Source organism: Streptomyces chryseus (assembly GCF_014650755.1).
GTDB classification, from domain to species: Bacteria; Actinomycetota; Actinomycetes; order Streptomycetales; family Streptomycetaceae; genus Streptomyces; species Streptomyces chryseus.
In genome coordinates this window covers 681,413-737,028 of record NZ_BMVO01000001.1, presented here as the reverse complement: position 1 = coordinate 737,028, position 55,616 = coordinate 681,413, and the positions used below count along the sequence as shown (strand labels likewise).

Annotated in this window: 56 protein-coding genes, 1 tRNA gene and 1 pseudogene (2 of these 58 running past the window's edge); 31 read left to right on the top strand and 27 right to left on the bottom strand. The window is 71.7% G+C overall.

What is annotated here, in order from left to right; all coding sequences use genetic code 11:
• On the top strand, positions 1–797 hold the final stretch of the coding sequence (locus tag IE185_RS03440; RefSeq protein WP_138898016.1) for a beta-glucosidase. It extends 1,672 nt beyond the left edge of the window; only the last 797 of its 2,469 coding nucleotides appear in the window; the start codon falls outside the window, past its left edge; its stop codon occupies positions 795–797.
• A 105-nt stretch (positions 798–902) separates the two neighbouring features.
• On the opposite strand, the gene IE185_RS03435 is transcribed toward IE185_RS03440, so the two are convergent.
• Both IE185_RS03435 and IE185_RS03430 read right to left on the bottom strand, forming a co-directional pair.
• On the bottom strand, positions 903–1,883 hold the full coding sequence (locus IE185_RS03435; protein ID WP_138894772.1) for an aldose epimerase family protein: 981 nt from the start codon (positions 1,881–1,883) through the stop codon (positions 903–905).
• 11 nt (positions 1,884–1,894) lie between these two features.
• A complete protein-coding gene (locus IE185_RS03430; RefSeq protein WP_138894773.1) occupies positions 1,895–2,821 on the bottom strand; it encodes an SGNH/GDSL hydrolase family protein in 927 nt (308 codons plus the stop codon).
• 306 nt (positions 2,822–3,127) lie between these two features.
• Here IE185_RS03430 and IE185_RS03425 point away from each other — a divergent pair, with 306 nt between their 5' ends.
• Both IE185_RS03425 and IE185_RS03420 read left to right on the top strand, forming a co-directional pair.
• Entirely contained in the window at positions 3,128–3,622 is a 495-nt protein-coding gene (locus IE185_RS03425) for a DUF3145 domain-containing protein (protein WP_138894774.1), read from the top strand.
• An 83-nt stretch (positions 3,623–3,705) separates the two neighbouring features.
• A complete protein-coding gene (locus tag IE185_RS03420; protein WP_170198276.1) occupies positions 3,706–5,190 on the top strand; it encodes an outer membrane protein assembly factor BamB family protein in 1,485 nt (494 codons plus the stop codon).
• Positions 5,191–5,275: 85 nt separating this feature from the next.
• Here IE185_RS03420 and fabF read toward each other — a convergent pair whose 3' ends face one another.
• The 5 genes from fabF to IE185_RS03395 all read right to left on the bottom strand — a co-directional run bounded on the left by fabF (position 5,276) and on the right by IE185_RS03395 (position 10,164).
• Positions 5,276–6,538 carry a beta-ketoacyl-ACP synthase II gene (gene fabF / locus IE185_RS03415; protein WP_138894776.1) on the bottom strand — a complete coding sequence of 421 codons (1,263 nt, stop codon included), beginning with the start codon at positions 6,536–6,538 and terminating at the stop codon, positions 5,276–5,278.
• 78 nt (positions 6,539–6,616) lie between these two features.
• Positions 6,617–6,865, bottom strand: coding sequence for an acyl carrier protein (locus IE185_RS03410; RefSeq protein WP_138894777.1), 249 nt, complete (start codon positions 6,863–6,865; stop codon positions 6,617–6,619).
• A 70-nt stretch (positions 6,866–6,935) separates the two neighbouring features.
• A complete protein-coding gene (locus IE185_RS03405; RefSeq protein ID WP_138894778.1) occupies positions 6,936–7,940 on the bottom strand; it encodes a ketoacyl-ACP synthase III in 1,005 nt (334 codons plus the stop codon).
• A gap of 14 nt (positions 7,941–7,954) precedes the next feature.
• Positions 7,955–8,875, bottom strand: a complete 921-nt coding sequence (locus tag IE185_RS03400) for an ACP S-malonyltransferase (RefSeq protein ID WP_138894779.1) — start codon at positions 8,873–8,875, stop codon at positions 7,955–7,957.
• Between the two features lie 89 nt (positions 8,876–8,964).
• Positions 8,965–10,164 (bottom strand): PucR family transcriptional regulator, encoded by a 1,200-nt coding sequence (locus IE185_RS03395; RefSeq protein ID WP_138894780.1) that lies wholly within the window; start codon positions 10,162–10,164, stop codon positions 8,965–8,967.
• Positions 10,165–10,222: 58 nt separating this feature from the next.
• Between IE185_RS03395 and IE185_RS03390 the strand changes: the two genes are divergently transcribed.
• Positions 10,223–10,882: a pirin family protein gene (locus IE185_RS03390; protein WP_167518969.1), complete on the top strand. Its 660-nt coding sequence runs from the start codon at positions 10,223–10,225 to the stop codon at positions 10,880–10,882.
• An 8-nt stretch (positions 10,883–10,890) separates the two neighbouring features.
• Here IE185_RS03390 and IE185_RS03385 read toward each other — a convergent pair whose 3' ends face one another.
• Complete coding sequence (locus tag IE185_RS03385) at positions 10,891–12,165, bottom strand: L,D-transpeptidase (RefSeq protein ID WP_138894781.1); 1,275 nt, start codon at positions 12,163–12,165, stop codon at positions 10,891–10,893.
• Positions 12,166–12,288: 123 nt separating this feature from the next.
• On the opposite strand from IE185_RS03385, the gene IE185_RS03380 reads away from it, so the two are divergent.
• The 5 genes from IE185_RS03380 to IE185_RS03360 all read left to right on the top strand — a co-directional run bounded on the left by IE185_RS03380 (position 12,289) and on the right by IE185_RS03360 (position 17,938).
• Positions 12,289–13,491, top strand: coding sequence for a lipid II:glycine glycyltransferase FemX (locus tag IE185_RS03380; RefSeq protein WP_138894782.1), 1,203 nt, complete (start codon positions 12,289–12,291; stop codon positions 13,489–13,491).
• Complete coding sequence (murJ, locus tag IE185_RS03375) at positions 13,488–15,119, top strand: murein biosynthesis integral membrane protein MurJ (protein WP_138894783.1); 1,632 nt, start codon at positions 13,488–13,490, stop codon at positions 15,117–15,119. The genes IE185_RS03380 and murJ overlap by 4 nt, the downstream gene beginning before the upstream one ends.
• A gap of 76 nt (positions 15,120–15,195) precedes the next feature.
• Positions 15,196–15,879 carry a response regulator gene (locus tag IE185_RS03370; protein ID WP_138894784.1) on the top strand — a complete coding sequence of 228 codons (684 nt, stop codon included), beginning with the start codon at positions 15,196–15,198 and terminating at the stop codon, positions 15,877–15,879.
• Entirely contained in the window at positions 15,879–17,396 is a 1,518-nt protein-coding gene (locus tag IE185_RS03365; protein WP_138894785.1) for a sensor histidine kinase, read from the top strand. The genes IE185_RS03370 and IE185_RS03365 overlap by 1 nt, the downstream gene beginning before the upstream one ends.
• Positions 17,393–17,938, top strand: coding sequence for a hypothetical protein (locus IE185_RS03360; protein WP_170198277.1), 546 nt, complete (start codon positions 17,393–17,395; stop codon positions 17,936–17,938). Before IE185_RS03365 ends, IE185_RS03360 begins: the two co-directional genes overlap by 4 nt.
• A gap of 12 nt (positions 17,939–17,950) precedes the next feature.
• On the opposite strand, the gene IE185_RS03355 is transcribed toward IE185_RS03360, so the two are convergent.
• From IE185_RS03355 to IE185_RS03345, 3 genes are all read right to left on the bottom strand, one after another.
• On the bottom strand, positions 17,951–19,153 hold the full coding sequence (locus IE185_RS03355) for a serine hydrolase domain-containing protein (RefSeq protein WP_138894786.1): 1,203 nt from the start codon (positions 19,151–19,153) through the stop codon (positions 17,951–17,953).
• A 173-nt stretch (positions 19,154–19,326) separates the two neighbouring features.
• Positions 19,327–20,148 carry a serine hydrolase domain-containing protein gene (locus IE185_RS03350; RefSeq protein WP_138894787.1) on the bottom strand — a complete coding sequence of 274 codons (822 nt, stop codon included), beginning with the start codon at positions 20,146–20,148 and terminating at the stop codon, positions 19,327–19,329.
• Positions 20,149–20,167: 19 nt separating this feature from the next.
• On the bottom strand, positions 20,168–20,638 hold the full coding sequence (locus IE185_RS03345) for a GNAT family N-acetyltransferase (protein ID WP_138894788.1): 471 nt from the start codon (positions 20,636–20,638) through the stop codon (positions 20,168–20,170).
• Between the two features lie 86 nt (positions 20,639–20,724).
• Between IE185_RS03345 and IE185_RS03340 the strand changes: the two genes are divergently transcribed.
• Entirely contained in the window at positions 20,725–21,180 is a 456-nt protein-coding gene (locus IE185_RS03340) for a MerR family transcriptional regulator (protein WP_138894789.1), read from the top strand.
• A 7-nt stretch (positions 21,181–21,187) separates the two neighbouring features.
• Positions 21,188–22,207: an aldo/keto reductase gene (locus IE185_RS03335; protein WP_138894790.1), complete on the top strand. Its 1,020-nt coding sequence runs from the start codon at positions 21,188–21,190 to the stop codon at positions 22,205–22,207.
• A gap of 166 nt (positions 22,208–22,373) precedes the next feature.
• Here IE185_RS03335 and IE185_RS03330 read toward each other — a convergent pair.
• Positions 22,374–23,403 (bottom strand): annotated as a pseudogene (locus IE185_RS03330) (acyltransferase family protein).
• Between IE185_RS03330 and IE185_RS32955 the strand changes: the two are divergent.
• On the top strand, positions 23,348–23,584 hold the full coding sequence (locus IE185_RS32955) for a hypothetical protein (RefSeq protein ID WP_229843354.1): 237 nt from the start codon (positions 23,348–23,350) through the stop codon (positions 23,582–23,584). The pseudogene IE185_RS03330 and the gene IE185_RS32955 overlap by 56 nt on opposite strands.
• Here IE185_RS32955 and IE185_RS03325 read toward each other — a convergent pair.
• From IE185_RS03325 to IE185_RS03300, 6 genes are all read right to left on the bottom strand, one after another.
• Positions 23,562–24,584: an alpha/beta hydrolase gene (locus IE185_RS03325; protein ID WP_189714560.1), complete on the bottom strand. Its 1,023-nt coding sequence runs from the start codon at positions 24,582–24,584 to the stop codon at positions 23,562–23,564. The two genes, IE185_RS32955 and IE185_RS03325, sit on opposite strands and share 23 nt — an antisense overlap.
• Positions 24,585–24,763: 179 nt before the next feature.
• On the bottom strand, positions 24,764–25,438 hold the full coding sequence (locus IE185_RS03320) for a response regulator (RefSeq protein WP_138899326.1): 675 nt from the start codon (positions 25,436–25,438) through the stop codon (positions 24,764–24,766).
• Entirely contained in the window at positions 25,435–26,754 is a 1,320-nt protein-coding gene (locus IE185_RS03315; RefSeq protein ID WP_189714558.1) for a sensor histidine kinase, read from the bottom strand. The genes IE185_RS03320 and IE185_RS03315 overlap by 4 nt, the downstream gene beginning before the upstream one ends.
• Before the next feature lie 138 nt (positions 26,755–26,892).
• Positions 26,893–27,783 carry a DUF4429 domain-containing protein gene (locus IE185_RS03310; RefSeq protein WP_189714556.1) on the bottom strand — a complete coding sequence of 297 codons (891 nt, stop codon included), beginning with the start codon at positions 27,781–27,783 and terminating at the stop codon, positions 26,893–26,895.
• A gap of 95 nt (positions 27,784–27,878) precedes the next feature.
• Positions 27,879–29,090 (bottom strand): alpha/beta hydrolase, encoded by a 1,212-nt coding sequence (locus IE185_RS03305; protein WP_138899175.1) that lies wholly within the window; start codon positions 29,088–29,090, stop codon positions 27,879–27,881.
• A gap of 86 nt (positions 29,091–29,176) precedes the next feature.
• Positions 29,177–29,869, bottom strand: coding sequence for a TetR/AcrR family transcriptional regulator (locus tag IE185_RS03300; RefSeq protein ID WP_189714554.1), 693 nt, complete (start codon positions 29,867–29,869; stop codon positions 29,177–29,179).
• Between the two features lie 116 nt (positions 29,870–29,985).
• Between IE185_RS03300 and IE185_RS03295 the strand changes: the two genes are divergently transcribed.
• The 3 genes from IE185_RS03295 (at position 29,986) to IE185_RS03285 (ending at position 32,473) form a co-directional block, all read left to right on the top strand.
• Complete coding sequence (locus tag IE185_RS03295) at positions 29,986–31,593, top strand: MFS transporter (protein ID WP_138894406.1); 1,608 nt, start codon at positions 29,986–29,988, stop codon at positions 31,591–31,593.
• Between the two features lie 150 nt (positions 31,594–31,743).
• On the top strand, positions 31,744–32,127 hold the full coding sequence (locus IE185_RS03290) for a peptidase inhibitor family I36 protein (protein ID WP_138894405.1): 384 nt from the start codon (positions 31,744–31,746) through the stop codon (positions 32,125–32,127).
• 82 nt (positions 32,128–32,209) lie between these two features.
• Positions 32,210–32,473 carry a small hydrophobic protein gene (locus tag IE185_RS03285; RefSeq protein ID WP_138894404.1) on the top strand — a complete coding sequence of 88 codons (264 nt, stop codon included), beginning with the start codon at positions 32,210–32,212 and terminating at the stop codon, positions 32,471–32,473.
• On the opposite strand, the gene IE185_RS03280 is transcribed toward IE185_RS03285, so the two are convergent.
• On the bottom strand, positions 32,455–33,282 hold the full coding sequence (locus tag IE185_RS03280; RefSeq protein WP_138894403.1) for a potassium channel family protein: 828 nt from the start codon (positions 33,280–33,282) through the stop codon (positions 32,455–32,457). The two genes, IE185_RS03285 and IE185_RS03280, sit on opposite strands and share 19 nt — an antisense overlap.
• Positions 33,283–33,353: 71 nt before the next feature.
• Complete coding sequence (gene aceE / locus IE185_RS03275) at positions 33,354–36,086, bottom strand: pyruvate dehydrogenase (acetyl-transferring), homodimeric type (protein ID WP_138894402.1); 2,733 nt, start codon at positions 36,084–36,086, stop codon at positions 33,354–33,356.
• A 432-nt stretch (positions 36,087–36,518) separates the two neighbouring features.
• On the opposite strand from aceE, the gene IE185_RS03270 reads away from it, so the two are divergent.
• The 6 genes from IE185_RS03270 to IE185_RS03245 all read left to right on the top strand — a co-directional run bounded on the left by IE185_RS03270 (position 36,519) and on the right by IE185_RS03245 (position 41,027).
• A complete protein-coding gene (locus tag IE185_RS03270) occupies positions 36,519–36,947 on the top strand; it encodes a DUF3052 domain-containing protein (protein WP_138894401.1) in 429 nt (142 codons plus the stop codon).
• Positions 36,948–37,087: 140 nt separating this feature from the next.
• On the top strand, positions 37,088–37,555 hold the full coding sequence (locus IE185_RS03265; RefSeq protein ID WP_138894400.1) for a peroxiredoxin: 468 nt from the start codon (positions 37,088–37,090) through the stop codon (positions 37,553–37,555).
• Between the two features lie 124 nt (positions 37,556–37,679).
• A complete protein-coding gene (locus IE185_RS03260) occupies positions 37,680–38,255 on the top strand; it encodes a TerD family protein (protein WP_138894399.1) in 576 nt (191 codons plus the stop codon).
• 121 nt (positions 38,256–38,376) lie between these two features.
• Positions 38,377–38,952, top strand: coding sequence for a TerD family protein (locus tag IE185_RS03255; RefSeq protein WP_069928914.1), 576 nt, complete (start codon positions 38,377–38,379; stop codon positions 38,950–38,952).
• A gap of 49 nt (positions 38,953–39,001) precedes the next feature.
• A complete protein-coding gene (locus IE185_RS03250; RefSeq protein WP_138894398.1) occupies positions 39,002–40,150 on the top strand; it encodes a DUF475 domain-containing protein in 1,149 nt (382 codons plus the stop codon).
• 136 nt (positions 40,151–40,286) lie between these two features.
• Positions 40,287–41,027, top strand: a complete 741-nt coding sequence (locus IE185_RS03245) for a TerD family protein (RefSeq protein ID WP_138894397.1) — start codon at positions 40,287–40,289, stop codon at positions 41,025–41,027.
• Positions 41,028–41,097: 70 nt separating this feature from the next.
• On the opposite strand, the gene IE185_RS03240 is transcribed toward IE185_RS03245, so the two are convergent.
• Positions 41,098–41,931 (bottom strand): TerD family protein, encoded by an 834-nt coding sequence (locus tag IE185_RS03240; RefSeq protein WP_138894396.1) that lies wholly within the window; start codon positions 41,929–41,931, stop codon positions 41,098–41,100.
• A gap of 176 nt (positions 41,932–42,107) precedes the next feature.
• On the opposite strand from IE185_RS03240, the gene IE185_RS03235 reads away from it, so the two are divergent.
• Genes IE185_RS03235 through IE185_RS03225 form a run of 3 tightly spaced genes read left to right on the top strand, consistent with a single transcriptional unit; the run spans position 42,108 to position 46,649 of the window.
• A complete protein-coding gene (locus IE185_RS03235; RefSeq protein ID WP_138894395.1) occupies positions 42,108–43,268 on the top strand; it encodes an HpcH/HpaI aldolase/citrate lyase family protein in 1,161 nt (386 codons plus the stop codon).
• Position 43,269: 1 nt separating this feature from the next.
• Positions 43,270–45,813, top strand: a complete 2,544-nt coding sequence (locus IE185_RS03230; RefSeq protein ID WP_189714552.1) for a phosphoribosyltransferase — start codon at positions 43,270–43,272, stop codon at positions 45,811–45,813.
• Positions 45,810–46,649, top strand: a complete 840-nt coding sequence (locus IE185_RS03225; RefSeq protein ID WP_229843328.1) for an HAD family hydrolase — start codon at positions 45,810–45,812, stop codon at positions 46,647–46,649. Before IE185_RS03230 ends, IE185_RS03225 begins: the two co-directional genes overlap by 4 nt.
• On the opposite strand, the gene IE185_RS03220 is transcribed toward IE185_RS03225, so the two are convergent.
• Positions 46,618–47,244 (bottom strand): DedA family protein, encoded by a 627-nt coding sequence (locus IE185_RS03220; RefSeq protein ID WP_138894394.1) that lies wholly within the window; start codon positions 47,242–47,244, stop codon positions 46,618–46,620. The two genes, IE185_RS03225 and IE185_RS03220, sit on opposite strands and share 32 nt — an antisense overlap.
• 74 nt (positions 47,245–47,318) lie before the next feature.
• Between IE185_RS03220 and IE185_RS03215 the strand changes: the two genes are divergently transcribed.
• Positions 47,319–47,978, top strand: a complete 660-nt coding sequence (locus IE185_RS03215; protein WP_138894393.1) for an O-methyltransferase — start codon at positions 47,319–47,321, stop codon at positions 47,976–47,978.
• A 3-nt stretch (positions 47,979–47,981) separates the two neighbouring features.
• Here the strand turns inward: IE185_RS03215 and IE185_RS03210 are convergent, their stop codons facing one another.
• From IE185_RS03210 to IE185_RS03200, 3 genes are all read right to left on the bottom strand, one after another.
• Entirely contained in the window at positions 47,982–48,200 is a 219-nt protein-coding gene (locus tag IE185_RS03210; RefSeq protein ID WP_138894392.1) for an FmdB family zinc ribbon protein, read from the bottom strand.
• A 128-nt stretch (positions 48,201–48,328) separates the two neighbouring features.
• Positions 48,329–49,705 carry a hypothetical protein gene (locus IE185_RS03205; RefSeq protein WP_138894391.1) on the bottom strand — a complete coding sequence of 459 codons (1,377 nt, stop codon included), beginning with the start codon at positions 49,703–49,705 and terminating at the stop codon, positions 48,329–48,331.
• 70 nt (positions 49,706–49,775) lie between these two features.
• The gene (locus tag IE185_RS03200) at positions 49,776–50,531 is read right to left on the bottom strand and encodes a DUF4097 family beta strand repeat-containing protein (RefSeq protein ID WP_229843327.1); all 756 of its coding nucleotides are present in this window, start codon (positions 50,529–50,531) and stop codon (positions 49,776–49,778) included.
• 174 nt (positions 50,532–50,705) lie between these two features.
• Here IE185_RS03200 and IE185_RS03195 point away from each other — a divergent pair.
• Both IE185_RS03195 and IE185_RS32950 read left to right on the top strand, forming a co-directional pair.
• Positions 50,706–50,780: transfer RNA gene (locus tag IE185_RS03195), tRNA-Val, on the top strand.
• 878 nt (positions 50,781–51,658) lie between these two features.
• On the top strand, positions 51,659–51,805 hold the full coding sequence (locus IE185_RS32950) for a hypothetical protein (RefSeq protein ID WP_229843326.1): 147 nt from the start codon (positions 51,659–51,661) through the stop codon (positions 51,803–51,805).
• Between the two features lie 230 nt (positions 51,806–52,035).
• Here IE185_RS32950 and IE185_RS03185 read toward each other — a convergent pair whose 3' ends face one another.
• Positions 52,036–52,635: a hypothetical protein gene (locus IE185_RS03185; protein ID WP_229843325.1), complete on the bottom strand. Its 600-nt coding sequence runs from the start codon at positions 52,633–52,635 to the stop codon at positions 52,036–52,038.
• Positions 52,636–53,073: 438 nt separating this feature from the next.
• Here IE185_RS03185 and IE185_RS03180 point away from each other — a divergent pair, with 438 nt between their 5' ends.
• Together IE185_RS03180 and IE185_RS03175 are read left to right on the top strand one after the other, a co-directional pair.
• Positions 53,074–53,475: a DUF4234 domain-containing protein gene (locus IE185_RS03180; RefSeq protein ID WP_229843324.1), complete on the top strand. Its 402-nt coding sequence runs from the start codon at positions 53,074–53,076 to the stop codon at positions 53,473–53,475.
• A gap of 145 nt (positions 53,476–53,620) precedes the next feature.
• A complete protein-coding gene (locus tag IE185_RS03175; protein WP_170198264.1) occupies positions 53,621–53,797 on the top strand; it encodes a hypothetical protein in 177 nt (58 codons plus the stop codon).
• A 37-nt stretch (positions 53,798–53,834) separates the two neighbouring features.
• On the opposite strand, the gene IE185_RS03170 is transcribed toward IE185_RS03175, so the two are convergent.
• A complete protein-coding gene (locus IE185_RS03170) occupies positions 53,835–54,011 on the bottom strand; it encodes a hypothetical protein (protein WP_170198263.1) in 177 nt (58 codons plus the stop codon).
• 122 nt (positions 54,012–54,133) lie between these two features.
• Here IE185_RS03170 and IE185_RS03165 point away from each other — a divergent pair, with 122 nt between their 5' ends.
• Entirely contained in the window at positions 54,134–55,057 is a 924-nt protein-coding gene (locus tag IE185_RS03165; RefSeq protein ID WP_167519016.1) for a MurR/RpiR family transcriptional regulator, read from the top strand.
• A gap of 330 nt (positions 55,058–55,387) precedes the next feature.
• A protein-coding gene (locus tag IE185_RS03160) for a hypothetical protein (RefSeq protein WP_189714551.1) crosses the window boundary here: on the top strand, positions 55,388–55,616 show its 5' portion. Its footprint extends 176 nt past the window's final position; 229 of the gene's 405 nt are visible here — the first part of the coding sequence; it begins with the start codon at positions 55,388–55,390; its stop codon lies off the right edge, out of view.

Sequence of the window (55,616 nt, the reverse complement as noted above, 5' to 3'; positions counted from 1 at the left end):
CGGTCGTCGTGGTCGCCACGACCGAGCGGGTCGAGTCGGAGGGCTTCGACCGCGAGGACCTGCGCCTGCCGGGCCGCCAGGACGACCTGGTCCGCGCGGTGGCCGCCGTCAACCCGAACACCGTCGTGGTCGTCAACGCCGGGTCGCCGGTGGAGCTGCCGTGGCGCGAGGACGTCGCCGCCGTGCTGCTCGGCTGGTTCCCGGGCCAGGAGGGCGGCGCGGCGCTCGCCGACGTGCTCCTCGGCGCCGAGGAGCCGGGCGGGCGGCTGCCGACCACCTGGCCGGCGGCCTTCGCCGACGCGCCGGTCACGGAGGTCGTGCCCACGGGCGGCGAACTCCACTACCGCGAGGGACTGTTCATCGGCTACCGCGCGTGGGACAGGGCCGGTACCGCGCCCGCGTACGCGTTCGGTCACGGACTGGGCTACACCACCTGGGAGTACGAGTCCCTGGAGGTGACCCCGGCGAAGGCCAAGGTCCGCGTACGCAACACCGGCTCACGCACCGGCCGCGAGGTCGTCCAGATCTACCTGGCCCCGCAGGCGGACACGGTGGAACGGCCGGCGCGGTGGCTCGCGGGGTTCGCGAGCGTCGAGGCGGGGCCGGGGGAGTGGGCGGAGACCGAGATCGCGCTGCCGGCCCGCGCGTTCGAGATCTGGGACGAGGAGGCCGGGGCCTGGTCCTTCGTGCCGGGCGTGTACGAGGTGCGCGCGTCCCGCTCCCTCGCCGACCCCCGCCTGACGGCCACGCTGGAGCTCCATCCCGCCCCGGACGCTCCACGGGCGGCCCGCGCCTAGTCCTGCTCCACCGGCCGGGACGCGCGGGAGCAGCGCGGCCGGGGGGGCCGGCCCCCCGCACGCGGGTGCGGGGGTCCCGGCCGTGCGGCCCGCCGCCCCCGCCGCTCAGGCCCTCCGCACCCCGAACCCGTACACGGTCGCCGACTCGAAGACCTCGCCCGGTCGCAGCACCACCGGCGGAAACTCCGGCCGGTTCGGCGAATCGGGGAAGTGCTGGGTCTCCAGCGCGACCCCGTCGAACCCGTCCGGCGTGTACAGCTGCACCCCCGGCTCGGTCGTGGCGACCGTCACCAGCCGCCCCGACCCCGGGTCGTACAGTTCGCCCACCACCTCGGGCTCGTCCGTCACACCCTTGTCCAGCACGAAGTTGTGGTCGTACCCGCCACCGAGCACCCGCGCCGCGCGGAAGTCGAACCGCGACCCCGCCACCGCGCACTGTTCGCCGGTGGGTATCCCGTCGCCGCTCACCGCCGTCACCGCCCCGGCCGCGAGGCGCAGCTCGTACGGGCCGCCGCTCCCGAGGCTCCAGTACGTGTGGTTCGTCAGGTTCACCACGGTCGGCGCGTCCGTCACCGCCCGGTAGGCGATCCGCAGCGCCCCGCCCTCCTGAAGCGTGTACGCCGCCGAGACCTCGACGCGCCCGGGAAACCCCTCCTCGCCGTCGGGACTGACCCGCGAGAGCCGCACCCCGTACGCCACAGGCCGCGCGTCCCACACCCGCTTGTCGAAGCCGCGCTCGCCGCCGTGCAGGCTGTGCGGCCCCGCGTTGCGTACGGGAGCGTACGTCCGGCCGTCCAGGGTGAAGCTCCCGCCCGCGATCCGGTTCGCGAACCGCCCGACGAGCGCCCCCAGGTACGGCCCCGGGCACTCCAGGTACTCCGCGAGACAGCCGAACCCGACCGCCACGCCGCCGGTACGCCCGTCCCGGTCCGGCGTCTCCACCGACTGGACGATCCCGCCGTACGTCAGCACGCGCACCACCACGCCGTCCCGCTCCAGGACCCAGCGGTGGACGGGCGTGCCGTCGGGGAGCGTCCCGAAGGGCTCCGGGCGCGCCGGGGAGGAAGGGGAGGGTTCCGCGTTCATGATCGGGAAGCCTACGCGGGAGGCTCCGCCGCCGTGATGGTGCGGTACGCGATCTCCGCCAGCCGCTGCTGCCCGTTCCTGCTCGGGTGGAACCAGTCCCACTCGCTCAACTGGTCCCCGGTGAACCGGAAGTCGAAGACCGCCCCGCCGTCGTACCGGCAGCGCGCGTCCTTCGCGCACACGTCCCTCAGCACCTCGTTGTACGCGACGACCCGCTCCCGCACCGACTCCCGCCGCGCCACCGCCGCCGCGTCCATCGCGTCCGGGAAACCCAGCATGGACGGGCAGATCCCCAGCTTCCAGATCTGCTTGCCCAGCGGGTTGCCGCGTCCCTCGGACCACAGCCGCTTCAGGTCCGGCACACTGGACACGTACAGCTGCGACGTGGGCAGTTCGGTGCGCAGCTTCTTCACCGACGTCTCGAAGTACGTCCGGAAGTCAGCCACCGATGTCATGTGCGACACCTCGTCACGGCAGGCGTCGTTCGCCCCCACCATGACTGTCACCAGCTCCGGCTTGTCCGCGACCGCCCGCGTCATCTGCTCCGGCAGCTCCGCCATCCGCGCCCCCGACCTGGCGTGGTTCCAGGCGCGTCCGGTCGCCCCCGCCCCGCCGAGCAGGCGCCACGCCACGCTGCGCACCGTGGCGTCCGTGCCCGTCGCCCAGGACACCTCGGGGCAGTCCGCGAGGACGGTGCACGCGTCGAAACCGCGCGTGATGGAGTCCCCCACCGCCGCGACGGACTGAGGGCTGCGGTCCCAGACCGGCGTCGGCTTCGGGGCCGGCGTCCGCGCCGACGGCGAACCGCCCGGGGCCGCGTCGTTCTCCGCGTCGCACCCCGCGAGCGCGCCCAGCAGCACGAGCAGGGACGCCGTCGCGGTGGCGACGGCGGCGCGCGGCCGGCGCTCCCGGCCGCGTCCCCGGCGGCGTACCCGCATGCCCTGATCCCCTCCGTGGCGTCGTACCGGCGTCCTGGCGAGTGAAAGCTTCGTGTCCTCGTCCCCCCGGACCGACAGTACGTCACCCGCCGGAGGCCGCCGCACGGTAGTTTTTCCCCGTCGAACCAGCAGCCCTTCGCCCATCCGGGGCTCCGGTAAATTACATCACGTCACATACTGTCCCTTTTCAGGAGATTAACTCCCGATGCTGTTTACTGTTGACAACCTCGGGAGCCGACCGGGAAGAGGCGGTACGGGCGCGAGGCCGCTGGGGAAGGCGAACCTCGTCCCACACTGGAGGTCCCGGTGACGACACGTGGAGTTCTGTACGTTCACTCCGCACCGCGCGCGCTGTGCCCGCACGTCGAATGGGCAGTAGCGGGCGTACTCGGTGTGCGGGTCAATCTCGACTGGATCAGACAGCCGGCCTCGCCCGGCACCTGGAGAGCCGAGTTCTCCTGGCAGGCCCAGCCGGGCACCGCCTCCAAGCTGGCCTCCGCCCTGCGCGGCTGGCACCTGCTGCGCTTCGAAGTGACCGCCGAACCGTGCCCCACGGCCGAGGGCGAGCGCTACAGCTCCACCCCCGGCCTCGGCATCTTCCACGCCGTCACCGGAATGCACGGCGACATCCTCATCCCCGAGGACCGGCTGCGCGCCGCTCTCGCCCGCTCGGTGGGCGGCGAGACCGACCTGGAGACCGAGGTCGCCAAGCTCCTCGGCAAGCCCTGGGACGACGAACTCGAACCCTTCAGGTACGCCGGCGAGGGCGCCCCCGTGCGCTGGCTGCACCAGGTGGTCTGACCCCCTCCACGGCCCGCGCCGGCCGCCCGATACATTCCGCCCCACAGTGCACACGCAGTGCACCGCCTGTGTGGGGGTTGGTTGTGCGTATACGACCGGCGGTCGAAGTGACCGCCGTCCTGTTGTCGTCGCTCGTGGTCTGCTGGGCCGTTGTCTTCCACGTGCTGGGCTGGACCGCCCTGTACCGGGAGAGCGGCGGAGCGTGCGGCGGCTCCGACTGCCCGCGGGGCCTGCCCACCGTGCTGCTCCTGGCCTTCGCGTTCTCGTTCGCCGGCACGCTCGCCCTGAGCAAGGCGCTGGCCGTCGCGGGCCTGCGCCGGGGGATCGCCGTCGCCGTCGTCGTCGGCGGGGTGCTGGCCGGCCTGCTGCCCGGCCTGTACGGCTACCAGTGGATCCGCGGCGAGCAGGTGCGGATCGCCTCGCCGCTGAAGGGCCCGAAGCGGCTGGGGATCGCCTGGCGGGCACCGCAGGACCGCCCGGCCACCGTCAAGGGACTGCGCGGCTGGTCCACCGGCGACACCGTCGTCCGGGTCCGCACCGACGGCCTGTCCGCCTACGCCGTGAAGGACGGTGCCGAGCGGTGGACCGTCACCGCGCCGGTCCGCGCGTCCGTGTGCGCCCAGAGCGCCCACCCCGCCAAGGGCGTGGGACTGGTCGCCTACGGGCGCCACAACAAGCCCTGCACCACCCTCGCCGCCGTCCGGCTCGCCGACGGCGCCACGCTGTGGAAGCGGACGCTCAAGGGCGAAGGCATCGGCAAGGGCATCGCGCTGGGCGGCGGCACCGCCGTGTCCGTCGAGGACGGTGCGGTACGCGGGCGCTCGGCCGGCACCGGCGCCGAACAGTGGAAGCGGCCGGTGGCGGAGCGCTGCCGCGTCCTGTCGGTCGGCGCGAGCCCCGCCCGTACCCTGGCCGTCGAGGAGTGCGCAGCGGCGAAGACCGACGGCCTCGTCACCGCCCGGCTCCTGGCCCTCGACACCCGCACCGGCGAGGAGCAGTGGGTGACGAAGCTGCCGGTGGAGAGCGCCGGCACCGCCCATGTCTACTCCGTCGCACCGGCCGTGATCGGCTACCAGGAGACCGACGAACGGGGCGTGCGGGCGGTGCTCGCCTTCGACGAGCGGGGCCAGTCGCGCGCCGCCGTGCCGCTGTCGGGCCGCTCGGGCGACCTCGACATCCGGCTGTCCCCGGAGGACCTGAAGGCCGAGGGCCCCTTCGTGTCGGGCGACACGCTGGTCGCCGCCGTGCAGAAACCGGGCGACATCGTGCCGCAGTACGTCGCCGGGTTCTCGGTCCGGGACGGCCGGGAGCTGTGGCGTACCAAGAAGCTCGGACACATCGGCGCGCTAGCCCTGCGGGGCGACGGCCGGGTGGCCGCGGTGACCGTCGGATGGCCCCGCTCGGACGTCCACGTGGTCGACCCCGGGGCCAAGGGCGCCGTGAGCAAGGCGACGCTGGGGAAGGAGGCGCCGGTGTCGATCGACGCCGAGATGCTGGCGGTGCGCGACGGGTACGTCGTCGTCAACCGCTACACCGACGGCGAACCCCCGGCGTTCTCCCTGCGCTGACCTCACGTCAGGGACCGGACGGCGAAGGCCCTGCCGGGAGCGCGGAGCTCCCGGCAGGGCCTTCTCGTCGTGCTGCGGTCGCGGATCAGACCGTGCGGAACGCCAGGACCACGTTGTGGCCGCCGAAGCCGAACGAGTTGTTGATCGCGGCGATCGTGCCCTCGGGCAGCGCCCGCGGCGTGTCGCGCACGATGTCCGCGTCGACGTCCGCGTCGAGGTCGTCGACGTTGATGGTCGGCGGGGCCGTCCGGTGGTGCAGCGCCAGCACCGTCGCGACGGTCTCGATGCCGCCCGCGCCGCCGAGCAGGTGACCGGTCATCGACTTCGTCGCGGAGACCGCCACGTGGTCGAGGTCGTCACCGAGGACCTTGCGCAGCGCCTTGATCTCGGCGATGTCGCCCTGCGGGGTCGAGGTGGCGTGCGCGTTGAGGTGCACCACTTCGGCCGGCTTGAGGCCGGTGTCGTCGAGCAGGTTCTGCATGGCGACGGCGATGCCCCGGCCGGACGGCTCGGGCTGCGCGATGTGGTGCGCGTCGGCGGACAGGCCCTGGCCGACGACCTCGCAGTACACCCGGGCGCCGCGCGCCGCGGCGTGCTCGGCCGACTCCAGGACCACGACGCCCGCGCCCTCACCGAGGACGAAGCCGTCCCGGCCCGTGTCGTACGGGCGCGACGCCTTCTCGGGCTCTTCGTTGCTCTTGGACATCGCCATCATGTTGGCGAAGGCCGCGATCGGCAGCGGGTGGATCGCCGCCTCGGTGCCGCCCGCGACGACCACGTCGGCGCGGCCGGTGCGGATCATCTCGACGGCGTAACCGATGGCTTCGGCGCCCGACGCGCACGCGGAGACCGGAGTGTGCACGCCCGCCTGGGCGTTGACCTCCAGGCCGACGTTGGCGGAGGGGCCGTTCGGCATGAGCATGGGGACGGTGTGCGGGGAGACGCGGCGTACGCCCTTCTCCTTCAGCACGTCGTACTGGTCGAGCAGTGTCGTGACGCCGCCGATGCCGGAGGCGATGACCGCGCCGAGACGGTTCGGCTGGATCTTCTCGTCCTCGCCGGCCTTCGCGGTGTAACCCGCGTCGGCCCACGCCTCACGGGCCGCGATCAGCGCGAACTGCGCCGAGCGGTCCAGCTTGCGGGCCAGCGGGCGGGGCAGTACGTCGCCCGGGTCGACGGCCGCGAGGGCCGCGATACGGACGGGAAGTTCGGCGAAGCGCTCGCCCTCCAGGGGCTTGACGCCCGAACGTCCGGCCAGCAGACCTTCCCAGGTCGATGCGGCGTCGCCACCCAGCGGTGTTGTTGCGCCGATACCGGTGACGACCACGGTGCGATTGGTCGGGCTCACAGGAATTCTTTCTCCACGTGTAGAGGGTGCTGAATTTTCACGGCGCCACCGCCGGGCGGCGACACAGGACCGGCCGGATCAGGCCTGGTGCTTGAGGATGTAGTCCGCGGCGTCGCCGACCGTCTTGAGGTTCTTGACGTCCTCGTCGGGGATCTTGACGTCGAAGCGCTCTTCGGCGGCGACGACGACCTCGACCATGGACAGCGAGTCGACGTCCAGGTCGTCGGTGAAGGACTTGTCCAGCTGGACGTCCTCGGTGGGGATGCCGGCGATCTCGTTGACGATGTCGGCGAGACCGGTGACGATCTCTTCCTGAGTGGCGGCCATTGTGGCGCTCCTTCGGTGTTGAGCAGAGGGAATTGGGTAATGCGGCAGGCCCGGAACGATCCGGACGTGCCTAGGGGAGGGTAACGACCGTCGCGGCGTAGACGAGACCCGCCCCGAAGCCGATGACCAGCGCGGTGTCGCCGCTCTTCGCCTGCCCGGTCGCCAGGAGCCGCTCCATCGCGAGCGGAATCGAGGCGGCCGAGGTGTTACCGGTGGTTTCGACGTCACGGGCCACCGTGACATGCTCCGGCAGCTTGAGAGTCTTCACCATCGAGTCGATGATCCGCATGTTCGCCTGGTGCGGAATGAAGACGTCCAGGTCGTCCACGGCGATCCCGGCCGCGTCGAGCGCCTGCTGGGCGACCTTCGCCATCTCGAAGACGGCCCAGCGGAACACCGCCTGGCCCTCCTGCGTGATGGCGGGGAACTTGGCGACCTCACCGGCGTTGCGGTAGTCGGACCACGGAACGGTCTGCTTGATGGTCTCCGACTTGTCGCCCTCGGAACCCCACACGGTCGGGCCGATGGCCGGTTCCCGCGCGGGTCCGACGACGACCGCGCCCGCACCGTCGCCGAACAGGAAGGCCGTCGCGCGGTCCTCCAGGTCGGTCAGGTCCGAGAGCCGCTCCACGCCGATGACCAGGACGTAGTTCGCGCTGCCTTCGACGACCATGCCCTTGGCGAGGGTCAGGCCGTAGCCGAACCCGGCGCAGCCGGCCGAGATGTCGAAGGCGGCGGGCCTGCCGGCGCCGATCTTGTCCGCGATCTCGGTCGCGACGGCCGGGGTCTGCTTGAAGTGCGAGACGGTGGAGACGATGACGCCGTCCACCTGCTCGGCGGTGATCCCGGCGTCGGCCAGCGCCTTGCCCGCGGCCTCGACCGACATGGCGGCGACGGTCTCCTCCTCGGAGGCCCAGTGCCGGGTCACGATGCCGGAGCGGGAGCGGATCCACTCGTCGGACGAGTCGATCGTCTCGAGGATCACCTCGTTCGGCACGACACGGGTCGGACGGTAACCGCCGACACCCATGATGCGCGCGTACGGGGCGCCCTGGCTGGGCTTGATCTTCGACATGCTCTCTCGGGCTCCTATCGCGCCGCGTGCTCAGCGATGAGCGCGCGGGCCGCGTCGAGGTCGTCGGGGGTCTTGAGCGCGAGGGTCTGCACACCGGGCATGGCGCGCTTGGCGAGGCCGGTCAGCGTGCCGCCGGGGCAGACCTCGATGAGCGCGGTGGTGCCCAGCTCCTTGAGGGTCTCCATGCACAGGTCCCAGCGGACCGGACTGGAGACCTGGCTGACCAGGCGGGCGACGACGTCGGGGCCGGTGGAGACGGTGCGTCCGTCGGCGTTCGACACGTACGTGACGGCCGGGTCGGAGACGGCCAGGTCCTGCGCCGCCTTGCCGAGCTCGGTGACCGCCGGGGCCATGTGGTGGGTGTGGAACGCGCCGGCGACCTTGAGTTCCACGACCCGGCGGACGCCCTCGGGCTTGTCCTGCGCGAGCGCGGCGAGCTGCTCCATGGTGCCCGCGGCCACGATCTGGCCCGCGCCGTTCACGTTCGCCGGGGTCAGGCCCAGCTTCTCCAGGTGCGGTACGACGACTTCGGCGTCGCCGCCGAGCAGCGCGGCCATGCCGGTCTCGGTGACGGCGGCGGCCTCGGCCATGCCCAGGCCGCGGGTCCGTACGAAACCGAGCGCGGCCTCTTCGGTGAGGACACCGGCGTACGCGGCGGCGGTGATCTCACCGACGCTGTGACCGGCGACCGCGGAGACCTCCGCGCGGGCGTCCAGCGCGGCGGCGGACAGCAGACCGGCCGCCACCAGCAGCGGCTGGGCCACGGCCGTGTCGCGGATCGCGTCGGCGTCGGCCTGCGTGCCGTAGTGGACGAGGTCGAGCCCGATGGCGTCGGACCAGGCGGCGAGCCGGTCGGCGGCGCCGGGGAGGTCGAGCCAGGGAGTCAGGAAGCCGGGCGTCTGGGCGCCTTGGCCGGGAGCGACGAGTACGAGCACCCTCACACTCTCTCTTGCGGACGGACCTGCGGGCCCGTGGGGACAGGGACCAAGAACCGTCGGGGGATTTGTTGGTGTTCGACAAAAGTCTAGGGCTGGGGGTCTCCGTCGGCCAGACGCCCCAGGATGAGCGCGATCCGCAGAGTGAAGGCGGATCGAACATCGGAGGGTGACCATCCGGTGACGTCCGTCACACGTCGGAGGCGGTATCGCACGGTGTTCGGGTGCACGAAGAGCATCCGCGCCGCGCCTTCCAGACTGCTCGCCTGCTCCAGATACACACTCAGTGTCTCCAGCAGAGCCGAGCCCGCCTCCTCCAGCGGTCTGTAGATCTCCTCCACCAACTGCTCCCGCGCGGCGGGATCCGACGCGATCGCCCGCTCCGGCAGCAGATCGTCCGCCAGAACCGGGCGCGGGGCGTCCTGCCAGGCCTGGCACGCCTTGAGACCGGCGGCGGCGGCCTGCGCGGACCGCGTGGCGGCGAGCAGGTCCGGGACGATGGGCCCGGCGACCACGGGCCCGGCGGCGTACGGGCCGATCAGCGCCTTCGCGACCTGGAGCGGATTGTCGCTGCCGCCCGCGATGACGACCAGGCGGCTGCCGAGCACGCCGGTCAGCACCTGGAGCTTGGCGTGCCGTGCGGCGCGGCGGATCGCCTCGACCGTCAGCTCGGAGTCGCCGTCGGGCGCCGTGCCGAGGACGACACACACGTGTTCGGGGGAGTTCCAGCCGAGCGCGGCGGCGCGCGACACGGCTCCCTCGTCCGCCTCGCCCGAGAGCACCGCGTTCACGACGAGCGATTCGAGACGGGCGTCCCAGGCGCCGCGGGCCTCGGCGGCCTGCGCGTACACCTGGGCGGTCGCGAAGGCGATCTCCCGGGCGTACACGAGCAGGGCCTCGCGCAGGATCGACTCGTCGCCGGGCGCCGCGACCTCCTCGATCGCGGTCTCCATGACCTCGATCGTCGTACGCACCATCTCGACGGTCTGGCGCAGCGTGATCGCCCGGGTCAGCTCGCGGGGCGCGGTGCCGAAGACGTCGGTGGAGATGGCCTGCGGGGTCTCCGGATGCCGGAACCACTCGGTGAAGGCGGCGATACCGGCCTGGGCGACCAGGCCGATCCACGACCGGTTCTCCGGTGGCATGGCCCGGTACCACGGCAGCGTCTCGTCCATGCGGGCGATCGCGTTCGCGGCGAGACGGCCGGAGGACTTCTCCAGCCGGCGCAGGGTCGCGGAGTGCGGGTGGGCGGCTTGCGCGGCGGGCTGCTCAGGATCGGGTTGGGGCACGGGACAAGACTGCCTTATCGGAACCCCGGGCCGTCGGGCCGGGGCTACGGTGGGCTGCGTGATTTCTGTACGGCGTTCCGCGGACCGCTTCCGCGGCGGTGACGCCTCCGCCGGTGTCGAGTCCCTGCACGCCTTCTCCTTCGGGCACTTCTACGACCCGGACCTCCTGCGCTTCGGCGCGGTGCTGGCCTGCAACGAGGAGCGCCTGGCCCCCGGCGCCGGGTTCGACGAGCACCCGCACAGCCACACCGAGATCGTCACCTGGGTCGTCGAGGGCGAACTGACCCACCGCGACTCGGCCGGGCACGCCACCGTCGTGCGCCCCGGGGACGTGCAGCGGCTCAGCGCGGGCGCCGGGGTGCGGCACGTGGAGCGCAACGACGGCGAAGGACCGCTGGTCTTCGTGCAGATGTGGCTGGCGCCGCGCGATCCCGGCGGCGAGCCGTCGTACGAGGTGGTGCGCGGCATCGCGGACGCCACGCCGTACGCCCTGCCGGCGGCCGGCGCGCTGCTGCACGTGCGGCGGCCCGGCGCCGGGGAGCGCACGGCGGTCCCGGACGCGCCGCGGGTGTACGCCCACGTCGTGCGCGGCCGCTTCGGTCTCGGGGAGTACGGGCTGGGCCCCGGCGACGCCGCACTGATCACCGGGGCGGACGGCCTGGAACTGGTGGCGGCCGCCGCCCCCGCCGAGGTGCTGCTGTGGGAGATGGGCGACTGACCGTCGCGTCAGCCCTTCAGCGCGCTCTTGGCCTGCCACTGCTCCCAGGACACGTTCCACGCGCCGTAGCCGTTGCCCTCCGCGACCGTGCCCTTGGTGTCCTCGCCCTTGATCTCGAACGGGTCGCCCACCCGGACCTGGCCGTAGAAGTACGCCGCGTCCGCGTCGCTCATGCCGATGCAGCCCGAGCTCATGTTGGCCCGGCCGAAGTAGCGGGCGTTCCAGGGGGCGGCGTGCGCGTACATCCCCGACCAGGTGAGCCGCATCGAGTAGTCGACCATCTTGTCGTACGCGTCCGCCAGGCCCACGGTCTCCGAGTTCATGTTGATGGTGCCCTCCTTCGACATGAGTACGGCCGTGCCCCGCCAGGACCGCTTGACACCGCCGGGGGTGCCGCCGGAGACCGGGATCTCCCGCACCTTCTTCCCGTCCCGCTCCAGGGTGAGGCGCTTGCGGTCGAGGTCGACGCGTACGACCTGGCGGGAGCCGACGGTGAAGCCGGTCCGGTAGTCGCGGACGAACCAGCCGCCGGCCGGTCCCGAGTCGGTGCCGTTCAGCTCGGCGTCGAGCGTGACCTTCGTACCGGCCTTCCAGTACTCCTTCGGGCGCCAGTCGGCGCGGTCCCTGCCGGAGTAGTCCCGGACCCAGCCCCAGGAGCCCTCGGTGCCGTTCGACGTGGTGACCTTGAGCTGCTTCTCCACGTCGGCCTTGTGCGCGACCGGGCCGTCGAAGACGACCGACAGCGGCTGGCCGACGCCGACGGTGGTGTTCTTGCCGGGCGCCAGCGACAGCTTGTTGACCTTGCTCGCGGCCGCCGTCGTGAACGAGGTCCGGCTGGTGGCCTCACGGCCGCCCCGCGTACGGGTCTTCGCCCGCACCTCGTACGTCGTGCCGGGCACCGCCTTGCGGTCCGACGTCCAGGACGCCTTGTTGCCGGGCGCCGGGCGGCCCGCGAGCCGGTTGCCGTCGGCGTCGAACACGGTGACCGAGGACAGTGTGCCGCCCTTCGCCGTGACCACGACCGGCTTCCCGGCGGCCGCGCCCTGGCCGTCCGGGGTCACGGTGACGGTGACCGGACGGTCGGGCCCGCCGGCCCGCTTGCCGTCGGCGGGCGGCGCGACGCTCGCGCCGCCCGCCGAACAGGCACAGAGCACGGCGCTCAGTACGCCGGCCACGGCAGCGGAACGCGACGCACGTATCTGACTCACGGAAGCCTCCAGAAAGGGGTGGGATGACCGGACTGTAGGCCGCGCGAAGCACCGGGAAGCCGGCTCGGCGGCCATGTGACAGCGGCTGCAGAGAAACCGTCGCCGTCCGGTCACATTCGTCGCGCGACGCGGTCATGGACGGCTGTGAATCTCCTTTCCGCCCCCACCGACGAGGGGCGGAGAACGGAGGCTCACGCTGTGTCAGCTCTGCTCGTTACGGCGGCCACCCGCAGCCGGGAGACGTGGCTCGGGCCCGTCACCGCCGAGACGTACCGCGCGTTCCTGGCGTCCCGGGCGGCCGGGCCGTCGGGTCCCAGCTTTCTCCAGTGCCCCTCCTGGGCCGCTGTGAAGGAGGGGTGGCAGGCCCGGCTGATCGGCTGGGGACCCGCGCCGGAGGGCTCCGGCCCTCCCGGCGCCGAGGGGCTGACCGGGGCGGCCCTGGTGCTGCTGCGCCAGTTCCCCGGCACCCGGAAGTACTTCGCGTACCTGCCCGAGGGACCGTACGCCGACTGGGCCGATCCCGACATCGACGGCTGGCTGACTCCGCTGCTGAGGCATCTGCGGGAGGCGGGTGTCTTCGCCGTACGCATCGGTCCCGCGCCCGCCTACCGGCGCTGGAACGCACCCCGGCTCAAGCAGCTCACCGGCCGTGGCCGGCGGGTCGACGACGTCCTCGCCTGCGAGGTCGACCCGTTGGGCACCGCCGTGTCCGAGCGGCTGCGCTCACGCGGCTGGCGGCGCTGCGGGGGCGACGGCCCGGCCGGCGACGGCGACGCGCAGCCGCGCCTCGTCTTCCAGGTCCCGCTCGCCGGGCGCACCACCGACGACCTGTGGAACGGGCTCAACCAGGAGTGGCGCCGCAACGTGCGCCGGGCCGAGAAGTCCGGCGTCGAGGTGTCGGTCGGCGGAGCGGCCGACCTCCCCGAGTTCTACCGGCTGCTGCGGATCACCGAGCGGCGCGACGGATTCCGGCTCGGCCGCTCCCTGGCGTACTACGAGCGCCAGTACGAGGTCCTCAACGCCGAGGAGCCGGGCCGGATGAAGCTCTACCTCGCACGCCACGACGGCGAGACGCTCGCCGCCCACACCATGCTCACGGTGGGCCGCCGGGTCTGGTACCAGACGGGCGCCTCCGCCGACCACCGGCGTGAGGTCCGCCCCTCCAACGCCCTGCAGTGGCGCATGCTGCGCGACGCCCACGCAGGCGGCGCCGACGTCTACGACATGCGCGGGGTACCCTCCACCCTCGATCCCGACGACCGCGGACACGGTCTGCTGCGCTGGAAACTCGGCACGGGCGGACAGGTCGTCGAAACGCTGGGGGAGTGGGAAACGCCGATGGCAGGCACGACCAATCACACGCTGTACCGCGCGTTCCAGGCATATCTGGCCCGCCGATGAGCACCACGTCGCTCGCCGCGCCGAAACCGCCGTCCGTACTGCGCAGCGGCGCGCTCATGGCGGCCGGGTCCGTCGTCTCGCGCGCCACCGGGTTCGTACGGTCCGCCGTCGTCGCGGCGGCGCTCGGCGTCGGCGTGACCGCCGACGGATACGCGGTCGGCAACACCGTGCCGACCATCGTCTACATGCTGCTGCTCGGCGGCGCCCTCAACGCCGTCTTCGTGCCCGAGCTGGTCAAGGCCGCCAAGGAGCACGAGGACGGCGGAGCCGCGTACACCGACCGGCTGCTCACCGCCTGCGTCGTGGCGCTGCTGGCGATCACCGCGGGCGCGGTCCTCGCGGCGCCCGCCATCGTCGGCGCGTACACCGACTACTCCGGCGCGCAGGAAGGCATGACGGTCGCCTTCGCCCGCTACTGCCTGCCGCAGATCTTCTTCCTCGGCCTGTTCACCCTGCTCGGCCAGGTCCTCAACGCACGCGGCCGGTTCGGCGCGATGATGTGGACGCCGGTCCTCAACAACGTCGTGGTCATAACGGTGTTCGGGCTCTACCTCGGGCTCGCCGGCACGTCCGACGGCCCCCTGTCGCCGGCCCGCACGGCCTGGCTCGGCTGGGGCACCACCGCCGGCATCGCCGTCCAGGCGCTGGCCCTCCTGCCCGTGCTGCGCGCGGCCCGGTTCCGCTGGCGGCCCCGGTTCGACTGGCGGGGCAGCGGACTGACCAGGCCGATGCGCGCGGCCGGCTGGCTGGTGATGCTGGTCCTCACCAACCAGGCCGCGTACTGGGTGGTGACCCGGCTGGCCACGTCGGCCGGAGAGCGGGCGCTGGCCCAGGGCATCGGCGGCGGCGTCGGCTTCAGCGCTTACAACAACGCCTACCTCCTGTGGGCCGTGCCGCACGGCATCGTGACCGTCTCGCTCGTCACCGCCCTGATGCCCCGGATGAGCGGGGCGGCGGCCGACGGCGACGGGACGGCCGTACGCCGCGACGTCTCGTACGCGCTGCGCAGCAGCGCCGCCGCCGTCGTCCCGGCGGCCTGCGCGCTGCTCGCGCTGGCCCAGCCGCTGATGGCGCTCGTCTTCCAGTACGGCAGGACCGGCGCCGACGACATCGCGGCGATGTCCGGCATCCTCATGGCGTTCGCGCCGGGCCTGGTCGCCTTCTCGGGCCAGTACGTCCTCTCCCGCGCCTTCTACGCCCTGCGCGACACCCGCACCCCCTTCCTCCTCAACCTGGCGATCGCCGGACTCAACGCGGGCCTGTCCACAGCCGCGTACCTCCTGCTGCCGGCGCGCTGGGCGGTCACGGGCATGGCCGGGGCGTACTCGCTCGCCCTGTGCGCGGGCTGGGCCCTCACGGCGTACACCCTGCACCGGCGCCTGCCCCCGGACCGGACGGCGGGACGCTCCCCCTCCCTGGCCGCACACGCCCGGCTGCTGGCCGCCGCCGTGCCCGCCGCGGCCCTCGGCCACCTCGCCGCCGGCTGGGCGGCCGGAGCCGGTGCCCCGGCGGCGACGGCGGCGGGAGCGGCCGCGATCCTCGCGGTGTTCGCCGTCCTCGCCAAGCCGCTGCGCCTGACCGAGGTCGACGCCCTGCTGACGGGAGCGGTACGGCGGCTGCGGCGATGAGGACGGCGACCGCGAGGCCATCGCCCGCGAGGAAAGCGACGTACACCCGGCCCACACCCCTTGGGATACTCCACAGATGCCACGCGTGCTCCTGATCGAAGACGACCCCTCCGTGCGCGAAGGGGTCGAGCTGGGTCTGCGCCGCCGCGGCCACGACGTGCGGACCGCCGCCACCGGGGAGGCCGGGCTCGCCGCCCTCGCCGAGTTCCGCCCCGACCTGCTGCTCCTGGACCTGATGCTGCCGGGCATGAACGGCGTCCAGGTCTGCCGACGGGTGCGCGAGAGCAGCCAGTTGCCGATCATCATGCTCACCGCCCGCGGCGACGACTTCGACGTCGTCATCGGCCTGGAGGCGGGCGCCGACGACTACATCGTCAAGCCGGCCCGTACGGAGGTCATCGAGGCCCGCATCCGGGCCGTGCTGCGCCGCATCGAGGAGCCCGGCGGCGGGCGGCCCGCCGTCGAGTTCCACGGCGAGCTCGCCGTCGACCGGGCCGGGCTCACCGTCGCCAAGTCCGGCGAGCGCGTCTCCCTCGCCCCCTCGGAACTGAAGCTCCTGCTGCACCTGTGCGCCGCCCCGGAACAGGTCTTCAGCCGGCAGCAGTTGCTGGAACACGTCTGGGAGCACAGCTACCACGGCGACGCGAGGCTCGTCGACGCGTGCGTCCGGCGGCTGCGCAACAAGATCGAGGACGTTCCGGGCAGCCCCCGCTACATCCAGACCCTGCGCGGCTTCGGCTACCGCTTCGGGCCCCTGTGATGGTCTCCGGGCTGCGCACGCGGCTCGTCCTCGCCTTCCTGCTCGTCGCCGCCGTGGGCTGCGGCACCACCGCCGCCCTCACCTACCGCGAGGCGCGCAACGCCATCCTGGAACAGGCGCAGGACACGGCCGTCTCGTCCTTCCGCGACCAGATCCAGGAACTCCACGTCAACCTGCCGCCCAACAACGAGCAGATGCAGGGAATGGTCCGCGGGCTCGCCCGGCAGGGCAAGCCCCGCAACTGGTGGGTGTACGTCGAGTACGGGTCGGTCCGGCTCTCCTCCGGCACCAACCCCACCTCCACCGTCATCACGCCCGCGCTGCGCCGCCAGGCCCGGGCCACCCCGCACGGCAGCTTCCAGCGGGTCGTCAAGAACGGCGAGCCCTACCTGACCATGGTCATGCCGGTCGTCTTCAAGACCGCCCAGACGGGCACCGGAGGACAGACGGAACGGCCCACCGGTCTCACCTTCTACGCCGTCATGCGGCTGACCGACGAACAGGCCAACGTCGACGCCATGGTCGTCGCCGCCCGGGACGGCGCGCTGCCGGCGCTCGCGATCGCCCTGGTGCCCGCCCTCCTCGCCGCCCGCAGTGTGCTGCGCCCGGTCCGCGACCTGCGGCAGGCGGCCCGCAGCCTCGGGCGGGGCAGGCTGGACACCCGTATCCCCGTCAAGGGCGGTGGGGAACTCTCCGAACTCGCCCGCACGTTCAACGAGTCCACCGCGGCGCTCGAACGCTCCGTGGACGAACTGCAGCGCGCCGAGGCCCGCGCCCGCCGCTTCGCCTCCGACGTCTCGCACGAACTGCGCACCCCGCTCGCCGGGATGCTCGCCGTCACCGAACTGCTCGACGAGGACGCGGCCGGCCTGGACCCGGACACGGCCGCGGCCGTCCGGCTGATCAGCAGCGAGACGGACAAACTCGCCGTACTGGTCGAGGACCTGATGGAGATCTCCCGCTTCGACGCCCGCGCGGCCGAGCTGAACACCGACGAGGTCGACGCGGCCGAGACCATCCGCAGGACCCTCCAGAGCCGGCACTGGACCGACCCCGCGCGGATCGTCCTCGACCTGCCCGACGGCATCCGCGCCCGGCTCGACCCTCGGCGCTTCGACGTCGTGATCGCCAACCTCGTCGGCAACGCCCTGCGGCACGGCCGGCCGCCCGTCACGGTCGCGCTGCGCACCGAGACCCGCCCGCCGGCCCCGCGGGCAGCCGAGGGGGCGGCGGACGGCACGCCGGACACACCGGGCGACGGGAGCACGCACTGGCTGGTCACCGAGGTGGCCGACCGGGGCCCCGGCATCCCGGCGGACGTGCTGCCGCACGTCTTCGACCGCTTCTACAAGGCGGACCAGGCTCGTACCCGCTCGGAGGGCAGCGGCCTGGGACTCGCCATCACCCTGGAGAACGTACGGCTGCACGGGGGTACGGTCCGGGCCGCGAACGGCCCCGACGGCGGCGCCGTGTTCGTCGTCGAGATACCCCTCACCACGAGCGAGGTGACCGCGTGAGGCGGATACGCGCCGCCGCGGCAGGGGCCTCGGCGTCGCTGCTGCTGCTCGCCGGGTGCGGGGTCCAGGCCAGCGAAGTGGTCGAGGCGGGCGGCCCGGCCGTCGTTCCCGTCGCCCCCGACCATGACGAGCGCGTGCTGCTCTTCTTCACCGGACCGGACGGCTCGTCGATCCCGGTGGCCAGGTACGCCGACCCGGCGATGGGCCCGGTGTCGACCGCCAGGACGCTCGACGCGCTGCTGAACGGTCCCACCGAAGAGGAGCGGGCGGCCGGGATCAGGACCCGGCTGCCCGACGGGAACAAGACGGTCGAGGTGAGACCTGCGGCGCGGGAGGACAGCCGGCCGGGGGAGAAGGCGGGCCGCCCGGCGGGTGCGCGGGAGGCGGTCCGCGTCACGACCGGGTTCGCCGTGCGTTCCCTCGACGCGGCCGCCGTCCGGCAGCTGGTCTGCACCGCGGCGCACGCCGAGGACCCCGAGGGCCTGGTGAAGGTGGTCCTCACGGGAAGCGCCGGCTCGCTGCCGGCCACCGCGTGCGCCTAGGCCCCCTCGCGTCTACGACCGCCCGGGGACCGGGCGGTCGTAGACGTTGTCCGGGGTGACGATCTCGGTGATCGCCCGGGCGAGCAGCGTGGACGGCTCCTGGCCCTCGTGCAGGGCGTCGGTGTTCAGCATCAGCACCAAGGTGGCCTTCTGCGACGGGAGATAGACGGTCACGCTCTCGTAGCCCGGCAGGGAGCCGTTGTGCCCGATCCATCCGCCGGTCTTCAGGATGCCGAGGCCGTACGTCGTACCGGGGAAGCCGGTCGGCAGCGTCTTGAGCCGCTCCCGCTGGGTCTGGGGGCTGAGCAGCGTCCCAGTGGCGACGATCCTGGCCCAGCGGCGCAGGTCGTGCAGGTTTGAGATCATCGCCCCGGCGGACCAGCCCCAGCTGGGGTTCCAGTGCGTGGCGTCCGCCAACTCGCCGCTCAGCGTCTGGTCGGTGTAGCCGCGCGCGTGCGGCTCGGGGAACTCGGCGCCCTTCGGGAGCAGCGTGTGGTGCAGGCGGGCCGGGTCGAGCACCCGCTGCTGCAGGAAGTCGCCGAACCGCCGGCCGCTGACCTTCTCGATCACCAGCCCGAGCAGGATGAGGTTGCTGTTGGAGTACTGGAACTTCGTGCCCGGCGCGAAGGTGTTCCGGTGCTTGTAGCCGTACGCGAGCAGCTCCCTCGGCTCCCACGAGCGGCTCGGGTCGCCCTCCAGTTCGCGCGCGAACTCCGGGTCCGCGGTGTACGGGAACAGGCCGCTGCGCATCTCGGCGAGGTGGCGCAGGGTGATCCGGCGGCCGTTGGGCACGCCGTCGATGTAACGGGAGATCGGGTCGTCCAGCCGGATCCGGCCGTCGTCGACGAGCTTGAGCAGCGCGGTGACGGTGAACGTCTTCGTCTCGCTGCCGATCCGCGAGTAGAGGTCGGTGGTCATCGGCCGGCCGGTGGCGGTGTCGGCGACCCCCGTCGCGCGGACGTAGCTCCCCTTGCCCGGCATCCACACTCCGACGACGACGCCGGGGATGCGGGCCTGCCGGCGGACGTGCTCGATGGTCTGGTCCAGCCGGGCGTTCAGCTCGGGACCGAGACCGCCCGGCGGGTACGTGTCCTGTTCGTGCCGGTCGATGCCCGGCGCGTGGACGGCCGTGGCGGGAGTCGCCGCCAGGGGGGCCAGCACGCACGCCACGAGGAGCCCTGCGGCGAACAGACGGCGGTGGGGGGTACGTCGCATGGAGGGCGCCTCTTCCAGGTCAGGGGCTCGGACGGCAAACATCACCACCCGGTCCCCCGGTGGAAGTCCTCGTCCGGTACGCGGTCCGGCGAGTCCACTCGTTCGGAGCCACCCCCGACCCCCGCCCACGAGCGCGCGGCCCGTGGCAACGTGTCCGCGCGGGGCGGCGGAACCTAGCGGGCGGCGAATCCGGCCAGTACCGCGTCCGTGAACGGCGGCCACACCTCGACGGCCCACGGGCCGAACGCGCGGTCCGTCAGCGCGACGCAGGCGAGGCCCGCGTCCGGGTCGACCCACAGGAACGTACCGGACTGGCCGAAGTGCCCGAACGTGCGCGGCGAGGACGAACCGCCCGTCCAGTGCGGGGACTTGGAGTCGCGGATCTCGAAGCCCAGGCCCCAGTCGTTGGGGTTCTGGTGGCCGTAGCCCGGCAGGACGCCCTTCAGCCCGGGGTGGACCACGGCCGTCGCCTCGGCGACCGTGCGGGCGTCCAGCAGGCGCGGGGCCTGGAGCTCGGCGGCGAAACGCACCAGGTCGTCGACGGTCGAGACGCCGTCCTTGGCGGGCGAGCCGTCCAGCGAGGTGGCCGCCATGCCCAGCGGTTCGAGCACCGCCTGGCGCAGGTAGTCGGCGAAGGGGATGTCCGTCGCCTTCGCGATGTGGTCGCCGAGCACCTCGAAGCCCGCGTTCGAGTAGAGCCTGCGCTCACCGGGCGGGGCCATCACACGGTGCTCGTCGAAGGCCAGACCGCTGGTGTGGGCGAGGAGGTGGCGGACCGTGGACCCCTCGGGGCCGGCCGGCTCGTCGAGCTCGACGGCCCCCTCCTCGTACGCGACGAGCGCGGCGTACGCGGCGAGCGGCTTGGTGACCGACGCCAGCGGGAAGCGGTGGCCGGTCGGGCCGTACGACCCGAGGACGGCGCCGTCCGCGCGCACGACGGCGGCCGCCGCGGTGGGTACCGGCCAGTTCTCGATCAGCGACGCCAGGCTCTGCATGCGTACGAGCGTAAGGGCTTCACAGGGTGAGCCGCATGGAGGGGTCGGGCTTGCGCACGAAGCCCAGCGAGGCGTAGAGCGGCTCCGCCTCGGCCGACGCGTTGAGGTCGACGCTGCCCGCGCCGCGCTCGCGGAACCAGTCGAGCAGTGCCTGGACGCACGCGCGGGCGTGGCCCCGGCGGCGGTGGCCGGGGTCGGTGGCGACGCTGAAGACATATCCATGCGCGCCGTGGGGATTGCCGGAGCGCCCGATGCGGTACTCGACCGTTCCGGCCGCGAGCGCGGCCAGCGCACCGGGCCGGCCGGGGTGGTCGACGACGAAGGCGGCGAAGTTCCCGTCCGGCTCGGCGAGTTTCTTCCGTACGGTCGGAAGGGACTGGGCGTGCCAGTCGGTGGACGGCTCACCGGCGTGGACGGAGTCGATCATGACTTGGCGCAGACGGAGCACTTCGGCGGCGTCCGCGGCGGTGGCGCGGCGTGCGGGATTCATGATCCCGGAGGCTAGTCAGGACGTCCGCGGATTTCTTCCGGTTTACGGTTGCTTGGAGCGCACTCCAAGGTCCTAGCGTGGAGGTCATGACCGTGACGGAAACCGTCCCCGCGCGCACCGATTCCTGCGCCACCGCGCCCCGGGCGCACCCCCGTCCCGCGGGCCGGGACCACTACACGATCAGCGAGGTCGCCACGCACACCGGCCTCACCGCGTACACCCTGCGCTGGTACGAGCGGATCGGGCTGATGCCGCACGTCGACCGCTCGCACACCGGCCAGCGGCGCTTCAGCAACCGGGATCTGGACTGGCTGGCCTTCGTCGGCAAGCTGCGGCTGACCGGCATGCCGGTGGCGGACATGGTCAGGTACGCCGAACTGCTGCGGGAGGGCGAGCACACCTTCGAGGAGCGGCAGGAGCTGCTGGAGTCCACACGCCGGGACGTACGGGCGCGCATCGACGAACTGCGGGACACGCTCGCCGTACTGGACTACAAGATCGACTTTTACGCGGACGCCCGGAGGGCGTCGGAGAGGGCCTGAAACCCACATGAGCGACGAGAACAAGATCGACAAGGCCCGACTGGGAACCGGTGGGCCGGAAGTCGGCGTACAGGGCCTCGGCTGCATGGGCATGAGCTTCGCCTACGGGCCCACGGACGCCGACGAGGCCCGGGCCACGCTGGAGCGGGCGCTCGAACTGGGCATCACCCTCTACGACACGGCGGACGCGTACGCGGCCGGTGAGAACGAGAAGTTCCTCGCGCCGTTCTTCCGGGCGCACCGGGACGAGGTCGTCATCGCGACGAAGTTCGCGCTGGCCGTCGACCCCCGCGACCCGTCGAAGCGGACCATCAGCAACGACCCCGCCTACATCCGCCAGTGCGTCGAGGGCAGCCTCCAGCGCCTCGGCGTCGACGAGATCGACCTCTACTACATGCACCGGCGTGACGTGAACGTCCCCATCGAGGAGTCGGTCGGCGCGATGGCCGAGCTGGTGCGCGAGGGCAAGGTCAAGCACCTCGGGCTGAGCGAGGTGACCGGCGGCGAGCTGCGGGCCGCGCAGGCCGTGCACCCGATCGCGGCCGTGCAGTCCGAGTGGTCGCTGTTCAGCCGCGACATCGAGGAGGGCGTCGTACCGGCGGCCCGGGAACTCGGCGTCGCCCTGGTCCCGTACTCACCGCTCGGCCGCGGCTTCCTCACCGGTTCCTTCACCAGCGCCGAGAAGGACCTGACCGAGGACGACTTCCGCCGGAGCCAGCCCCGCTACAACGGCGACAACGCGGCGGCGAACGCCGCGCTGCTCGAACCGGTGCGCAAGCTCGCCGAGGGCCGCACCGCCACGCTCGGCCAGGTCGCCCTCGCCTGGGTGCACCAGCAGGCCCGGGTGCACGGCCTCGCCGTCGTGCCGATCCCGGGAACCCGCAAGCGCACCCGCGTCGAGGAGAACGCGGCGGCGACGCGGCTCCTGCTCACCGAGAGCGAGATGGAACTGCTGGAACCGATCGCGAGCCGGGTCGCGGGCGGCCGCTACGCGGACATGACGTTCACGTCGGCGGGCCGGGAGTAGGACCGCCGGGGGTCCGGGGCGCCGCCCCGGACCCCTGACCCCCGGGCGCCGCCCCTGGCCCCGCTCCACGAACCGGCCCGTCCGCCGTCGCCCCCTGGCCCGTCCGCCTCCGCCGTCCGCCGTCCGCCGTCCGAGACCGTGCCCGGACGGCGCCCGGCCCCCCGGCTCACGCCAGCCCCAGCGCGAACACCGCGAAGCCCGCCGCCAGTACCCCCGCCGCCGCGCGCCGGGCCGCCGGCGCGTTCTCCCACGGCGCCTCGAACGCCCGCGCGTACCGCCCGATCAGGATCAGAAGCCCCGCGAACACCGGCAGCCACGCGACCCTCGCAAGAATCCAGCCGAGCGAGTCCGGCGCCCCGGTCAGGCCCGGAACCGTACCGAGGAACGAGGCGGGGACGGCCGCGGCGAGCATCGCCGTCTGGTGCCAGCACAGGATCGTCATCGCCGACAGGTTGATCACGACGACCGGCGCCCACAGCGCCGGCCTGCGCAGCAGCCGCCCGATCCGGTCGCGCAGCAGGATCGCCGCACCGCTCTGCGCCGCCGCGAGGGCCGGTACCAGCAGGGACGGCGGGTGCGAGTTGGTGCGGACCTCTCCCGGTACGCCGACCATCGACGCCGGGTAGTGGAACACCACCAGCAGCGCGGCGAACAGCACCGTCCCACCGGCGAGCAGCACCGCCCCGCCGCGCCCGCCGATGCGCTTCTCGCCCCAGCAGACGCCGAGTTGGTACGCGAAGAGCCAGCCCGGCAGCAGGTTCAGCAGGCTCAGCCACGACGGCACGGCCTCGGCGTACGGCCCGTACCGCAGGAAGTCGACGACCGCGACGGAGGCGACGAGCGGTGCGGCGGCCCAGGCGCCCATCCTCCGCGAGGCCCGGACGCAGTACGGCGTCAGGGCGGTCACCCCGACGTACACCCCGACGAACCACAGGGGCTGGATCACCAGCGTCGACCCGGTCCGCAGCGTCGTGCCCGGCACCCCCGCCGCGTACAGCACCGGCAGCAGCAGCGCCCACACGGCGGTCACGCCGAGCACCGGCCGGCCGAGCCGTGCGATCCGGCCGCGCAGCCACGTACCGGTCGGGCCGGTGGCGGCGGTACGACAGGACGGACGCGTATCCGCCGACCAGGAAGAAGATGCCCAGCGTCTGCAGCACCCAGCTCACGGGCGCGAAGAAGCCGAAGGAGGCCAGCGGGCTGGCGTTGTGCAGCGCGCCGCCGTCGTCCGGCGTGAAGCCGCCGAGCATCCAGTGGCCGGCGGGCACCGCGAGCAGGGCCAGGGCGCGCAGACCGTCGACGGCCCGGTCGCGGTGGGCGGGGGTCCGCGCCTCGATCCTCGCCGCCAGAGCCCTCATCGGGACGCTCCCACGGTGATCGACGCGAAGGTACGCAGGGACTGCGTGCCGGGGGCGAAGTAGCCGGTGTGCCCGTCGGCGTCACCGGCCGGTACGCGGCGGGCGCCGAAGGCCGGGTCGGTGGGGTCGGCGCCGTGGCCGAGCCCCGCGAACTCGACGTTCGGGACCCTGCCGATCCAGTCGGAGGGGTCCTTGGCGGCCCACACGCGGGCCCGCGTGCCCAGGCCGCCGACGTTGTCCGCGCGCATCCCGGGCGAGCCGAGCGCCACGATGTCGGCGGCGTCGAGGCGGGAGGCGGCCAGTCCGCAGACCACCGAGCCGTAGCTGTGGCAGAAGAGGGCCGGGTCCGGGGCGCCGGTGGCGTCGAGCCCGTCCGTCAGCCGGGCGAGGCGGTCGGCCCCGGCCTCGGCGAGGTCACCCGTGGCGGCGTCCACGCCCACACCGACGGGGGTGGTGTAACCGGCCCAGGCGATCACGGCGGTGCGGTGGCCCTTCGTCGCGTCGCGCAGCGACTTCGCCATGCCGGCGGGGGTGCCGTAGGGGTCGTTCGTACGGTCGAAGGTGGCGGCGTCGATGTCCGAACCGGGGACCACGACGGCGACGTGCCGGGCCGTCGCCAGGTCCCCGTACACCTCGGCCACCTGGCCCCGGCCGCGCGGGTCGAGGGCGAGGATCCGGCGGCCGGGGCCGGCCAGGCGGCCCAGGCCGACGGCCTTCGCGGTACGGGCGTTGGCGGCGTAACGGAGCTCGACGGGGACGCCGTCCAGGTTGCCCACGACGGTGGGGTGCCGGCGGACCAGGTCCTGCCGCCTGCCGGGGCCGAGCGCCGCGAAGAACCGGGCGACTTCGGCCGGGGTGGTCGTGGCGGGGTCGGGCAGGCCCTCGCTCCGCCAGGCGGCGGTGCCGGGGGGCGGGCCGGTGACCGGCTCCTGCGCGGTGCCGGAGGCCCAGCCCGCGGTGCCCGCTACGACGGTTGCCGCGAGCGCTAGTGCGACCAGGGTCCTCTTGAGACGGCGCATGGTTCCCTCTTCCTCTTCCGGTTGCCGGTGGCCGGCGGAGAGGAAGGTAGGAGGACGACGCCGAGCCGGGCGTCACACCAGGGGGCCAAGTCGTGGGTGCTACTGGGGTATTGGGGGTGCCGGGCTTCTCGTACCCGGTCCCGGCGTGTGCCGCGTTGCGGCGCCACAGCCGCCCGGCGTCAGGCGCCCGGCGAGACCAGGCCCGACTCGTACGCGAAGATCACCGCCTGCGCGCGGTCGCGCAGGTCCAGTTTGGCCAGGACGCGGCCGATGTGCGTCTTCACGGTCTGCTCCGCCAGCACCAGTCGCGCGGCGATCTCCTGGTTCGACAGGCCCCGGGCGATCAGTTCGAGGACTTCCGTCTCGCGGGGTGTGAGCCCGTTGAGGCGCAGGGACGGGTCCTTGCGGGGCGCGGGCCGCTGCCGTGCGAAGTCCGCGATCAGACGCCGTGTCACCGACGGTGCCAGCAGCGCCTCTCCGGCCGCCACCACTCGCACCGCCGAGATCAGGTCGGCCGGCGGCGCGTCCTTGAGGAGGAACCCGGACGCCCCGGCGCGCAGCGCCTCGTACACATAGTCGTCCACGTCGAACGTGGTGAGCATGAGGACCTTCGGCCGGTGGACGACGCCCGGCGGCGGGTCCAGCAGCTCGCGCGCCGCCGCGAGCCCGTCCATCTCCGGCATGCGTACGTCCATGAGGACCACGTCGGGGTGGGTGGTCCGGCTGACCTCGATGCCCTGCCGCCCGTCCGGCGCCTCGCCGACCACGTCGATGTCGCTCTGCGCCGACAGCAGCGCGGCGAACCCCGCCCGCACCATGGCCTGGTCGTCGACGATGATCACGCGGATGGTCATGGGGAGGCGGGTTCCTTCGTGCCGAGGGGAAGCCGGGCGGCGACCCGGAAGCCGCCGTCGGGCAGCGGGCCGGTGTCGAGCGTGCCGCCCGTCAACCGTACGCGCTCCCGCATTCCGACGAGGCCGTGACCGCCCGCCCCGCTCGCCTCGACGGGCGAAGTGGGTCCGCAGGGAGGGCCGTTGACGACGAGGACGGTCAGGTCCGCGCCGTCGCAGGAGACGGAGACCCGGGTCGTGGCGCCGGGCGCGTGCCGCACCACGTTCGCCAGCGCCTCCTGGACGATGCGGTACGCGGAGAGGTCGACGGTCTGCGGCAGCCGGCCGGGCTCCGCGAGGCCCGAGGTCAGGGACAGCTCGGCCGGCACCCCCGCCCGTACCGTCGCCTCCACGAGCTGCTGGAGCCGGTCGAGGCCGGGCTGCGGGGCGCGCTCGCCCGTCGCGTCCTCGCTGCGCAGGACCGAGAGCAGCCGCCGCATCTCGGTCAGCGACTCCCGCGCGCTCGCGGCGATCGAGGCGAACTCCTCCCGCGCCTGCGGCGGGAGGCCCTCGACGCGGTACGGCGCGGAGTCGGCCTGCACGGTGATCACCGACATGTGGTGGGCGACGACGTCGTGCAGTTCGCGGGCGATACGGGTGCGTTCCTCCAGCAGTGTGCGCCGGGACCGCTCCTCCTCGCTGATGGTCTCCTGCTCGACGAGCCGCCGCTGTGCCTCGCCGCGTTCGCGCAGCGCGCCGCCTATGACGAGGACGACGGCGCTGAGCACGACGAGAAGGGCGTGCGTACCGCCGCTCTCCTCGGAGAAGAACCGGCCGAGGACGAGACCGGCGGCGCCGGTGACGAGCCAGACGCCGACGAGGGTCCGGCGCGTCTCGCGCAGCGCCAGCGCGAACAGCAGGAACAGGTACGCGACCATGACGGGCGGGGTCCACGGCCAGGGGGCCTGCGTGCCGGGCCCGTTGACGGCGAACAGCCCGCCGGCGACATCGGCGGGCAGGATGATCCACCACGCCTGGAGCGGCCGGTGGGCGATCATCAGCAGCGGCACGGTCTGCGCGACGGCGATCGCCCCGGCGAGCCCGCCGGACACGCCGTAGTCGTTGGTGAGGACGGCGTGCGTGACGGGCAGGAAGACCGCGACGAGACCCACCACGACGGCGTACGGCAGCAGCCGCTGCCAGCGCTTCGGGGCGTCTGCGAACAGCGGCGTCGGCGCGTGCGAGGGGTGGCTGACGGCGTGCGCGAGGACCCGCGCGTTGCGGCGTCCGGCGGCGAGGAGACCGTCGACGGGGGGCGGGGGAGCGGGGGGTTCGGTCATGGCCCGGCCAGCGTAGGCGCGAGGCCGCCGGGCGGGCGTCGTACCGCGGTGCCAACCCGGGCCTCATACCCAGGTACGACACTCCGCGCGGCCGGGGCCGGACCGTGCGCCGCCGAACCCCGCCCGCACCTCTCGTCCCTACAGCTCCGCGAGCAACTCCGCCTTCTTCGCGGTGAACTCCTCGTCCGTCACGAGGCCCGCCTCGCGCAGGTCGCCGAGGTGGCGGATCCGCTCGGCGATGTCGGCGGGGTCGCGCCGCGCGGCATCCGGCGCCGGTTCGGCCGGAGCCGCGTCCAGCGGCGGCGGCGCGCTTCCCGTGCGGACCGCCCCGAGCACCGCCGCGGCGAACGGCAGCGACTCGTGCACCGGGCCGTACCCGAGGCCGAAGACGACCGCGGCGGGGTCCTGGTCCGCCTGGGCCGGCTGCGGGGGGAGCGTCGTCAGGCCGCTGTCGCGCCGCAGCAGCCGCAGGTACCCGTCGAACACGTCGGGGGAGCGCCACTCCACGCCGTTCAGCTCCTGGACGTGGAAGCTCTGGTCGCCCGCCTTCCACTTCGCCGAGGACGCACCCGTCCAGAACCAGCGGAAGGACACCCGCGTCCCGTCGAAGGAGGCCTTGCCGTCGTACGCCTTGAAGTGCACCGGCGCCTGCGGGGCGGCCACCAGGAACTTCTCGGCGGGCAGCTTCGCCTCGGGGGCCAGCACGGCGCGCAGTTCGTCGCCGTAGTACTCCGCGAGGGTCTCGCGCTCGGCGGGCAGCACCAGCCGGTACGGATCGGAGCCGTCCCGCAACTGCCCGGCCGCGGCCTCCATCAGCGGGTCGGCGCCCGGTCTCGGGGTCGCGTGCAGAACGACTGTGCCGCGCTTCCCCGGCGTCAGGGTCACCGACGCCAGCGCCTCGTGGGGGATGCGCCGTTCGCCGAGCGCCTGGAACAGCTTCGGCGTGCGGATCCCCCGTTCGAAGCGGATGACCACGGAGTCGCTCTCGAACTCCCAGGTGGCATGAATTCCGGCCAGCACATCACCCATGCGGCTCATCGTATGCGGCGTGCGCCCGCGCGTCGCCCCTCGGTGCCGGCCACAATGTTCCGGCTCCCTCGGGTCGCCACGAGGTTCTACGCGCGTCAGTTCGCTTCCGCACCGGAAATTCCGCTCCGGCATGCCCCGTCGTCGCCGGCGCAGCGCACTGTGGAGTACGAGCCGACGCCTATCCCGGCGAAGTTGCTGAGACTTGTCGTCCCCGGCTCGAAGTAACCGGTGTGCCCGACCGCACCGGACGCCGACAACACCCGCGCCCCGAACTCCGGTGTCATCGGGTCCGCGCCGTGGCCCAGCCCGCCGACCGCCAGGTACGGCACGTCCTGGATCCAGTCGTCGTGGTCCCGGGTCGCCCACACCCGCGCTCCGGTGCGCAGTTCCCTCGCGCTCTCGACCCGCATGCCGGGGCTGCCGGCGACCGCGATGTCGGCGACCCGCGGCGGCAGCGAGGGCGCCGCGACGCCGCACACCACCGAGCCGTAGCTGTGGCAGAAGAGCGAGACCTTCGAGTCGCCGGGCAGGGCCCGCACGAGGGAGTCGAGCCGCTTGGAACCCTCCCTGGCGAGCCGGCCGATGGCCGCGTCCATGCCGACGCCGACGGGCGAGGTGTAGTCGGCCCAGGCGATGACGGCGGTACGGGTCCCCGGCGACGCGGCGCGCTCGGCGGCGTACAGCGACTTCGCCATGCCCACCGGCGCGGTGTACCTGCGGCGCGTCCGCTCGAAGTTCACCACGTTGGTGTCGACGCCGGGGACGACGACCGACACCCGCTCGGCGCGGCCGAGGTCGCCGAAGACCTCGGAGACCCGCCCGGAGCCGACGGGGTCGAACGCGAGGATCTGCCGCCCCTCACCCATGAGCGACGCGAAGCGCTGCTCCCTGCGCTGCGCCGTCAGGCGGCCGGCGGAAGTGAGCCGCTCGTCGTGCATCCGCTGCCGCTCGACCTTCCGCGCCTGGGTCAGGGCCAGGCGGTTGGCCCGGTAGCGCAGGGTGAGCGGGACGCCGTTCAGGTTGCCGACGACCAGCGGGTAGCGGTCGACGAGCCGGGCGCGCTGGGCGGCGGTGAGACCGGCGAAGAAACGGGCGAGCCGGTCGGGCGGCGACCCGGCCTCCGGCAGCGCGCGGCCGTCGATGCCGCCGACGGCCCACGCGGCCAACGACGCCGTACGGAGGTCGGAGTCGCCCTTGTGGCGGCGTATCGCGGTCCAGCCCGTGGTGGCCAGCAGGATGAACACCACGGCGAGAGCGAGCAGCGCGCGCCATGCGTTGAGGGTGGGGGAGGAGTCGAAGGAAGTCACTGCTGGCCACCCTAGGAGAAGGCGGGGGCTCGTCGCGAAATCCGTGACGCACATCACGTTTCAGCGGTACGGAGGCTGAGGCTCCGTCACACTCCGTGTGTGCCGGGCACGCCCGGCGTGCGCTCGGGGGCGCGCCAGTCCGCCGCGAGCGCCGGTTCGAGGTGGTCCAGGTACAGCTCGGTCAGCGTCCTGATCGACTCCATGCTGGTGTCCCCGCCCTGCCCCCACAGCCGCCCCGTGACCCGCATGACGCCGGTGAACGCGGCCACGGCGATGCGCGGGCGCGGGTCGGCGTCGAGGTCGAGCCCCTCGCGGTCGGCGATGATCCGGGCGGTGCGCTCCTCCAGCTCGGTGGAGCGGCGCAGATGGGCGGCGAGCAGCGCGGGCGTCGACTCGATCATCAGGTAGGTGCGCATGTGCAGTTCGACCGGTACGACGGCCTCGATCGCCTCGCCGATGGTGTTCCACGAGTACAGGACCGCGTTGCGCATGGCGGTGAACGGGCGCTCCCGCGCGGGGCGCACCAGCAGCTCCGCCACGAAGCGCGACTCCACCATCTCCTGGACGGCGAAGGCGGCTTCCTCCTTGCTGGCGAAGTAGCGGAAGAAGGTGCGCTGGGAGACCTCGACGGCCTCGGCGATCTCGTCGACGGTCGTGTGCTCGTACCCGCGGGTGGTGAAGAGCTCCAGCGCGACCCGCAGCAGGGCGTCGCGGGTGCGCTGTTTCTTGCGCTCGCGCAGCCCTGTCGTCGGCTCGTCGGCCGCCTGCCGCTCGGTCATCCCTGGGTACGCCTCTTCCGCCTTTGTCCAGCTCAGGATACCTGTGAGCTACGTGACAGTTACCGTCTTGTGAGTTCGTTTGTCAACTGTCAGTGGCTGACATTAGCGTGGTCGGTATGACTAGTCAGACCACCATCGACAAGGCGCCGCCGCCGCAGGATCCCGCGCCCGCGCCGGCCAAGGGGCTCCGTGGCCACCCCTGGCTGACGCTCTTCTCCGTGGCGATCGGCGTGATGATGGTCGCGCTCGACGGCACGATCGTCGCGATCGCCAACCCCGCCATCCAGAAGGACCTCGGCGCCTCGCTCGCGGACGTCCAGTGGATCACCAACGGTTACCTGCTCGCCCTCGCCGTCGCGCTGATCACCGCCGGCAAGCTCGGCGACCGCTTCGGCCACCGCCAGACCTTCCTGATCGGCATAGCCGGCTTCGCCGTCGCCTCCGGGGCCATCGGCCTCTCCAGCGAGATCTCCCTGGTCATCGCCTTCCGCGTACTCCAGGGTCTGTTCGGCGCGCTCCTCATGCCGGCCGCGCTCGGCCTGCTCCGCGCCACCTTCCCGGCCGAGAAGCTGAACATGGCCATCGGCATCTGGGGCATGGTCATCGGCGCGTCCACCGCGGGCGGCCCGATCGTCGGCGGCCTGCTCGTCGAGCACGTCAGCTGGCAGTCCGTCTTCTTCATCAACGTGCCCGTCGGCATCGTCGCGCTGGCCTTCGGCCTGGTGATCCTCAAGGACCACCGCGCGGAGAACGCCCCGCGCTCCTTCGACGTCCCCGGCATCGTGCTGCTCTCCGGCGCGATGTTCGCCATGGTCTGGGGCATCATCAAGGCCGGCGAGTGGGGCTGGGACAGCCCCAGTACCTGGGTCTGGCTGGGCGCTTCCGTCGTCCTCTTCGCGGTCTTCGCCGTCTGGGAGACGAAGGTGAAGGAACCGCTCATCCCGCTCGCGATGTTCCGGTCCGTCCCGCTCTCCGCGGGCGTCGTCCTCATGGTCCTCATGGCCATCGCCTTCATGGGCGGCCTGTTCTTCGTGACGTTCTTCCTCCAGGGCGTGCACGGCATGAGCCCGGTCGACAGCGGGCTGCACCTGCTGCCGCTGACCGGCATGATGATCGTCTCCTCGCCGCTGGCGGGCGTGCTCATCACCAAGTTCGGCCCCCGGGTCCCGCTGGTCGGCGGCATGGTCGCCACGGCCGCCGCCATGTTCGGCATGACCACGCTCACGGCCGACACCAGCACCCTGATGATGTCGCTGTGGTTCGGCCTCCTCGGACTCGGCCTCGCACCGGTCATGGTCGGCGCCACCGAGGTCATCGTGGGCAACGCCCCGATGGAGCTCTCCGGCGTCGCGGGCGGACTTCAGCAGGCCGCCATGCAGGTCGGCGGTGCGCTCGGCACCGCGGTCCTCGGCGCGATCATGTCCGCGAAGGTCAGCTCCGACTTCGCGGGCAACTGGAAGGAAGCGGGCATCCCGATCCCGGCCGACCCCAAGCTGGAAGAGGCGGCCGAGTTCGCCTCCGTACCGGCGAAGGAACTCGCCAAGGCGGGCCTGGAACCGCCGGTGATCGAGAAGATCGGCGCCGTCATCCATGACACGTTCGTGTCGGGCATGCACCTCGCCTTCACCGTCGCCGGAGTCGTCGCGGTCGTCGCGGCGCTCGTCGCCACCCTGACGAAGCGCGGTGAGAACGCGGACGCGGCCGCGGGCGGCGCGCACATCTGACGTCAACCCCGTGCGTACGACAGCCCCGCCGGACGGTTCCGGCGGGGCTGTCGCCTATCCGGGTGGATCGGCGCCAGGCGTCTTCCGCCACGGTGTCGGCGCAGCTCAGGGTGGGTCCGACTGATCCGCACGACACGGGGGTTGATTCCGATGCGCACGACCGTTCCGATGCTGCGTACGACCGTCCTCGCGGCCGGGGCCCTGGCCGTCACCGCACTGCTGCCGCAGCCCGCCGAGGCGGGGCCGCCGCGCCTCGGCACCTGCTCGGCCGGCGAGCTCTGCCTGTGGGCGAAACCGGACTTCAAGGGAGCGCGACAGACCCACGAACTGTCCGGCACGGACATCGAGAGCTGCGTCCCGCTCCCGCCCGGCACCGACGCCCAGGCCGTCGCCAACCGCACGGGCCGGCCGGTCACGACGTACCAGTCGCCGGAGTGCGCGGAGACCGGCGAGTTCGAGACCTACCCGGGCGGCGGGACCTGGGTGCCGCAGTCGCCGTACCGTGTACGGGCGTTCAAAGTATGGGAGAACTGAGGGGGATGCGCGCCGGAAAGCGGGGCAACCGGTGGTCAAGCCCGGATCACACGAATTCCAGGGCACGACCTAGGGAGTGACCATGGCGAGCAACAGCCGCGCACACAGCCCGTCCAACACCAGCGCCCTCAGCTGGATCTCGCTCATCTGCGGCATCATCGGCTTCTTCACCTTCGGCATCGTCCTCGGTCCGGTGGCGCTGATCACCGGCTGGATCGCGATGGGCAAGCGCTTCAACAGCGGCAACGTGCCCGCCATGATCGGCTTCATCCTCGGCCTGATCATCACCGTCCTCGCGATCATCGCGCTGATAGGCGGCGCCGCCGTCTACGGCATGTCGATCTGACGCACCTGCTCCGCACGCGGTGACGGGGCCGCCCCGACGGGCGGCCCCTCACCCGTGCCGGGCGCCGGGACCGGCACCCCGGACGCCCCCGACGCCAGCTCCGAGACCTGTGCCCGCAGGGCCCGCACCTCCGCCGTGAGCAGTTCGATCGCCGCCGTCTGACGGCGCTCCTCCACGTCGTCCCGCTCGAAGCGGGAGATGAACCAGGCCGCGATGTTCGCCGTCACCACACCGAGCAGCGCGATCCCCGAGAGCATCAGGCCCACCGCCAGCACCCGGCCGAGGCCGGTCGTGGGGGAGTGGTCGCCGTACCCGACGGTCGTCATCGTCGTGAACGACCACCACACGGCGTCACCCAGCGTCTTGATGTTCCCGTCGGGCGAGTCCCGCTCGACCTCCAGCACGGCCAGCGAGCCGAACATCAGCAGACCCACCACCGCGCCGCCGACGTAGGTCGTGAGCTGTATCTGCGGCGCCATCCTGGCCCGCCGGCCGACCAGCAGCAGCGTGGAGACGAGCCGCAGCAACTGCAGGGGCCGCAGCAGCGGCAGCAGCACGGCGAGCAGGTCCAGCGGGTGACTGCGGACGAACAGCCACTTGCCCGGGGACAGGGCCAGCCGTACGACGTAGTCCAGGGCGAAGGCCCCCCACACCACCCACTCGGTCACCAGGCACACCTGGCGCACCAGAGAGTTGGCGTCGGGCGCCACTATCGGCACCGCGTACGCGAGGGCGAAGGCCCCGGCCAGCCCCAGCAGGAGCCCATGTGTGCGCTGTTCCCACTGGGTCTGCGCCGTCTGCACCTTCATGCCCGCATCGTAAGGAACGCCGAAGGGCGGCGGGACCAGAGGGTCCCGCCGCCCTTCGCGCTCGTACAGTGCTACGCGTCGCCGCCGGCCGCGCCGGGGTCCGCCGCCGTCACGTCCAGCAGCTGGTAGTGGTCGACCGCCTGCTTCAGCGCCGAGCGGTCGATCCGGCCGTCCCTGGCGAGCTCGGTGAGCACCGCCAGGACGATCGACTGCGCGTCGATGTGGAAGTACCGACGGGCCGCCCCACGCGTGTCGGCGAAGCCGAAGCCGTCAGCGCCGAGCGAGGTGTACGTACCCGGCACCCAGCGGGAGATCTGGTCCGGAACCGAACGCATCCAGTCCGAGACCGCCACGAACGGGCCCTGCGCCCCGGAGAGCTTCCGCGTCACGTACGGGACGCGCATCTCCTCCTCCGGGTGCAGCAGGTTGTACTCGTCCACCGCGACCGCGTCGCGGCGCAGCTCGTTCCAGGAGGTGGCGGACCAGACGTCGGCCTTGACGTTCCACTCGTCCGCGAGGATCCGCTGCGCCTCGACCGCCCACGGGACCGCCACACCGGAGGCCATGATCTGGGCCGCGATCTCGCCCTTCTCGCCCTCCTTGAAGCGGTAGATGCCCTTGAGGATGCCCTCGGCGTCCACGTTCTCGGGCTCCGCCGGGTGCTGGATCGGCTCGTTGTAGACGGTCAGGTAGTAGAAGACGTCCTCGGCGTTGTCGCCGTACATCCGCTTGAGACCGTCCTGCACGATGTGCGCGATCTCGTACCCGAACGCCGGGTCGTACGACACACAGCCCGGGTTCGTCGACGCGAGCAGCTGCGAGTGGCCGTCCGCGTGCTGGAGGCCCTCACCGGTCAGTGTCGTACGGCCGGCGGTCGCGCCGAGCACGAAGCCGCGCGACAGCTGGTCGGCCATCTGCCAGAACTGGTCGCCGGTCCGCTGGAAGCCGAACATCGAGTAGAAGACGTAGACCGGGATCAGCGGCTCGCCGTGCGTCGCGTACGCCGAACCGGCGGCGATCAGCGAGGCCGTGCAGCCCGCCTCCGAGATGCCGTCGTGCAGCATCTGACCGGTCGGCGACTCCTTGTACGCGAGCAGCAGGTCGCGGTCGACCGCCTCGTACTGCTGGCCCAGCGGGTTGTAGATCTTCGCACTCGGGAAGAAGGCGTCCATGCCGAAGGTGCGGTACTCGTCGGGCGCGATCAGCACGAACCGCTTGCCGATCTCCTTGTCCCGCATGAGGTCCTTGAGCACGCGCACGAACGCCATGGTCGTGGCGATCGACTGCTGGCCGGAGCCCTTCTTCGCGGCCGCGTACGTCTTCTCGGCCGGCAGCGGCAGCGGCTTCGCCCGGACGACACGGGTCGGCACGTACCCGCCCAGCGCGTTGCGCCGGTCGTGCATGTACTGGATCTCCTCGGACTCGCGGCCCGGGTGGTAGTACGGCGGGTAGCCCTCGTCCAGCTGCTTGTCCGTGATCGGGATGTGCAGCCGGTCGCGGAAGCGCTTGAGGTCCTCGACCGTCAGCTTCTTCATCTGGTGCGTCGCGTTGCGGCCCTCGAAGTTCGGACCCAGCGTCCAGCCCTTGACCGTCTGCGCCAGGATCACGGTCGGCTGGCCCTTGTGCGCCTTGGCCGCCGCGTACGCCGCGTACACCTTCTTGTGGTCGTGACCGCCGCGTCCCAGGTGCAGGATCTGGTCGTCGGTCATGTTCTCGACCATGGCGCGCAGGCGGTGGTCGTCACCGAAGAAGTGGTTGCGGATGTACGCGCCCGTCTCCGTCGCGTACGTCTGGAACTGACCGTCGGGGGTCGTGTTGAGCTTGTTGACCAGCACGCCGTCGCGGTCCTGCGCGAGCAGCGGGTCCCAGCTCCGGTCCCAGACCAGCTTGATGACGTTCCAGCCGGCGCCCCGGAACTGCGACTCCAGCTCCTGGATGACCTTGCCGTTGCCGCGCACCGGGCCGTCGAGGCGCTGGAGGTTGCAGTTGACGACGAAGGTCAGGTTGTCCAGGCCCTCACGGGCGGCGATGGACAGCTGGCCGAGCGACTCGGGCTCGTCCATCTCACCGTCGCCGAGGTACGCCCAGACGTGCGACTTGGAGGTGTCGGCGATGCCGCGCGCCTCCATGTAGCGGTTCATCCGCGCCTGGTAGATCGCGCCGAGGGGGCCGAGGCCCATCGAGACGGTCGGGAACTCCCAGAAGTCCGGCATCAGCCGGGGGTGCGGGTACGACGACAGGCCGTTCGGGAACTTCGACTTCTCCTGGCGGAAGGCGTCGAGCTGCGCCTCGGAGAGCCGGTCCAGCAGGTACGCGCGGGCGTAGATGCCCGGGGAGGCGTGCCCCTGGAAGAAGATCTGGTCGCCGCCGTCGCCCTCGTCCTTGCCCCGGAAGAAGTGGTTGAAGCCGACGTCGTACAGCGAGGCGGAGGAGGCGAACGTGGCGATGTGACCGCCCACGCCGATTCCCGGGCGCTGCGCCCGCGACACCATCACGGCCGCGTTCCAGCGGGTCGCGTTGAGGACCTTGCGCTCGATCTCCTCGTTGCCGGGGAAGAACGGCTCGTCCTTGGTGGCGATGGTGTTGACGTAGTCCGTGCTGCGCATCTCGGGCACGGCCACGCGCTTCTCACGGGCCCGCTCGATGAGGCGGAGCATCAGGTAGCGGGCGCGCTCGCGGCCCCGCTCGTCGACGGCGGCGTCGAGGGAGTCGAGCCATTCCTGGGTCTCTTCGGGATCGAAGTCCGGGACCTGGCTCGGAAGGCCGCCAATGATGATCGGATTACGATCGGATCCGGAAGCCACGCTGTTCCTTCGCTGGTTGGGTCTTGAGGGGTGTCGCGCCGCCTCCATCGTGTACCCCTGAATCGCAAACGTCACCTCTACTGAGGGGTAACCCCCTCTCGGCGAGAGGCTCGGCGTCCGCCCGGGGATGGGTCCGGCCAAATCGCAACCTTACGCCCAACCCGTCCGTGCGTTCGGTGCGGCCGCTCGGGTCCGAATGGCCCACCGAAGCCGCGTAGGCTTACAAACGTGTCGCAATGGTGTGGGATGGATCACCGGGACCGCTTCCGGCAGGGTCTGGAGTTGCGGTGAACCGGCCCCATCCGTCACCGTTTCGGCTGTCTCCACCGCCGGGTACTTGCGCGATCGGTCCCGCACGTGTGGACTACGGCCAACGCCCACGCACGCGCGTGGCGTGAAGGTATTCCCCAAAACATGATCAGGAGGCAATCCGTGAGCGCGACCGCGGACCACGCGGAGGAGCGGACCAACCCGGCAGTACGCCTGGGGTTCGTGCCCGGACAGGTGGTCCAGGAGATCGGCTACGACGACGACGTCGAGCAGGAACTCCGTGAGGGCATTGAGGCGATCACCGGCCAGGACATCGTCGACGAGGACTACGACGATGTCGCCGACGTCGTCGTGCTGTGGTTCCGTGACGAGGACGGCGACCTTACGGACGCGCTGGTGGACGCCATCGGTCTGCTCGAGGACGGCGGCACGGTGCTGCTGCTGACCCCGAAGACCGGCCGCGACGGCTACGTCGAGCCGAGCGACATCAGCGAGGCCGCCCAGACGGCGGGTCTGTCCCAGACCAAGACCGTCAGCGCGGGCAAGGACTGGAGCGCCGGCCGGCTGGTGACCCCCAAGGGCAAGCGCTGAGCCACCGCCGCGTCCGAGCAGACTCCTCATGAGCAGGCTGCGCCCAAGGCGAAACAGGGCCTCCGCCGACGGATGTCGGCGGAGGCCCTGTGCGTAGGCTGGCGGGACACAGACGGCCCAACGAGGGGATGGCGCATCCAATGGCGATCGAGGTCGGTACGCCGGCACCGGACTTCGTGCTGAAGGACAACCACGGCCGCACGGTGCGGCTGTCCGACTTCCGCGGCCCCGGCGACGCCAGGCACGTGGTGCTGCTCTTCTACCCGTTCGCCTTCACCGGGGTCTGCACCGGCGAGCTGCGGGCCCTCAGCGACGAGCTGCCGAGATTCGTCAACGACGACGTGCAGCTGCTCGCCGTCTCCACGGACTCCATCCACACCCTGCGCGTCTACGCCGAGCAGGAGGGCTTCGAGTACCCCCTGCTCTCGGACTTCTGGCCGCACGGCGAGGCCTCGCGCGCGTACGGCGTCTTCGACGAGGACAAGGGCTGCGCGGTGCGCGGCACCTTCGTCGTCGACAAGGCGGGCATCGTGCGCTGGAGCGTCGTCAACGGCCTGCCCGACGCCCGCGACCCCGCCGAGTACCTCAAGGTGCTCGACACTCTCTGAGCGCCCGAAAAATCGGGACAGCGGGCGTGCTGCGCGCGGGAACCGGTCACTAGGATCGACACGTTGATCCGATGCCAGCGCATTACCGGGGGTCCTCGGCCCCCCGACACACATGGGAGGACTCGTGGGCGTCAGCCTCAGCAAGGGCGGCAACGTCTCGCTGACCAAGGCAGCCCCCAACCTGACCGCGGTCATCGTCGGTCTCGGCTGGGACGCTCGTACCACCACCGGGGGTGACTTCGACCTCGATGCCAGCGCCCTGCTGACCAACGCTGAGGGCAAGGTCACCAACGACTCGAACTTCGTCTTCTTCAACAACCTCAAGAGCCCCGACGGCTCGGTCGAGCACACCGGTGACAACACCACGGGTGAGGGCGAGGGCGACGACGAGGTCATCAAGGTGAACCTGGCCGGTGTGCCGGCCGACGTCGCCAAGATCGTCTTCCCGGTCTCGATCTACGAGGCCGAGGCCCGGCAGCAGAGCTTCGGCCAGGTGCGCAACGCGTACATCCGCGTCGTGAACCAGGCCGACAACACGGAGCTGGCGCGCTACGACCTGAGCGAGGACGCCTCGACCGAGACCGCGATGGTCTTCGGCGAGCTGTACCGCAACCAGGCGGAATGGAAGTTCCGGGCCATCGGTCAGGGATACGCCTCGGGGCTGCGCGGCATCGCGCAGGACTTCGGCGTCAACGTCTGAGCGAGCCCCCGTCCCGTCCGGCGCCCCGCCACGCGCGGCGCCGGACGCGCCCGAGAGCCTGGGTCCGGTCCGGACCCGGGCTCTCACCACTCATTCCGTACCGCGGGGAGGAAGCAAGATCATGGGTGTCACGCTCGCCAAGGGAGGCAACGTCTCCCTCTCCAAGGCCGCACCGAATCTCACCCAGGTGCTGGTCGGCCTCGGCTGGGACGCGCGCTCCACCACCGGAGCCCCCTTCGACCTCGACGCCAGCGCGCTGCTGTGCCAGAACGGCCGCGTGCTCGGGGACGAGTACTTCGTCTTCTACAACAACCTCAAGAGCCCCGAGGGCTCGGTCGAGCACACCGGTGACAACCTCACCGGTGAGGGCGACGGCGACGACGAATCGATGATCATCGACCTCACCCTGGTGCCGGAGAGCTGCGACAAGATCGTCTTTCCGGTCTCGATTCATGACGCGGACAACCGCGGGCAGACGTTCGGCCAGGTCAGCAATGCCTTCATTCGCGTGGTGAATCAGGCGGACGGTCAGGAACTGGCCCGCTACGACCTCTCCGAGGACGCGTCGAGCGAGACGGCGATGATCTTCGGTGAGGTGTACCGGTACGGCGGAGAATGGAAGTTCCGAGCCGTAGGACAGGGGTATGCGTCGGGACTGCGGGGCATCGCCCTAGACTTCGGGGTCAACGTTTCGTAAAGCCGCGCACGGCGCGGGGGAGACCCGTACTTACACGATGGGGTAGCCAGTGGTTCTGAAAACCTTCGGCTGGTCGTTTGCCGTCACGGCACTCGGACTGGCTTTCGCCGCCTGGCAGTGGGGGTGGGAGGCGTTCGGGGTCGTACTGATCCTGTCGATCCTCGAAATCTCACTGTCCTTCGACAACGCGGTCGTCAACGCCGGAATCCTGAAGAAGATGAATGCCTTCTGGCAGAAGATCTTCCTCACGATCGGCATCCTGATCGCCGTCTTCGGTATGCGGCTGGTCTTCCCTGTCGCCATCGTCGCGATCAGTGCCAAGGTCGGTCCCATCGAGGCGATTCAGCTCGCGATGGACAACCCGGAGCAGTACGAAGCCCTGGTCACGGACGCCCACCCGGCGATCGCGGCCTTCGGCGGCATGTTCCTGCTCATGATCTTCCTGGACTTCATCTTCGAGGACCGGGACATCAAGTGGCTCGGCTGGCTCGAGCGTCCGCTGGCCAAGCTCGGCAAGGTCGACATGCTGTCGGTCTGCATCGCGCTCATCGTTCTGCTGGGCACGGCCATGACCTTCGCGACGCACGCCCACACCAGCTCGGGATATCAGGACAAGTCGGCCACGGTGCTGCTCTCCGGCGTCGCCGGTCTGATCACGTACCTCGTCGTCGGCGGTCTCTCCAGCCACTTCGAGAACAAGATCGAGGAAGAAGAGGAACGCGAGCACGAGGAGGAGGAGAAGGCCAAGGCGCAGGGCAAGGACCCGTCGGTCGTCGGCCTGGCCGGCAAGGCCGCGTTCTTCCTCTTCCTCTACCTGGAAGTCCTCGACGCCTCGTTCTCGTTCGACGGTGTCATCGGTGCCTTCGCCATCACGAACCACATCTTCTGGATGGCGCTCGGCCTCGGCATCGGCGCGATGTACGTACGGTCGCTGACGGTCTACCTGGTCCGCCAGGGCACCCTCGACGACTACGTCTACCTGGAGCACGGCGCGCACTACGCGATCGGCGCGCTCGCGGTCATCCTGCTGATCACGATCGAGCACGAGATCAGTGAGCTCATCACCGGCCTGGTCGGTGTCCTCCTGATCGCCGCCTCGTTCCTGTCCTCGATCCGCCGCAACAAGCGGCTCGCGGCGGCCGAGGGCGGCGACGGGCCGTCCTCGGGCGACAAGACTGAGGTCCGGTCCGGGGTGTGACCCCGTAGGGATTGAGGAACGCTCTGAGCGGGGCGGTCACGAGGCGTCGGCCTCGTGACCGCCCCGTCGCATGTCCGTCGACCCGGCGGACACCGGCGGGGACGGGTACGAGAGACACCCTGGGGGTGGGGGCGCAATGACCATCTGGGACGGCCTGCGGCGGGACAGGGCGGCCGATCAGTTCGCGTCCGGCAACGCCGCGAGCAACGCGATCGAGCTGACCAAGCGGAATCCGTCCGTATCGCTCACCAAGCAGGGCGCCACCACTGGCAACCTGCGCGTCAACCTGTCGTGGCGGATGCGCACGTCGGACATCGGGGGCAAGCGGCGGCGCGGCGACAGCCTGTTGCGCAGCCCGTTCAAGTTCTTCCAGCCGGAGCTGGTGCAGGCGCACACCCAGGGCGTGGTCAACGTGGACCTCGACCTGGGGTGCCTCTACGAGCTGGTGGACGGCACGAAGGGCGTCGTACAGCCGCTGGGCGGCTTCTTCGGGAGCCTGAACGCGCCGCCGTACGTCAAGCTCAGCGGCGACGACCGGTTCGGCGCTCCGTCGGGCGAGACGATCTATGTGAACCTCGACCACCGCGAGGAGATCAAGCGCCTGCTGGTCTTCGTCTACATCTACGACCAGACACCGGCCTTCGACCGTACGCACGCCGTGGTGACGCTCTTCCCGGGCAACGGCCCGCGGATCGAGATCGAGCTGGACGAGCGGGCCCCGCAGGCGCGCTCGTGCGCCGTGTTCACCCTGGAGAACGTCAAGGGCGACCTGATCGTGCGCCGCGAGGTGAAGTTCGTCTACGGCTTCCAGGCGGAACTCGACCGCCTGTACGGCTGGGGCCTGCAGTGGGGGCGCGGCTACAAGACCAGGACCTGACCGGCGGGGCCCCGGCGCGTGCCCGGCGTGCCCGCCGGGCACCGTCCTACCGTCCTACTGGGCTACCGTCCTACTGGGCGCGTACGAACTGCGGCCCCTGCGGAGGCAGCCGGAAGTTCGGGTCCGGGGCGAAGGCGGCGGCCGCCGCCGGCTGCGGGTAGCCGTACGCCGGCTGGGTCGACGCGGACTGGGGGAACCCGTACGCGGGCGCGGGCGCCCCCTGCGCCGGGCTGTCGGAGCCCTGCTGCGGGTACCCGTACCCGGGCTGCATGGGCTGCGTGGCGTCCGCCGGAGCCACCGCCGGGGGAGCGGGGGAGGCGGCGGCCTCGCCGGCCCTGTCGGCCCTTTCGGCCTCGTCCGTCTCGTCCACGGAGATCCCGTGGTCCGTCGCCAGCCCGATCAGCCCGTTGGAGTAGCCCTCGCCCAGCGCCCGGAACTTCCAGCCCTCGCCCCGCCGGTACAGCTCGCCGCAGATCAGCGCGGTCTCCGCCCCCGTCTCGGGCCTGACCTCGAAGTACGCGAGCGGCTCGGCGCCCCCGGCCGCGGTGGCGTCGTACACCTCGATGCGCAGGTCGCGGACGCGCTCGAACGGCACGTCGTCGGTGGAGGCGACGATCAGGACCCGGTCCACGGCCGGTTCCAGCGCCGCGAGGTCCGTCTGCACCGAGTCGGTGACCCCGTCGGGCAGCCGCTTCTTGCCCAGGCTGCGCACCAGGCCCGAGGGATGGCGGGGCTGGTTGTAGAAGACGAAGTCCTCGTCGGAGCGTACGCGCCGGTCGACGCCGAGCAGCAGCGCCGAGGCATCCACTTCGGGCACGTCGGAGCCGGGGGTCCAGCGGAGCACAGCCCTCACGGCCGTGGCTTCGAGCGGGACGTTCGAGCCCTTCAGCATGGCGTGCGTCATGCCTGTCATCCTGCCTCCCCGGGGCTCACCCCTACAACGCGGGGGTGCTCAGCCGCATAAATGGATTCACGTGGGTAACCTGAAATTCACGGATGCAGGGAACTCTTGACACCGTCCCTACGTACTATTACCGGCCATACAACGATGGGCCGACACGGCAGCACGGGGGGATTATCATGCGTCATTTCGGGCATATCCCGCCCACTGTCCGGGAGAACCTGTTCCACCAGGAGCCGGTCGTGTTCGACGCCGGGTCCCCGGCCCGTACGCTCTCCGCCGCCCTCGGCGCCACGCTCTACAGCCCGGCCACCCGGCCGCGGCTCGCCGACGACGTGGCCAAGCAGGCGGGGCGAGGGGTCGTCTCCATGGTGCTCTGCCTGGAGGATTCCATCGACGACGGGGAAGTCCCCGGCGCCGAGGAGAACCTCGTCCGGCAGTTCGCGGAGCTCGACGCGCGCGGCGGAGAACAGCCGCTGCTGTTCGTCCGGGTCCGCGAGCCCGCACAGATTTCCGACCTGGTGCACCGGCTCGGGCCCTCGGCCCGGCTGCTGTCCGGATTCGTACTGCCGAAGTTCACCGAGGAACGCGGCGTCGCCTTCCTCGAAGCGCTCACCGCCGCCGAGGCGGCGAGCGGCCAACGCCTCTTCGCGATGCCCGTGCTCGAGTCGCCGCAACTGCTCCACCTGGAGACCCGCGCCGAGACCCTCCGGGGCATCGCCCGCACCGTCGACAAGTACCGCGACCGGGTCCTGGCCCTGCGCCTGGGCGTCACGGACTTCTGCTCGGCGTACGGGCTGCGCAGGGCGCCCGACATGACGGCGTACGACGTGCAGATCGTCGCCGGTGTCATCGCCGACGTGGTGAACGTGCTGGGGCGCTCGGACGGCACGGGCTTCACCATCACCGGCCCGGTGTGGGAGTACTTCCGCGTCCAGGAGCGGATGTTCAAGCCGCAGCTGCGCCGCAGCCCCTTCATGGGGCAGGCGGAGGCGCTGCGCGCGTCGCTCATCGAGCACGACATGGACGGTCTGCTGCGCGAGATCGCGCTCGACCGCGCGAACGGCCTGCTCGGCAAGACCTGCATCCACCCCTCCCACGTGCTGCCCGTCCACGCGCTGTCGGTGGTCAGCCGCGAGGAGTTCAGCGACGCGCAGGACATCCTGCGACCGGAGCGCGACGGTGGCGGAGTGATGCGTTCCGCGTATACGAACAAGATGAACGAAGTGAAGCCGCACCGTGCCTGGGCGGAGCGCACCATGCTGCGCGCCGAGGTGTTCGGCGTGGCGCGTGAGGACGTCGGCTTCGTGGAGCTGCTGACAGCGGGGATACCGGACTGAGATGGGGACCGAGGACGTGGTGTGGTCGGGATCGTGGGTCGCGGAGCGGCTCGGCGTCGAACTCGTCGGTGACGGCGGGGACCAGGGGCCGGGCGGGCTGCGGGATCTGCTGGGACTGGCCCTGCGCCGCAACCCCAAGCGGGCCCATCTGCTGGTGTCGAACGTGCTGGGCAAGCATGTGCCGCAGCTGCCGTCGCGGGTGTACGGGGCGGGCTTCGCACTCGGCGAGCGCGTGCGCGAGCTGCTGGGCGACGAGGCCGCCGCACGCGCGGTCGTCCTCGGGTACGCCGAGACGGCGACCGGCCTCGGCCACGCGGTGGCCGACGGCGTCGGCGTGGCACCGTACCTGCACTCGACGCGCCGCCCGGTCGACGGCGTCGAGGCGGCCGGCGGCTTCGAGGAGTCCCACTCGCACGCCACCTCCCACCTGCTGCTGCCCGAGGACCCCGCGCTGCTGGCCGGCGAGGGGCCGCTGGTCCTGGTCGACGACGAGTTCTCCACCGGCAACACGGTGCTCAACACCGTCCGCGACCTGCACGCGCGCTACCCGCGCGAGCGGTACGTGATCGTGGCCCTGGTCGACATGCGCTCGGCGCGGGACCGGGGGCGGCTGGAGGAGTTCGCCCGCGAGATCGGCGCCCGGGTCGACCTGATCGCCATGGCCTCGGGCACCGTCCGCCTGCCCGAGGACGTCCTGGCGAAGGGCCAGGCCCTGGTGAACCGCTACGACGCGACCCCGGGCCGGGAGCAAAGGAGCGCGCCCGCGCAAGCCACGCGGCCGGCGACGGCCGGCGAGGCGCCCGCCGGCACCGTGACCGGGGCCGTCCGCGTCGAGCTGGGCTGGCCGGCGGGGGTCCCCGACGGAGGGCGCCACGGCTTCGCGCCCGCGCACCGGGACGCACTGGAGGCCGCGCTGCCCGGCATGGCGGACCGCGTCGCCGAGGCGCTGCCGCCAGGCGCCCGCCGCGTACTGGTCCTCGGCTGCGAGGAGCTGATGTACGCGCCGCTGCGCCTCGCCACCGCGCTGGAGGAGCGCCTCGACGCCGAGGTGCGGTACTCGACCACCACCCGCTCGCCCGTGCTCGCCGTGGACGACCCCGGATACGCGATACGCACGCGCCTCGTCTTCCCCGCGCACGACGACCCCGCCGACGGCCCCGGCACGCGGTACGCCTACAACGTCGCCGGCGCCGGTTTCGACGCCGTCGTCGCCGTGGTCGACTCCGCCGCCGACACCCCCGCGCTGCACGCACCCGACGGCCTGCTCGCGGCGCTCGCCGCCCACACCGGGCACGTCGTGCTCGCGGTCGTCCCCTCGTACATACCCGGTGCGCCAGGCGCGTCCGACGACGTACCCGAGCAACCCCCTCTACGGCAGGAGCCGCCCATGCCCGAGCCCCTTCGCGGCCCCGCCTTCTCCTCCTACGCGCCCGAGGACGTCGGCTGGCTCCTCCAGGACCTCTCGGACGTCGAGCTGGAGGCCCCGACGGAGGAGCGCGAGGAGGCGATCCAGAGCGGCGGCGCGCACTACGCCGAGTCGCTGCCCGTCGAGTACCAGCCGAGCGCCCAGTACCAGCAGCTCTTCAAGGCGGCCCTGGAGACCTCGGCCGCCCGCATCGCCCAGGCCGTCGCCACCGTCACCGACACCGTCCTCGCCGAACGCTCGCCACGCCCCGTGCTGGTCTCCCTGGCCCGCGCCGGCACCCCCGTCGGCGTACTGATGCGGCGCTACGCCCGGCACCGGCACGGGCTCGACCTCCCGCACTACGCCGTGTCCATCGTCCGGGGCCGCGGCATCGACGAGACCGCGCTGCGCTGGCTCGCCGCGCACCACGACCCGGCCGACGTCGTGTTCGTCGACGGCTGGACGGGCAAGGGCGCGATCACCCGCGAACTCGCCCAGGCGCTCGACGACTTCGCCGCCAGGACCGGTGTCCGCGGCTTCGACCCGGAGATCGCCGTCCTCGCCGACCCCGGCGGCTGCGTGAAGACGTACGGCACCCGCGAGGACTTCCTCATCCCGTCCGCCTGCCTCAACTCCACCGTCTCGGGCCTGATCTCCCGTACGGTCCTGCGCGCCGACCTGGTCGGCCCCGACGACTTCCACGGGGCGAAGTTCTACCGCGAACTCGCCGGTGACGACGTGTCCGGCCTCTTCCTCGACACCGTCGCCGCCCGCTTCGACGAGGTCGCGGCCGCCGCGGACGCCGACGTCAAGGAACTGCTGTCGGCGGACCGCGCTCCCACCTGGGAGGGCTGGGCGGCCGTCGAGCGGATCAGCGAGGAGTACGGCATCCACGACGTGAACCTGGTCAAGCCCGGCGTCGGCGAGACCACCCGCGTCCTGCTGCGCCGCGTGCCGTGGAAGATCCTCGCCAAGCGCGACGCGGGCGCCGACCTCGACCACGTACGGCTCCTGGCGGAGCAGCGCGGCGTCCCGGTCGAGGAGGTCGACGGGCTCCCGTACACCTGCGTCGGCCTGATCCACCCCCAGTACACACGCGGCGCCACCGGCGCGGACGGCAAGGCGGTAGCAGCGAAGTGACCACCTCCGTGCCCGGACCCGCGCCCGTCCTGGTCGCCAGCGACCTCGACCGCACCCTGATCTACTCCACCGCGGCGCTCGGCCTGCGCATGCCCGACGCCCAGGCGCCGCGCCTGCTGTGCGTCGAGGTGTACGAGAGCAAACCGCTGTCGTACGTCACCGAGGCCGCCGCCGAACTGATGGGGCGGCTCGCCGCCGAGACCTGCTTCGTACCGACGACCACGCGCACCCGCGAGCAGTACCACCGCATCCGCCTCCCCATCCCCACACCCCGCTACGCGATCTGCGCGAACGGCGGCCACCTCCTGGTCGACGGAGTGTCCGACCCGGACTGGCGGGCGCAGGTGGCGAACAGGCTCGCGGACGAATGCGCCACCCTGGCCGAGGTCCGCGCGCACCTGGTCGCCGCCGCCGACCCCGCCTGGCTGCTCAAGGAGCGGATCGCCGAGGACCTCTTCGCCTACCTGGTCGTCGAACGCGCGCTGCTGCCCGACGAATGGGTCAAGGAGCTGGGGGAGTGGGCTCGGGAGCGCGGCTGGACCGTCTCCCTCCAGGGCCGCAAGATCTACGCCGTACCGAAACCGCTCACCAAGAGCGCGGCCGTGCGCGAGGTGGCCCGGCGCACCGGCGCCACACTCACCCTCGCCGCGGGCGACTCCCTCCTCGACGCGGACCTGCTGCTGGCGGCGGACCGGGGCTGGCGGCCGGGGCACGGCGAGCTGGCCGACACGGGGTGGACGGCCCCGCGGGTCACCGTGCTGCCGGAGGCCGGAGTCGCGGCGGGCGAGGAGATCCTGCGGTCCTTCATCCGCGCCGCCGGCCCGCGCCCGGCCTGAGCAGCCGGCGGCCCACGAAGAGGAGCACCGCCAGCCCGGCCCCGACGAGCACCACCTTCGAGTACGCGGACACGTAACCCGTCACGTCCTGCCAGTTCTCGCCCAGCAGGTATCCGGCGAGGACGAAGACGGTGTTCCAGATCGCGCTGCCGAGCGTGGTGAGCCCGAGGAACACCCGCAGCGGCATGCGCTCGACGCCCGCCGGAACGGATATCAGGCTCCGGAAGACCGGGATCATGCGCCCGAAGAACACCGCCTTGGTGCCGTGCCGAGCGAACCACTTCTCGGTTCGTTCGATGTCGGCGACCTTCACCAGCGGCAGCTTGGAGGCGATCGCCACGGTCCGCTCGCGCCCCAGCAGCGCCCCCACCCCGTACAGCGCGAGCGCGCCGACGACCGAGCCCGCCGTGGTCCACAGCAGGGCGGCGACCAGGCTCATCCGTCCGGTACTGGCGGCGAACCCGGCCAGCGGCAGGATCACCTCACTGGGCAGCGGCGGGAACAGGTTCTCCAGGGCGATGGCGAGGCCCGCGCCCGGTGCCCCGAGAGTGTCCATGAGGGAGTTGATCCACTGTGGTGCGCCGCTTCCGATCATGCGCGTCACCCTAGAATTCGCAGCCTGAAGCCAGGCTGAAGAAGGCCGTCGGCCGACAACCGTGAGGGAACGCGATGAGCAAGGGAAACAGCACTCCACTCACCGACGAGCTGTACGCGTACATGCTGGCGCACACCCCGCCGCTCGACGCCGTGCAACGGGACCTCGTCGACACCACCTACCGGCAGCTGCCCGGGAACGCGAGCATGCAGTCCGCCGAGGAGCAGGGCCCGCTCCTCGCCTTCCTGGTCCGGCTGGTCCGGGCCCGGCACATCGTCGAGGTCGGTACGTTCACCGGCTTCTCCGCACTGGCGATGGCGCAGGCCCTTCCCGCCGACGGCCGGCTGATCACGTGCGACGTCTCGGAGGAGTGGACGGCGTACGCACGCCGGGCCTGGGCGAAGGCGGGCGTCGCCGACCGCGTCGAGCTGCGGATCGGTCCCGCCCTGGACACCTTGCGCGCGATGCCCGCCGGGCCGCACGTCGACTTCGCCTACCTCGACGCGGACAAGGTCAACTACGTGCCGTACTGGGAGGAACTGGTGCCCAGGATGCGGCAGGGCGGGGTGATCGCCACGGACAACGTCTTCTACGGCGGAGGCGTCACCGACCAGGACGCGACGGGCGCGGCGGCGGCGATCAAGGAGTTCAACGACCGGGTGCGGGACGACGAGCGCATGGAGAGCGTCATGCTTCCCGTGGCGGACGGGGTGACGCTCTCCAGGAAGCGCTGACCGTCAGCCGCAGCCCCCGCCACCGCAGCATCCGCCGCCGCCCCCAGCGGAGGGGGCGGGGGCGGCGGCCCTCGCCGTGCCGCCCACGGCGACGGCGGACAGCAGCTTGACGGTGTCGTCGTGCCCGTCCGGGCAGGTGGCGGGGGCGGAGGACTCGGCCATGGGCCGGTTCAGCTCGAAGCTGGTGCCGCAGGAGCGGCAGCGGTACTCGTAACGGGGCATGCCCACAGGTTACTGAGTCCCCGCCCGGAGGTCGCCCCCGCGGGGCGTGCGGGGAGGGAGCGCCGCTGCGTGGGCGCGGCCGAGCAGGCCCGGCCCCCACCGCTCCTCCAGCGACCGAGCCGCCGGCCTCACGAGCCCGCGCCGCGCTCCTCCCGGATGTCCGAGACGACGCGGGCCACGGTCCGCCGTACCGCTTCCGTCTCGGTCAGGAAGTGCCAGTAGTCGGGGTGGCGGCCTTCCAGGCCCGCGACGGCCCGGTCCAGCCGGGCCACCGAGTCGTCCAGCGGGCGGGCATGGCGCGGATCGGGGGTGTTGCGGCCGGCCATGGCCAGCCGCTGGGCGTCCCTGATCGCGAACCGCGTCCGCTCGATCTCGTGCTGCGGGTCCTTCGACACGGCGTTGAGGCGCTGGAGGCGGTCGCCGGCGGCCGAAACCGCCTCGTCGGTGGAGTTCAGCAGCGCCCGGACCGTGCTGAGCAGCGCGACGGCGTCGGGCCACCGCTGCTCGTCGCGGGCCTTCGCCGCTTCCTTGATCTTCTCCTCGGCCCGCCGCACCGTGTCCGCCGTCTGCGCGGGCACGCCCTGCAGGTCCTGCCAGCAGGCGGCCGTGAACCGGCGGCGCAGCTCGCTCAGGACCGGCTCGACCTTGCCGGCCCGGGTCGTCAGCGCCTGCGCCCGCGTGCGCAGCGACACCAGCCGCCGGTCGATCTCCGCCGCCCGCTCCGGCAGCCGCTCGGCCTCGCTCCGTACGGCCTCGGCGTCCCGCAGCACCTGGTCCGCGCGCCGCAGCGTCTCCGGTACGCCGTGCCGCCCGGCTCCCTGGTTCAGCTTGGTCAGCTCGGGCCCGAGGGCCGCGAGCCGGGCCGCGAGATCGTCGGCCCGGAGCCCGGAGGCCCGTACCGCGTCCAGCGCGTTGCTCGCCGCGAGGAGGCACTGACGGGCCCGCTCCACCGCCGGGGCGAGCCGCGCGAGCTGCGACTCCGCCGTGTCGAGCAGCGGGCCGAGTGCTTGCGCGTACCGGTCCAGCTCGCCCTTGACCCGTACCAGCTCGTCCTTCGCGCGGGTCAGCTCGGCGCCGGCCCTGGCGGCGGTGGCGGCCTCCAGGTCGTCGCGGTCGAGGTCGTGCGCGTCGACGGCGGTGATGTACGCACGGCTGACCTCGTCGATACGACGTCCCAGCGCGGCGAAGTCGTCCACGGCCTTGCGGCCTGCGGGCGAACTGTCCACGGCTGCGATCGTCTCGATCGAGATCCGCAGGTCGCGCTGGGCCGTGTCCAACTCGTAGAAGGCCGCCGCGGCGGCGTCCTTGGCGGCCTGGGCGTCGGCGCGCACATTCTCCCCGCGGCCGCCGAACCATCGCCTCGTACCACCGCCGGCGAAGGCGAAGGGGAGGGCGACGAGCAGCGGCACCGGCAGCAGCACGAGCGTGACGACGTCCTTGACGGCACCCGCTGTCGTACGGCGGCGTACTCGCTGCGTGCACGGCTGCGCGTCTGTCGCCGTCACATCCCTCTCCCGTGCTGTGTCCGCCTGCCCGGTTCATTCTCCCACCAGTAAGGACGAACGCACGGGCGCGTTAGTTCGCGGTTCGCAGGGTGACTTCGCCGTTGTCGCTGCGGGCCCGCACCACGTGGGGGCTCTGGGGGTCGCGCGGCACCCCGATCCTGGTGTCACCGTTGTCGCTCCGGGCCGTCACGCGGTAGGCGGCCCGCGGCAGGTCGATGCCGATCTCGCCGTTGTCGCTCGTCGTCTCCACCAGGTCGGGGACGGAGGTGAAGGCCATCCGTACGCTTCCGTTGTCGGACTCGGCGGTCACCCGCTTGGACGAGATGCCATCCGCGACGATCCCGCCGTTCGAACTGCTCAGCTCCAGGGGGCCGCTGGAGTCCTTCACGGTGATCTCGCCGTTGTCGGCGTGCAGATTCAGGGGCTTGTCGAAGCCGGTGGCGGTCACGCTCCCGTTGTCGTCCTTCACGGTCACGGCGACCCCGCGCGGCACCTTCACCCGGTGCCACGCCTCGCAGTCGCTGGCCATCGCGTCGCAGCGCTGGTCCAGGACCAGCTTCCCGTCCTTCATCTCCCACTTCGGCTCGGGCCCCGACCCGAGGAAGACCCACCCGTCGGTCCGCCGGGTGACCTCCACGTCCTTCACATCGGCCGGCACGAGCTCCAGGACGGAGTCGTCCGCGTGGATGGTCAGCGCGTCCCCGCTGAACGGGAACGACCGCTCCTCGGCGGGAGCGTCCTTGGCCTCGACGCCACAACCACTCAGAGCGACCACGCCGACGACGGCGGCGCCTACGGCGACGAAGGCGCGGGTACGAAGAGCCACGGTGATCGATCCCCCAGGTAGTACGTCGTGTGAGCCTTCACGGTACGAACGCCCCCGCCCCAGCACGATGCGGTCCACCACCGAACGGGCCCGGGGGTTATCCCCACCAGCCCGCGACCACCTGTCCGATTGCGACCCCGCGCCCCGCTCCATGTACGCTGTTGCCTCATCCACGGGTGCGTAGCTCAGGGGTAGAGCGCTGCTCTTACAAAGCAGATGTCGGCGGTTCGAAACCGTCCGCGCCCACCAGTACGAAGGCGTACGAAGGCCCCCAACCGATCACGGTTGGGGGCTTTCGCAGTCCACAAAGAGTCCACGTGACATCCAGGTCAGGACATCAACGGGGATGGTCACGTACGCTCGGCCGCCGCTTGATCATCCGGGCCGGGCGGCTCACTCGGTTCGGCGTCGAACGCGACGAGGCCGCCCGAGAGGGGCCCCGCGGCAGGGCGCAGATCCACGGACCGCCACCGAGCGCGTGACTGGCGGACAGGTCCCACGTAGTGCGCGGGACAGGCATGGCGGTGGACTTGCTCAGAAGATCCTCAAGACTTCCACTTCGGAGGCCGTGAGCGCCGAAACGCATGTCATGGTCATCCCACGCGAGACCGCGCGACGGATGCCCCGTGGCGGGGGTCATGACGGGGGAGACGCACATGCTCGGAACCTTGGATCTGGGGACCATGATCGCCATGGCTGTCCCGTTCATCGTTGCCCTGGGGATCGGCATCGCCGCGGTCTGCTGGGTCAGGACACGCAACCGGTAGAGCGGGACCGAGTCCCACCAGCACTTGCGGATCTTTCGGGCATCACTGCTGTACAAGGCCGGCCTTCACCGCACCTGAATAGCGGATCTGTCAGCCGGGCAGACCGCAGTGACCGCCCTGCCGGCAGTTCGCATTCAAGGGGGAGGATGTGGTCCGGCTGCGCACAGCGTGGTGCCCTTCACCGCGGTGGGAGGCTGCTGTGTTGCGCGACCAGGCGCCCTGGGAGCGCCACAGCCTCCGGGTTAGGAGGACACTGAACGTATGGCCCTACCGAAAACGCATGATTGCTCGGCTTGCTCGACCGGAGCCGCCCCGGACGAAGTCCTTCACGAAGACCTTGTCGTCGGAGCACCTCTGTCCATGGAGGATCTCACCGACGCGCAGCGCCTGGACCGGTTCGCCCTCAAGTACGCTCACGACAGTTGCCAGGTCACAGAGGTCCGGCGGGTTCCGCACGACAGCTTGAGTGGCTACGCCTGGTCCGTCCGCTTCACCGAGGGTTCTTGACGAGTTGATCACCGGGCAGCTCGCGAAGATGCCTGAGGGGACGAGCCCGGCCCGATGGACAGTCTTGGACTTCACCTGGCGGACGATGGTGTCCGACATCAACGCCGATGGTTACGTACGACCGGCGGCTTTCCACGGCCGCACGCCATGGGCGACCCGCGAGCTCTCCAGTGGCGTGTGCAAGGCCCCCGAGTTCGGGGGCCTTGAGGCGGTCAAGCAATGGACTTGGCTCAGTAGTTGCCGTTGGCGATGAGCTTGCCGTCCTTGCCGTGGACGCTGACGAGCCCGTTCTTCGAGTCCTTCCAGTCGGCGAAGGCTGAGGCGATGAGCTTGGCCTTGCCGTGGTCGGGGCTCATGAAGCCTCCGCTGAAGTCGGTGTGGATCTCAGCGGTGTCGAGGATGTCGTTCTGCTCGTCGGCACCTTGGACTTTGGTGACGTGCTTGACCGCTTGCTTCTCGCCTGCCAGCCCGCTCTTCGCGACGAACGCCTTGAACTGGTCGGCCTGGCTGAGTTTCCTGGGTACTGACTTCGGCTTCGGCTTCTCCGCAGGCTTCTCGTCGGCCTTCTCGGCCTTCTCGGTCGGCTCTCGGACCGGCTTCTTCAGCGGAGTGCTCGACTCGGCGGCCACGGCCTCGGAAGGCTTCCCGCCGTCGCTGCTGCTCCCACCGATGGCGAGGCCGATGACGACGACGAAGACGAAGAACGCGCCCACGACACCGCCGAGGACGATGAGGACCGTGGCTGCCGGATTACGTGCGGCCCAGCTCTTCCGCGGTGCTTGGGGCGGCTGGAAGGGCTGCTGCGGCGGGTAGGGGTACTGCTGGCTCATGCGGGTGGTCCCCTCGAACGGTCAACGGGTGGCTCTGTGGGGGGCCAGTGAATGTATCGGGTCGAGAGTGACCCGCGGGGGCGTTCCCGGCAATTCCCGCCCGGCTGCCTGATGTTCAAGGCGTGCACGGCGGTCAACGTCGAGCCCGAAGAGTGTCTGCGGCGACCGTCGGGGCGTCGTCCGGCGCTCGGCGACGATCCTCGTGTGCGGGCTGGTGTGCGTCGCGGCGCCGTCGCGGTGCTCTGGTCGCGCCGAGTGCGTCGCAGCCGGTGTTCGTCTCGGATCGAGGAGGGCGACACCGGCGGCCCAGATTCCCCTGCACCCCTCACGATCGAGCCGGCGTCACCGAGCCAGCTGACGTGCGTGTGGCGCGCGTGGTGCGGGTGGGCGTGTTGGACTGGAGAGGGGATGCGCTGGATGCATGGGAGGTGCGTCGTCGTGGCAGGTAGTGCCGGGAAGTACCGGAACATCTTTCTCGTCTGGCTGGTCTGGCCGCTGATCACGCTCGGGATCTACCACCTGGTCTGGTACTACAAGGTGAACCGCGAGGCCCGCGACTTCGATCAGCGGGTCGAGGTCAGTCCGGCGGGGGCCGTGCTGGCCATCACCGTGGGCTGGCTGGTGATCGTTCCGCCGTTCGTCTCCGTCTACAACACCGGTCAGCGCATCGCGCGGATGCAGAAGTCGGCCGGCATGCAGCCCACCTGCAATCCGTGGATCGGGCTCATTCTCATGATCGTCGCCGGCCTGTACTCGCTCTACTACCAGCACGAGCTGAACCAGGTCTGGGCCCACTACGAGAACCCGGCCGAGGGGGAGCAGGTGCCTCTCGCGGCATGAGCCGCCCGCCGGGGCTGTGCGCCCCCGGCCACCCGGGTCCGGCGGCCGTGCTCCGGCCCGTGGAGCGGTGCGCCTTCCGGCGGCGGTGCGCGGCGCGTGACCCTGGACCGGTCCGTACGACAGCCGAGACCAGGGGTGGGGAATCATGGCTCGTACGCAGTCCAGGTGCGGAGCGCAGACCGCGAAGGGAACCCGGTGCCGACGACTGGCGATGGTCGACGCGTCGCGGTGCGATCTGCACCGCGGCGACTGGTCCTCCTACACCGTGCAGAGGCGCAAGGACGCCGAACGCGCAGCCAAGGCGCGCAGGGGGCGCAAGTGACGCCTGCGGCCGCAGGGGGAGAGCGGCGCGGGCGTGGTCAGCGGGCCGGTGCGGCGGCTGTGCCGCAGGCGGCGCGCGTAGATTCCGGCAAGCTCCTCGCAGGGGGCGCTCCGTCCCACACCGTGTACGCACCGCCCTCCAGCACGGCGGCACGCGCGGCGGTCGCGGCGCGCGTGCCGTCGGTGAGCAGGCCCGCGAGCGCTTCGCGTTCCATGGGGGGCCTCCGCCCGCGATTCTGCGGCGCGGCGGCCCGGTGCCGCAAGCGCATCGGCCGAGGCCGCCCGCTCGGGGGGTGGGTTATGTTGAGCGTCAGTGGGACGAGAGGGAGGCACGCCGGTGCCATCAAGGCAGCAGGCACGGGCGCAGGCGTCCGCGATCACGCCGGGACGGCGGGCCCCGGAGGCGGAGGCGTCTCCCACGGACCGGGTACGGGCGCTCTTCGGCGGCCATCGGCTGTCCCCCGCGCAGCGGCGCATCGCCCAGTACATCGTCGACCACCTCACCGAGGCCGCGTTCCTGTCGATCACGGACCTGGCGGAGCGCGTCGGGGTCAGCCAGCCCTCGGTGACCCGGTTCGCGTCCTCGCTCGGCTTCAGCGGGTACCCGGCGCTCCGGGAGGCCCTGCAGCCCATCGCGCTCAGCTCGGTCGCCGTTTCCCCCGACGCGCGGGAGGAGGTCCGCCGCAACGAGCTGCAGGCGGCCGTCGACGCCGAGATCGAGAACCTGGAGAGTCTGCGCCGTACGCTCGCCGACCCCGGACGGGTCCTCGACGTCGGCCGGGAGCTGGCCCGTTCGGTGCCTCTGACGGTGCTCGGTCTGCGGATCTCGGTCTCCTTGGCGGAGTACTTCGCCTACGCGGCCCGGCGCATCCATCCCGACGTACGGCTGGTCACCCGCGGCGGCAGCGTCGCCTACGACGCGCTGCTCCAGTCGCGGGAGGCGGGCGGCACCTGGGTGGTGGCGTTCGCGATGCCCCGGCACGCCAACGAGACCCTGGCGGCGATGCAGGCGGCCCGCAGTACGGGTCTGCGCGTCGCCCTGATCACCGATCTCACGCTCGGCTCGCTCGTCGACGAGGCCGACGTGGCCCTCACGGCCGGCACCGGATCGCGGCTGGTCTTCGACTCCTACTCCGCGCCCGGCGTGCTGTCCGCCGCCGTGCTCCAGGCCATGGCCGACGCCGACCCGGTCCGTACGCAGTCGCGGCTCGAAGGGTACGAGCAGGTCGCGGAGCAGCACGACTTCTTCCTGGAGGACTGAGCCGCCCGGCGTCCGGCGCCCACGCCGACGGTTACGCAGCGCGGTCTTTCACACCACGCAGGGTATGAATTTTTTCATACCCTTGCGTACTCGGCGGTATATATGTTTACTGCGGGTGGCCGTCAGGGCCTCGCAGCATCACACAACTGGACATTCACGGACGGCGCACTCCTCCTCACGCCGCCCTCGGGTGTTCCACCGGGCACTCCGCTTTCCTCGGCGGAGGGCCCCCCCTTGGCGGTCCCGGTCTACCCCTGGGCCGGGACCGCCACATACGTACCGCGGCACCCCGCGATCAGAGCCCGTCCCCCACCCGCCGGAGCGACGACGATGTCCCCCACCCTCGCAACGATCAGCCCGGACTGGCCGTGTCAGGTCAAGGCCCCCGGCAGTCACGACTGGGAGCGCACCGCGGCCCGCTGGCTGAGGGACCTGCTGCCGGCCCGGTACGCCGGATACTCGACGCTCACCCGCCACCCCGTCCTCCTGGCCCGGCACGCGCAGCTCCAGGTCGAGCACGAGATCCGCGCGGTGCGGGTCGCGCTGCGGACCTGCCGGG

What these genes read in the sequence shown, in the direction of transcription:
- IE185_RS03345 (WP_138894788.1), bottom strand. Translation starts at nt 20,638, where the DNA reads ATGAATCCCGCACGCCGCGCCACCGCCGCGGACGCCGCCGAAGTGCTC.
- IE185_RS03385 (WP_138894781.1), bottom strand. Translation starts at nt 12,165, where the DNA reads ATGGCCGCCGAGCCGGCTTCCCGGTGCTTCGCGCGGCCTACAGTCCGG.
- IE185_RS03240 (WP_138894396.1), bottom strand. Translation starts at nt 41,931, where the DNA reads ATGACGCACGCCATGCTGAAGGGCTCGAACGTCCCGCTCGAAGCCACG.
- IE185_RS03210 (WP_138894392.1), bottom strand. Translation starts at nt 48,200, where the DNA reads ATGCCCCGTTACGAGTACCGCTGCCGCTCCTGCGGCACCAGCTTCGAG.
- IE185_RS03315 (WP_189714558.1), bottom strand. Translation starts at nt 26,754, where the DNA reads ATGACCGAACCCCCCGCTCCCCCGCCCCCCGTCGACGGTCTCCTCGCC.
- IE185_RS03355 (WP_138894786.1), bottom strand. Translation starts at nt 19,153, where the DNA reads ATGCGACGTACCCCCCACCGCCGTCTGTTCGCCGCAGGGCTCCTCGTG.
- IE185_RS03285 (WP_138894404.1), top strand. Translation starts at nt 32,210, where the DNA reads ATGGCGAGCAACAGCCGCGCACACAGCCCGTCCAACACCAGCGCCCTC.
- IE185_RS03325 (WP_189714560.1), bottom strand. Translation starts at nt 24,584, where the DNA reads ATGCGCCGTCTCAAGAGGACCCTGGTCGCACTAGCGCTCGCGGCAACC.
- IE185_RS03170 (WP_170198263.1), bottom strand. Translation starts at nt 54,011, where the DNA reads ATGGAACGCGAAGCGCTCGCGGGCCTGCTCACCGACGGCACGCGCGCC.
- IE185_RS03435 (WP_138894772.1), bottom strand. Translation starts at nt 1,883, where the DNA reads ATGAACGCGGAACCCTCCCCTTCCTCCCCGGCGCGCCCGGAGCCCTTC.
- IE185_RS03220 (WP_138894394.1), bottom strand. Translation starts at nt 47,244, where the DNA reads ATGATCGGAAGCGGCGCACCACAGTGGATCAACTCCCTCATGGACACT.
- IE185_RS03365 (WP_138894785.1), top strand. Translation starts at nt 15,879, where the DNA reads ATGGTCTCCGGGCTGCGCACGCGGCTCGTCCTCGCCTTCCTGCTCGTC.
- IE185_RS03280 (WP_138894403.1), bottom strand. Translation starts at nt 33,282, where the DNA reads ATGAAGGTGCAGACGGCGCAGACCCAGTGGGAACAGCGCACACATGGG.
- IE185_RS03295 (WP_138894406.1), top strand. Translation starts at nt 29,986, where the DNA reads ATGACTAGTCAGACCACCATCGACAAGGCGCCGCCGCCGCAGGATCCC.
- IE185_RS32955 (WP_229843354.1), top strand. Translation starts at nt 23,348, where the DNA reads ATGCCCAGCGTCTGCAGCACCCAGCTCACGGGCGCGAAGAAGCCGAAG.
- IE185_RS03230 (WP_189714552.1), top strand. Translation starts at nt 43,270, where the DNA reads ATGGGGACCGAGGACGTGGTGTGGTCGGGATCGTGGGTCGCGGAGCGG.
- murJ (WP_138894783.1), top strand. Translation starts at nt 13,488, where the DNA reads ATGAGCACCACGTCGCTCGCCGCGCCGAAACCGCCGTCCGTACTGCGC.
- IE185_RS03335 (WP_138894790.1), top strand. Translation starts at nt 21,188, where the DNA reads ATGAGCGACGAGAACAAGATCGACAAGGCCCGACTGGGAACCGGTGGG.
- IE185_RS03405 (WP_138894778.1), bottom strand. Translation starts at nt 7,940, where the DNA reads ATGTCGAAGATCAAGCCCAGCCAGGGCGCCCCGTACGCGCGCATCATG.
- IE185_RS03185 (WP_229843325.1), bottom strand. Translation starts at nt 52,635, where the DNA reads ATGAGCCAGCAGTACCCCTACCCGCCGCAGCAGCCCTTCCAGCCGCCC.
- IE185_RS03235 (WP_138894395.1), top strand. Translation starts at nt 42,108, where the DNA reads ATGCGTCATTTCGGGCATATCCCGCCCACTGTCCGGGAGAACCTGTTC.
- IE185_RS03255 (WP_069928914.1), top strand. Translation starts at nt 38,377, where the DNA reads ATGGGTGTCACGCTCGCCAAGGGAGGCAACGTCTCCCTCTCCAAGGCC.
- IE185_RS03310 (WP_189714556.1), bottom strand. Translation starts at nt 27,783, where the DNA reads ATGGGTGATGTGCTGGCCGGAATTCATGCCACCTGGGAGTTCGAGAGC.
- IE185_RS03350 (WP_138894787.1), bottom strand. Translation starts at nt 20,148, where the DNA reads ATGCAGAGCCTGGCGTCGCTGATCGAGAACTGGCCGGTACCCACCGCG.
- IE185_RS03265 (WP_138894400.1), top strand. Translation starts at nt 37,088, where the DNA reads ATGGCGATCGAGGTCGGTACGCCGGCACCGGACTTCGTGCTGAAGGAC.
- IE185_RS32950 (WP_229843326.1), top strand. Translation starts at nt 51,659, where the DNA reads ATGGAGGATCTCACCGACGCGCAGCGCCTGGACCGGTTCGCCCTCAAG.
- IE185_RS03300 (WP_189714554.1), bottom strand. Translation starts at nt 29,869, where the DNA reads ATGACCGAGCGGCAGGCGGCCGACGAGCCGACGACAGGGCTGCGCGAG.
- IE185_RS03430 (WP_138894773.1), bottom strand. Translation starts at nt 2,821, where the DNA reads ATGCGGGTACGCCGCCGGGGACGCGGCCGGGAGCGCCGGCCGCGCGCC.
- IE185_RS03245 (WP_138894397.1), top strand. Translation starts at nt 40,287, where the DNA reads ATGACCATCTGGGACGGCCTGCGGCGGGACAGGGCGGCCGATCAGTTC.
- IE185_RS03175 (WP_170198264.1), top strand. Translation starts at nt 53,621, where the DNA reads ATGGCTCGTACGCAGTCCAGGTGCGGAGCGCAGACCGCGAAGGGAACC.
- IE185_RS03340 (WP_138894789.1), top strand. Translation starts at nt 20,725, where the DNA reads ATGACCGTGACGGAAACCGTCCCCGCGCGCACCGATTCCTGCGCCACC.
- IE185_RS03410 (WP_138894777.1), bottom strand. Translation starts at nt 6,865, where the DNA reads ATGGCCGCCACTCAGGAAGAGATCGTCACCGGTCTCGCCGACATCGTC.
- IE185_RS03370 (WP_138894784.1), top strand. Translation starts at nt 15,196, where the DNA reads ATGCCACGCGTGCTCCTGATCGAAGACGACCCCTCCGTGCGCGAAGGG.
- IE185_RS03320 (WP_138899326.1), bottom strand. Translation starts at nt 25,438, where the DNA reads ATGACCATCCGCGTGATCATCGTCGACGACCAGGCCATGGTGCGGGCG.
- IE185_RS03215 (WP_138894393.1), top strand. Translation starts at nt 47,319, where the DNA reads ATGAGCAAGGGAAACAGCACTCCACTCACCGACGAGCTGTACGCGTAC.
- IE185_RS03290 (WP_138894405.1), top strand. Translation starts at nt 31,744, where the DNA reads ATGCGCACGACCGTTCCGATGCTGCGTACGACCGTCCTCGCGGCCGGG.